The 53879-nt window shown below is 62.3% G+C and carries 62 protein-coding genes (1 of these 62 only partly in view); 48 read left to right on the top strand and 14 right to left on the bottom strand.

Annotation, left to right across the window (positions count from 1 at the left end):
• Positions 1-192 precede the first annotated feature (192 nt).
• From E2F46_RS01585 to E2F46_RS01560, 6 genes are all read left to right on the top strand, one after another.
• Positions 193-321, top strand: coding sequence for a ribbon-helix-helix protein, CopG family (locus E2F46_RS01585; protein ID WP_133320419.1), 129 nt, complete (start codon positions 193-195; stop codon positions 319-321).
• 61 nt (positions 322-382) lie between these two features.
• Positions 383-2245 carry a DNA primase family protein gene (locus tag E2F46_RS01580; protein ID WP_207949492.1) on the top strand — a complete coding sequence of 621 codons (1863 nt, stop codon included), beginning with the start codon at positions 383-385 and terminating at the stop codon, positions 2243-2245.
• Positions 2242-3351: an ankyrin repeat domain-containing protein gene (locus tag E2F46_RS01575; RefSeq protein WP_133320418.1), complete on the top strand. Its 1110-nt coding sequence runs from the start codon at positions 2242-2244 to the stop codon at positions 3349-3351. The genes E2F46_RS01580 and E2F46_RS01575 overlap by 4 nt, the downstream gene beginning before the upstream one ends.
• Positions 3352-3534: 183 nt before the next feature.
• Positions 3535-5397, top strand: coding sequence for an ankyrin repeat domain-containing protein (locus E2F46_RS01570; protein WP_133320417.1), 1863 nt, complete (start codon positions 3535-3537; stop codon positions 5395-5397).
• A gap of 41 nt (positions 5398-5438) precedes the next feature.
• Positions 5439-5654 carry a hypothetical protein gene (locus E2F46_RS01565; protein ID WP_133320416.1) on the top strand — a complete coding sequence of 72 codons (216 nt, stop codon included), beginning with the start codon at positions 5439-5441 and terminating at the stop codon, positions 5652-5654.
• 60 nt (positions 5655-5714) lie between these two features.
• A complete protein-coding gene (locus E2F46_RS01560) occupies positions 5715-6740 on the top strand; it encodes an ArdC family protein (RefSeq protein WP_133320415.1) in 1026 nt (341 codons plus the stop codon).
• A 4-nt stretch (positions 6741-6744) separates the two neighbouring features.
• Here the strand turns inward: E2F46_RS01560 and E2F46_RS01555 are convergent, their stop codons facing one another.
• Complete coding sequence (locus E2F46_RS01555; protein WP_133320414.1) at positions 6745-7506, bottom strand: DUF4145 domain-containing protein; 762 nt, start codon at positions 7504-7506, stop codon at positions 6745-6747.
• A 128-nt stretch (positions 7507-7634) separates the two neighbouring features.
• Here E2F46_RS01555 and E2F46_RS01550 point away from each other — a divergent pair, with 128 nt between their 5' ends.
• From E2F46_RS01550 to E2F46_RS01540, 3 genes are all read left to right on the top strand, one after another.
• Positions 7635-8177, top strand: a complete 543-nt coding sequence (locus E2F46_RS01550) for an outer membrane lipoprotein (protein ID WP_133320413.1) — start codon at positions 7635-7637, stop codon at positions 8175-8177.
• Positions 8178-8302: 125 nt separating this feature from the next.
• The gene (locus tag E2F46_RS01545; protein WP_133320412.1) at positions 8303-8584 is read left to right on the top strand and encodes a hypothetical protein; all 282 of its coding nucleotides are present in this window, start codon (positions 8303-8305) and stop codon (positions 8582-8584) included.
• Positions 8581-9069: a hypothetical protein gene (locus E2F46_RS01540; RefSeq protein WP_133320411.1), complete on the top strand. Its 489-nt coding sequence runs from the start codon at positions 8581-8583 to the stop codon at positions 9067-9069. The genes E2F46_RS01545 and E2F46_RS01540 overlap by 4 nt, the downstream gene beginning before the upstream one ends.
• Here the strand turns inward: E2F46_RS01540 and E2F46_RS01535 are convergent.
• Positions 9059-9484, bottom strand: coding sequence for a hypothetical protein (locus tag E2F46_RS01535; RefSeq protein WP_133320410.1), 426 nt, complete (start codon positions 9482-9484; stop codon positions 9059-9061). The two genes, E2F46_RS01540 and E2F46_RS01535, sit on opposite strands and share 11 nt — an antisense overlap.
• 290 nt (positions 9485-9774) lie before the next feature.
• On the opposite strand from E2F46_RS01535, the gene E2F46_RS01530 reads away from it, so the two are divergent.
• From E2F46_RS01530 to E2F46_RS01490, 9 genes are all read left to right on the top strand, one after another.
• Positions 9775-10254, top strand: a complete 480-nt coding sequence (locus E2F46_RS01530; RefSeq protein ID WP_133320409.1) for a JAB domain-containing protein — start codon at positions 9775-9777, stop codon at positions 10252-10254.
• Between the two features lie 99 nt (positions 10255-10353).
• Complete coding sequence (locus E2F46_RS01525) at positions 10354-10857, top strand: Csu type fimbrial protein (RefSeq protein ID WP_165967318.1); 504 nt, start codon at positions 10354-10356, stop codon at positions 10855-10857.
• A 125-nt stretch (positions 10858-10982) separates the two neighbouring features.
• A complete protein-coding gene (locus tag E2F46_RS01520; RefSeq protein ID WP_133320407.1) occupies positions 10983-11660 on the top strand; it encodes a fimbrial biogenesis chaperone in 678 nt (225 codons plus the stop codon).
• 91 nt (positions 11661-11751) lie between these two features.
• Entirely contained in the window at positions 11752-13866 is a 2115-nt protein-coding gene (locus E2F46_RS01515) for a fimbria/pilus outer membrane usher protein (protein ID WP_165967317.1), read from the top strand.
• Positions 13867-14063: 197 nt separating this feature from the next.
• On the top strand, positions 14064-16874 hold the full coding sequence (locus tag E2F46_RS01510) for a class I SAM-dependent DNA methyltransferase (RefSeq protein WP_133320405.1): 2811 nt from the start codon (positions 14064-14066) through the stop codon (positions 16872-16874).
• A complete protein-coding gene (locus E2F46_RS01505; RefSeq protein ID WP_207949491.1) occupies positions 16871-18976 on the top strand; it encodes a DEAD/DEAH box helicase in 2106 nt (701 codons plus the stop codon). The genes E2F46_RS01510 and E2F46_RS01505 overlap by 4 nt, the downstream gene beginning before the upstream one ends.
• Entirely contained in the window at positions 18969-20162 is a 1194-nt protein-coding gene (locus E2F46_RS01500; protein ID WP_133320404.1) for a GIY-YIG nuclease family protein, read from the top strand. Before E2F46_RS01505 ends, E2F46_RS01500 begins: the two co-directional genes overlap by 8 nt.
• 13 nt (positions 20163-20175) lie before the next feature.
• Positions 20176-21426, top strand: a complete 1251-nt coding sequence (locus tag E2F46_RS01495; protein ID WP_243720262.1) for an abortive infection family protein — start codon at positions 20176-20178, stop codon at positions 21424-21426.
• Between the two features lie 554 nt (positions 21427-21980).
• A complete protein-coding gene (locus E2F46_RS01490; protein ID WP_133320403.1) occupies positions 21981-22787 on the top strand; it encodes a hypothetical protein in 807 nt (268 codons plus the stop codon).
• A gap of 23 nt (positions 22788-22810) precedes the next feature.
• On the opposite strand, the gene E2F46_RS01485 is transcribed toward E2F46_RS01490, so the two are convergent.
• The 4 genes from E2F46_RS01485 to E2F46_RS01470 are packed head-to-tail and all read right to left on the bottom strand — an operon-like array spanning position 22811 to position 25826.
• On the bottom strand, positions 22811-24073 hold the full coding sequence (locus tag E2F46_RS01485; protein WP_133320402.1) for a Y-family DNA polymerase: 1263 nt from the start codon (positions 24071-24073) through the stop codon (positions 22811-22813).
• A gap of 1 nt (position 24074) precedes the next feature.
• The gene (locus E2F46_RS01480) at positions 24075-24962 is read right to left on the bottom strand and encodes a hypothetical protein (protein ID WP_133320401.1); all 888 of its coding nucleotides are present in this window, start codon (positions 24960-24962) and stop codon (positions 24075-24077) included.
• On the bottom strand, positions 24962-25363 hold the full coding sequence (locus E2F46_RS01475) for a hypothetical protein (RefSeq protein WP_133320400.1): 402 nt from the start codon (positions 25361-25363) through the stop codon (positions 24962-24964). Before E2F46_RS01475 ends, E2F46_RS01480 begins: the two co-directional genes overlap by 1 nt.
• A 1-nt stretch (position 25364) precedes the next feature.
• Positions 25365-25826, bottom strand: a complete 462-nt coding sequence (locus E2F46_RS01470) for a LexA family protein (protein WP_133320399.1) — start codon at positions 25824-25826, stop codon at positions 25365-25367.
• A 192-nt stretch (positions 25827-26018) separates the two neighbouring features.
• Between E2F46_RS01470 and E2F46_RS01465 the strand changes: the two genes are divergently transcribed.
• Complete coding sequence (locus E2F46_RS01465; protein ID WP_165967316.1) at positions 26019-28955, top strand: UvrD-helicase domain-containing protein; 2937 nt, start codon at positions 26019-26021, stop codon at positions 28953-28955.
• Between the two features lie 6 nt (positions 28956-28961).
• On the opposite strand, the gene E2F46_RS01460 is transcribed toward E2F46_RS01465, so the two are convergent.
• From E2F46_RS01460 to E2F46_RS01450, 3 genes are all read right to left on the bottom strand, one after another.
• Positions 28962-29471, bottom strand: coding sequence for a hypothetical protein (locus E2F46_RS01460; RefSeq protein WP_133320397.1), 510 nt, complete (start codon positions 29469-29471; stop codon positions 28962-28964).
• A gap of 25 nt (positions 29472-29496) precedes the next feature.
• Positions 29497-29940, bottom strand: a complete 444-nt coding sequence (locus E2F46_RS01455; protein WP_133320396.1) for an ankyrin repeat domain-containing protein — start codon at positions 29938-29940, stop codon at positions 29497-29499.
• 182 nt (positions 29941-30122) lie between these two features.
• Positions 30123-30470: an HNH endonuclease gene (locus E2F46_RS01450; protein WP_133320395.1), complete on the bottom strand. Its 348-nt coding sequence runs from the start codon at positions 30468-30470 to the stop codon at positions 30123-30125.
• A 161-nt stretch (positions 30471-30631) separates the two neighbouring features.
• Between E2F46_RS01450 and E2F46_RS01445 the strand changes: the two genes are divergently transcribed.
• The 6 genes from E2F46_RS01445 (at position 30632) to E2F46_RS01420 (ending at position 34040) form a co-directional block, all read left to right on the top strand.
• Positions 30632-30856 (top strand): hypothetical protein, encoded by a 225-nt coding sequence (locus E2F46_RS01445; RefSeq protein WP_133320394.1) that lies wholly within the window; start codon positions 30632-30634, stop codon positions 30854-30856.
• Positions 30857-31657 carry a competence protein CoiA gene (locus E2F46_RS01440; RefSeq protein WP_133320393.1) on the top strand — a complete coding sequence of 267 codons (801 nt, stop codon included), beginning with the start codon at positions 30857-30859 and terminating at the stop codon, positions 31655-31657. It begins immediately after the preceding gene.
• 12 nt (positions 31658-31669) lie between these two features.
• A complete protein-coding gene (locus E2F46_RS01435) occupies positions 31670-32644 on the top strand; it encodes an SOS response-associated peptidase family protein (RefSeq protein WP_133320392.1) in 975 nt (324 codons plus the stop codon).
• 74 nt (positions 32645-32718) lie between these two features.
• Positions 32719-33006: a hypothetical protein gene (locus E2F46_RS01430; protein WP_133320391.1), complete on the top strand. Its 288-nt coding sequence runs from the start codon at positions 32719-32721 to the stop codon at positions 33004-33006.
• A 99-nt stretch (positions 33007-33105) separates the two neighbouring features.
• Positions 33106-33630 (top strand): H-NS family nucleoid-associated regulatory protein, encoded by a 525-nt coding sequence (locus E2F46_RS01425; protein WP_133320390.1) that lies wholly within the window; start codon positions 33106-33108, stop codon positions 33628-33630.
• Positions 33627-34040 (top strand): hypothetical protein, encoded by a 414-nt coding sequence (locus tag E2F46_RS01420; protein ID WP_133320389.1) that lies wholly within the window; start codon positions 33627-33629, stop codon positions 34038-34040. Before E2F46_RS01425 ends, E2F46_RS01420 begins: the two co-directional genes overlap by 4 nt.
• Before the next feature lie 155 nt (positions 34041-34195).
• On the opposite strand, the gene E2F46_RS01415 is transcribed toward E2F46_RS01420, so the two are convergent.
• Together E2F46_RS01415 and E2F46_RS17620 are read right to left on the bottom strand one after the other, a co-directional pair.
• Positions 34196-35176 carry a hypothetical protein gene (locus E2F46_RS01415; protein ID WP_133320388.1) on the bottom strand — a complete coding sequence of 327 codons (981 nt, stop codon included), beginning with the start codon at positions 35174-35176 and terminating at the stop codon, positions 34196-34198.
• Between the two features lie 11 nt (positions 35177-35187).
• Positions 35188-36423, bottom strand: a complete 1236-nt coding sequence (locus tag E2F46_RS17620) for an HNH endonuclease (RefSeq protein WP_243720261.1) — start codon at positions 36421-36423, stop codon at positions 35188-35190.
• A gap of 399 nt (positions 36424-36822) precedes the next feature.
• Between E2F46_RS17620 and E2F46_RS01405 the strand changes: the two genes are divergently transcribed.
• The 5 genes from E2F46_RS01405 to E2F46_RS01385 all read left to right on the top strand — a co-directional run bounded on the left by E2F46_RS01405 (position 36823) and on the right by E2F46_RS01385 (position 38220).
• Complete coding sequence (locus tag E2F46_RS01405; protein ID WP_133320387.1) at positions 36823-37029, top strand: hypothetical protein; 207 nt, start codon at positions 36823-36825, stop codon at positions 37027-37029.
• Between the two features lie 50 nt (positions 37030-37079).
• Complete coding sequence (locus tag E2F46_RS01400; protein ID WP_133320386.1) at positions 37080-37271, top strand: hypothetical protein; 192 nt, start codon at positions 37080-37082, stop codon at positions 37269-37271.
• A 190-nt stretch (positions 37272-37461) separates the two neighbouring features.
• Complete coding sequence (locus E2F46_RS01395) at positions 37462-37833, top strand: hypothetical protein (RefSeq protein ID WP_133320385.1); 372 nt, start codon at positions 37462-37464, stop codon at positions 37831-37833.
• Positions 37814-38032: a hypothetical protein gene (locus tag E2F46_RS01390; RefSeq protein ID WP_133320384.1), complete on the top strand. Its 219-nt coding sequence runs from the start codon at positions 37814-37816 to the stop codon at positions 38030-38032. Before E2F46_RS01395 ends, E2F46_RS01390 begins: the two co-directional genes overlap by 20 nt.
• Positions 38029-38220, top strand: a complete 192-nt coding sequence (locus tag E2F46_RS01385; RefSeq protein WP_133320383.1) for a hypothetical protein — start codon at positions 38029-38031, stop codon at positions 38218-38220. Before E2F46_RS01390 ends, E2F46_RS01385 begins: the two co-directional genes overlap by 4 nt.
• 147 nt (positions 38221-38367) lie before the next feature.
• Here E2F46_RS01385 and E2F46_RS01380 read toward each other — a convergent pair whose 3' ends face one another.
• Entirely contained in the window at positions 38368-39498 is a 1131-nt protein-coding gene (locus tag E2F46_RS01380; RefSeq protein ID WP_133320382.1) for a hypothetical protein, read from the bottom strand.
• Between the two features lie 171 nt (positions 39499-39669).
• Here E2F46_RS01380 and E2F46_RS01375 point away from each other — a divergent pair, with 171 nt between their 5' ends.
• Positions 39670-41190, top strand: a complete 1521-nt coding sequence (locus E2F46_RS01375) for a DUF6035 family protein (protein ID WP_133320381.1) — start codon at positions 39670-39672, stop codon at positions 41188-41190.
• A 301-nt stretch (positions 41191-41491) separates the two neighbouring features.
• On the opposite strand, the gene E2F46_RS01370 is transcribed toward E2F46_RS01375, so the two are convergent.
• Complete coding sequence (locus tag E2F46_RS01370; protein ID WP_049408827.1) at positions 41492-41875, bottom strand: helix-turn-helix domain-containing protein; 384 nt, start codon at positions 41873-41875, stop codon at positions 41492-41494.
• 149 nt (positions 41876-42024) lie between these two features.
• Here E2F46_RS01370 and E2F46_RS01365 point away from each other — a divergent pair, with 149 nt between their 5' ends.
• The 12 genes from E2F46_RS01365 to E2F46_RS01310 all read left to right on the top strand — a co-directional run bounded on the left by E2F46_RS01365 (position 42025) and on the right by E2F46_RS01310 (position 49052).
• Positions 42025-42843, top strand: a complete 819-nt coding sequence (locus tag E2F46_RS01365; protein WP_243720260.1) for a hypothetical protein — start codon at positions 42025-42027, stop codon at positions 42841-42843.
• A complete protein-coding gene (locus E2F46_RS01360) occupies positions 42840-43202 on the top strand; it encodes a hypothetical protein (protein WP_133320379.1) in 363 nt (120 codons plus the stop codon). The genes E2F46_RS01365 and E2F46_RS01360 overlap by 4 nt, the downstream gene beginning before the upstream one ends.
• A 61-nt stretch (positions 43203-43263) precedes the next feature.
• Positions 43264-43731, top strand: coding sequence for an ABC transporter permease (locus E2F46_RS01355; RefSeq protein ID WP_133320378.1), 468 nt, complete (start codon positions 43264-43266; stop codon positions 43729-43731).
• Positions 43732-43933: 202 nt separating this feature from the next.
• Positions 43934-44233: a hypothetical protein gene (locus E2F46_RS01350; protein ID WP_133320377.1), complete on the top strand. Its 300-nt coding sequence runs from the start codon at positions 43934-43936 to the stop codon at positions 44231-44233.
• Between the two features lie 45 nt (positions 44234-44278).
• Complete coding sequence (locus E2F46_RS01345; RefSeq protein WP_133320376.1) at positions 44279-44587, top strand: hypothetical protein; 309 nt, start codon at positions 44279-44281, stop codon at positions 44585-44587.
• Positions 44574-45071 (top strand): ankyrin repeat domain-containing protein, encoded by a 498-nt coding sequence (locus E2F46_RS01340; RefSeq protein ID WP_133320375.1) that lies wholly within the window; start codon positions 44574-44576, stop codon positions 45069-45071. The genes E2F46_RS01345 and E2F46_RS01340 overlap by 14 nt, the downstream gene beginning before the upstream one ends.
• 246 nt (positions 45072-45317) lie before the next feature.
• Complete coding sequence (locus tag E2F46_RS01335; RefSeq protein ID WP_133320374.1) at positions 45318-45572, top strand: hypothetical protein; 255 nt, start codon at positions 45318-45320, stop codon at positions 45570-45572.
• A gap of 148 nt (positions 45573-45720) precedes the next feature.
• On the top strand, positions 45721-45951 hold the full coding sequence (locus tag E2F46_RS01330; protein ID WP_133320373.1) for a hypothetical protein: 231 nt from the start codon (positions 45721-45723) through the stop codon (positions 45949-45951).
• 43 nt (positions 45952-45994) lie between these two features.
• Entirely contained in the window at positions 45995-46480 is a 486-nt protein-coding gene (locus E2F46_RS01325) for a hypothetical protein (protein WP_243720259.1), read from the top strand.
• Between the two features lie 101 nt (positions 46481-46581).
• Positions 46582-47277: a DUF6988 family protein gene (locus E2F46_RS01320; RefSeq protein ID WP_133320372.1), complete on the top strand. Its 696-nt coding sequence runs from the start codon at positions 46582-46584 to the stop codon at positions 47275-47277.
• A gap of 84 nt (positions 47278-47361) precedes the next feature.
• On the top strand, positions 47362-48279 hold the full coding sequence (locus E2F46_RS01315) for a hypothetical protein (protein ID WP_133320371.1): 918 nt from the start codon (positions 47362-47364) through the stop codon (positions 48277-48279).
• Positions 48276-49052 carry an AbiU2 domain-containing protein gene (locus tag E2F46_RS01310; RefSeq protein ID WP_133320370.1) on the top strand — a complete coding sequence of 259 codons (777 nt, stop codon included), beginning with the start codon at positions 48276-48278 and terminating at the stop codon, positions 49050-49052. The genes E2F46_RS01315 and E2F46_RS01310 overlap by 4 nt, the downstream gene beginning before the upstream one ends.
• Here E2F46_RS01310 and E2F46_RS01305 read toward each other — a convergent pair.
• On the bottom strand, positions 49033-51201 hold the full coding sequence (locus tag E2F46_RS01305; RefSeq protein ID WP_165967315.1) for a type 4 pilus major pilin: 2169 nt from the start codon (positions 51199-51201) through the stop codon (positions 49033-49035). The genes E2F46_RS01310 and E2F46_RS01305 overlap by 20 nt on opposite strands.
• A gap of 174 nt (positions 51202-51375) precedes the next feature.
• On the opposite strand from E2F46_RS01305, the gene E2F46_RS01300 reads away from it, so the two are divergent.
• The 5 genes from E2F46_RS01300 to E2F46_RS01280 all read left to right on the top strand — a co-directional run.
• Positions 51376-51564: a hypothetical protein gene (locus E2F46_RS01300; RefSeq protein ID WP_133320368.1), complete on the top strand. Its 189-nt coding sequence runs from the start codon at positions 51376-51378 to the stop codon at positions 51562-51564.
• A complete protein-coding gene (locus tag E2F46_RS01295; RefSeq protein ID WP_207949490.1) occupies positions 51561-52079 on the top strand; it encodes a hypothetical protein in 519 nt (172 codons plus the stop codon). The genes E2F46_RS01300 and E2F46_RS01295 overlap by 4 nt, the downstream gene beginning before the upstream one ends.
• An 85-nt stretch (positions 52080-52164) precedes the next feature.
• Positions 52165-52773 (top strand): ParA family protein, encoded by a 609-nt coding sequence (locus E2F46_RS01290; RefSeq protein ID WP_243720258.1) that lies wholly within the window; start codon positions 52165-52167, stop codon positions 52771-52773.
• Positions 52770-53378 (top strand): hypothetical protein, encoded by a 609-nt coding sequence (locus E2F46_RS01285; protein WP_133320367.1) that lies wholly within the window; start codon positions 52770-52772, stop codon positions 53376-53378. The genes E2F46_RS01290 and E2F46_RS01285 overlap by 4 nt, the downstream gene beginning before the upstream one ends.
• Positions 53379-53406: 28 nt before the next feature.
• Positions 53407-53879: the 5' end (the start) of an AlbA family DNA-binding domain-containing protein gene (locus E2F46_RS01280; RefSeq protein WP_133320366.1), read on the top strand. It continues 652 nt past the right edge of the window; only the first 473 of its 1125 coding nucleotides appear in the window; the start codon lies at positions 53407-53409; its stop codon lies off the right edge, out of view.

Genomic DNA, 53879 nt, shown 5'->3' with positions numbered 1-53879 from the left:
AGGAATATTTGCGTGAAGAGGCCGCAGATTTTGCTTTTAGTCAAAAGTTGGGGCTTGCGGAAGTTTCAACGCGTGGTTGATTGGAAGTGTCCCCCAGGTGGGACACACCTACGCCCTCAACCTCTCGGAGTTGTCACCGTGAACACCGTTCCCCAGCCATCGACCCCAGCGTCTTACAGCGTTCGAGCGAGCGTGAAGAAGCACGTTCGCATCAAGCGTCCGCTGGCAGAGCGCCTTCGTCGTGCGGCGGAGGAAGAAGAAATGACGGAGAGCGAATTCATCCGGCGCGTGCTGGAAAAAGCGCTCCCCCGCGCAGCGTAATCCTTCCCCCAAAACAGCAAACCCCCACCGGCCAGGGTGAGGGTTTGAAAGGAACCACAACATGTCTACCAACAATTTGTCTCCGAATGGGGATGCTGTCAACCCTCCGCCCGCCGATTCGTCCAACGTCGTGCCCTTCGATGCGACTCGCTTCCTCGGTGCTGAAGCGTCGCAGAGGAAGCAGAAAATCCAGGTCGAAGAGGACAAGCAGCTCTACCGCCACTCGGTCGATCGAGAGGGGCAGCGCAAGCCGCCGTCTCTCCCCATCCTTTTTGCCCGCCGCACCACTGAATGCGTCGATCGTTTGTGGGCGTGCCAAGCCACCAGCGGGACGGGCGAGATCGTCCACCACTGGAACGGCACCTACTGGCAGGCGATCAGCGATGCGGAAGGCGTGGGCGTGGCATCCGACTGGATCGACCGCAACGCCGATTTTGCCGGCAGCCCCAAATTGGCCAAGGACTGCTGGGACATGGCCGCCCTGCGGCTGCGCCAGAAGAACCCCATGCCGACCCAAGCCAAGCGGGCCATCGTGCCGGTGGCCGACGGCTACGTGGAAATCCTCCGCGACGGCTTCCACGTGCTCGCACCCGATCCGGCCTTGGGCATGACCCACGCGGTCAAAGTGACGTGTGGTGGCAAGGAGGGCCAGGCCTATAAGCCCAAGTCCTTGCCGGCTGACTCGCGCTTTGCCAAGTTCCTCAGCCAGGCCCACGACGACCCTAACGTGATCGCGTTGCTGCAAGAGCAGTGCGGCATGACCCTATTGCCGGGCGTCTATAGCCAGGCCGCCTGGTGGCACGGTGTCGCGGGATCCGGCAAATCCACCCTGGCAGAAATCGTGGAAGCCATGCATCGCCAGGTGGCGCGCTGCAACCTGGAAACCCTGGGCGACCGCTTCAGCCTTGAACCCCTCATCGGTGCCAGCCTCATCCTGGTGGACGAGGTGGAGTGCGAGAAGTGGGCCGAAGGCCGGTTCAAGACCATGGTGTCTGGCAATGGCATTGGCATCGACCGCAAGAACCAGAAGCAGCTGGCGAGCTACCACTCCACGGCGAAGTGGATCATCACGTCCAACTCAGCGCCCTTCATCCGGGACAAGAGCAACGGTGTGTGGCGTCGCCTGACGGTCGTTCACTGGAAGAAGGCGGTGCCTCAGCACGAGCACGACCCTGACCTGGTCAAGAAGATCCTGGCCGAGGAAGGGCAGCTGGTGCTGGATTGGATGCTCGAAGGCGCCCGTCGCATCGTGGCCCGTGGCCGCGCTCTTTCGGAGAATGATGCGGACATGCCTGAAGCCGTGCGCGCCGCCAAGCTGGCTGCCCGCCACGGCAGTGACCAGGTGATGGCCTGGGCGCAAGCCGAGCGCGTGGTGCGTGTGGAAACCGACGAATGCACGCTGCCGATGCGCCAGGTCTACGAGAACTACAAGAACTGGGGCTACCGCCAGGGGCTGGCCGACATCGATCTCCTCACCGGTCGCCAGTTCTGGCGTGGCCTGAAGGAGATGGGCCTGGACGACGGGGTGCGCTCCAACCGCCGCGTCAATGGCAAGCAGGAAGAATGCGTTCGGTTGCGGATCAATGGGGCGCTGTTGCAGGCCTCTGTCACCAAACCCTCTGCCAGCGTCACCGTGATGCCGGTTCCGGGCGTGGGCCCGACGATCTGCGGCCCCTGGGGGACGGACCCCAAGCTCAGTGAGAAGAAGAAGGGCGAGCATCAGCGAACCCTGGAAAAGAAGTGGGATGCATTGAGCGCGGACGAGCGGAACAGGGAACTTGCCATGCTCTACGGTCAATCGCTGATTGAAGACGCCACCCATGAGGAACGCCGGAAGATCGATGCCGCGGTGCATCGCCTCTTCTATCCCGAGGTGACCGAGGACGAGATGTCAGTGGCGTCCGTTGAAGTGGAGGCCCCATGACGACTTCCCCTGATCTCCAATCCCGTCTGGCCCAGGCCGCCAACCAGGGTGACCTAGACGAATGCCGCCGGCTGCTGGCAGCGGGCGCTGATCCCGCCTTCGCTGACGCCGACAAGTTCACCCCGCTGCACGAAGCGGCCCAAGGCGGTCATCCGGCCGTGTGCGCCTTGCTCATCGAGGCAGGCGCCCCACTGGACGCAGTCGACAAGACGAACAACACGCCTCTCCACGAAGCCGCACGGTTCAACCATCCCGAGGTGGTGCGCACCCTGGTGAAGGCAGGAGCAGAGCTCGAGCGGCCAGCCTACGAAGGTCGGACCCCGCTGTGCCAAGCGGCGATCTACGGGTCCAAAGATGCACTGGGGGCCTTGATCGACATCGGTGCCGACGTGAACGCCCGAATCGAACACGTCACCAGCAGGAGCGAGTCCGGCAAGAAGCTGGGCTATCTGAAGCTCGACATCGGCGTGGTGGTGGAGACCAAGTTCAACGGCACGACGGCGCTTCACCTCGCCGCTCAAGCCGGAAGGAACTGCATTACACCCAACCGCCCCGACCACCTGGGGTGCGCCGAACGTTTGCTCGCGGCAGGGGCCGACGTGGGCGCCAAGGATCGAACCACCGAAACCCTGAAGAACCTACTTCCCACCGGGGACGAGCTCCATTCGGCCACCGCTCTGATCCCACTCAACTACGCCGGCACGCTGGACATGGCCAAACTGCTCGTCGCCCACGGGTCGCCGTTGGACGCCTCTCACTCACCCTTCGCCAGTGCGGTGGGTGTGCTCAAGGGCCAGCAAGGCATGGACATCGCGGCCTTTCTGTTGAACCAAGGCTACGAGCCGAACGACCGCGATCGGGCGATCATGGCGAAGGCGGGCGTGGAAGAGGGGGCGGTCCACCATCGGGCCCACGAGATGCGCGCCACCGAACGGCAGCAGCACTTGCAAGAACGGTTGAACCAGGCCCCATCCGCTGCACCTCATCTGAGCAGCCCCAGCACGCCCTCCATGGTGATCGGCGGTGCGGTCTGGAATGCGCGCGAGGAGGTCCAGGAGCAATCAGTCGCCGTCCAGCAAGTGCCTCGCCAGAGGATGCGCTTATGACTAAAACGACGGCGGTCGAGATGATGAGTTCTTCTGAAAACTCTTCCTTCTGCACCCCTTGCGCGTTTCCCGCGAAGCAGTAGAACAAAGGGAGGGGCGGTTTCACCTGTTGAGGTCGAATTGCCCGCCACCCTCTGCCAGTTCCGATGGAGGGTGCTTTCGGCCACATCAGATGGAGGGGTCATGGACGCAGAAGCAGAGATTGGTTCGATATCGCAGATTCATGAGGCCGTCTGGCGTGGCGACATGGATAAAGTTGAGGTCCTTTTGGCGTCCGGAGTGAAGCCTGATAGTCATTCCATGATCTGTGCTGCAAGATCCGATCAACCTGGCATGCTCGCCAAGCTTTTAGCGTCGGGTGGTGATCCCAATGCTGACGCTCCCGGCACCTTTGGACGTGAAACCCCGCTTCATGTCGCCATTTTTTCATCATACTCGGCGGAGGATAAGGTTACGGTGCTATTGGAGGCTGGCGCTAATCCCGATAGTTCCGCAGTCTTCAATGCGACCAAGTTCGCTTCAGCTGAAATTCTCGCCAAGCTGTTGTCGGCGGGGGGTGATCCCAATGCCGAACTTGACGAAGAGCTGGCGCTTGATATCGCTATTGATGCGAACGATCTGATGAAAGTCACCCTGCTTGTGGATGCGGGGGCGAAGCCCGACAGTTACTCGATGATCAATGCCGCAGAGACTGCCCATGCTGACATTCTCGTTCAGTTGTTGTCGGCGGGTGGGGATCCGAATGCTCGACCCCATAACAACACGCCCCTTGATGCTGCCATTCTTGCCGACGACTTGGCGAAGGTCTCGGCACTTCTGGAAGCGGGAGCCAAACCTGACAGCAATTCTATGATCAGCGCCGCGGATTCCGCTCAGGTAGGCATACTCGCCAAGTTGCTGTCGGCAGGTGGAGATCCTAACGCCTCAGACTGTTATGGATTGGACCGATCTCCCCTTACACAAGCAGTTTGTCGGAGTGATATGGAGAAGGTGTCTTTGCTGCTGCAATTCGGCGCAAACCCAAGCCCGAGTGCGATGACTGAAGCGGCCAGGGATTCGGATCCTAGTATTCTCTCCAAACTGTTGGTTGCTGGAGGAGATCCCAATAAGAATGTGGTTGGGAATATGCCCAGTGGCTCCGCCGATTACCATGGGCCCCTTCACTGCGCCGCTTACCATGGCAATGCTGAAACGCTTGCACTTCTGCTGAAGGCCGGCGCAGATCCAAACCTGGAGATCGGGGGAACGTTTGCCCTTCATTGGGCCTGCTTGTCAAAGAAGGCGGAGGTAGTAGAACTTCTGATAGAAGCCGGCGCAGACCCCAATGCCCGATGCATTGCTGATTACCCCTACGCACAAGGACGTCGGTATCTTTATTACAAAGAAGGGGATGCGCCGATTGATCTTCTCGGTTCCAACTCATCTGTTGAAGTATTGGATGTCTTGCTGAAAGCCGGTGTTGACCCGAACTCGTCGGACGTATCTGGTTTGAGTGCCCTTCATAGAGCGGCGTTGAAGGGAAGCGATGCACTCGTTGCCAGGTTGTTGGAGGCTGGGGTAGACCCAAATCAGCCGCGCAGCGATGGCGAAGCCCCCTTGCATGTTGCTGCATCAGAAGGGCACTACCACTCAGATGTGGTCGAAGCGCTGCTTGCAGCCGGGGCTGATTCAAACAGGGCGGCTGTCAAGGATGGAGCAACCCCGCTCCATCGGGCGGCCGCAGCAACGGGGACGAGCAAATACCTGTTAAGTGTTCTTATCGCCGGCGGGGCCAACGTTCTGCTGGAGGACAATGAGAAGAACAGGCCGTCGTCTTATACAGAGCGGGAGGAGATTCTCACTTTCCTGTTGACTGCCGAAGCCCACAAGCGCCAGCAGCTGCTTGAAGCCAGGCTTCCAACGGTCAACGAATGGGCACCTCCTAAGCGCCAAGGAAACGACGGCCCCCGCATGGTGATCGGCGGCGCGGTCTGGAATCCGCTTGAGGAGGTTCAGGCCCAGCCAGCCGCTGTCCAGGAAGCCCCCCGTCAGCGGATGCGTTTGTGACCGGGGCTTGCCAAATCCCGACGCCGTCGCATGCTGAAACCATGGACCATTCCGACGCCCTCTACGAAACCTCCCTCGATCGCCAGGACGCCCTGGCGGCGTCCCCTCGCTTCGTAGTCCTGAAGACCCCCGGCGGCATCCGCCTCCAGCTCCAGGACGACGATGGGGACCCCGATGCCCGGCTGACCATCGACCGGGTGTTGACCTTGCTGGAGAGCGCGTTGGAACACGGACGAGCCGTCACCCTCCACGATTAACCCACCCACCACCATCCGCACCGCCGACAGGGTGCGTCTTCCTCCCCGGAGATCCCTGTCGTGTCCGATTCAACCAACGAGAGCTTCCTTCAGCGCCACTCGCGCGACGTCGTCGAACGCCTGATCCGCCAGATGGAAGAGGGCACCGGCCCCTTCGTCCAGCCCTGGGACGCCCGCATGGACCTGGGGCTCCCGATGAACCCCACCACCGGCAAGACCTACAAGGGCGGCAATTTGCTTCACCTCTGGGCCCTGCAGAACGCCTGGGACGTGAAGGACAACCGCTGGATGACCTACAAGCAGGCCGCTGCCGTGGGCGCCCAGGTCCGCAAGGGCGAGAAGGCCAGCATCATCGAATATTGGGATTGGTCACCGGTCGAAGAAGCGAAGAAGAGCGGCGACCCTGATCTCATCGCCAAGGCGCACCCCAACGTGTTCTTCCCCAGGGTGTTCAATGCCTCCCAGATCGACGGCTTGCCCGCCCTGGTTCTACCGGAGCAGCGGACGGAGCCCGAAGTCCACCAGGCCTGCGAGAAGGTCATTCAGGACAGCGGGGCCAGGATTCACCACGACGGGGGCAACCAGGCGTTCTACCGCCCGATGACCGACAGCATCCACTTGCCCGAGCGCCACACCTTTGGCTCATCGGCGGGATACTACGGCACGATACTGCATGAATTGGCCCATTGGAGCGGCTTCCCCTCCCGCTTGAATCGCCCGATGAAGGGCGGCTTCGGCTCCGTGGACTACGCCAAGGAAGAACTGGTGGCCGAAGTGTCTTCCATGCTGATGGGCGAGCGCCTGAGCATCGGCCATGACCCCACCCAGCACGCAGCCTACATCAAGCACTGGATCCAGATCCTCCGCGATGACCCCCGCGAGCTTTTCCGGGCCGCGGCCGCGGCTGAAAGAGTGGTGGATTTCCTGAAGGTCCCTGAGCTCGTCCACGAACCGTTGCCGAAGGTGGAGCAGGAACGGCAGCCGGTGGCGGCCAATCAGCAGAAGCTTGAAAAACCTAACGATGAAAAGGCTTGCTCCAAAGAGCGTGCGCGACCAAAGCGTCGGGAACACGCAATGATCGCGTGATTCGCTAGGTGTATTTCCCCTTCGTGGAGATCAACTTCTGCCTCAGTGCCTCGATGCGGTCCTTGCGTTGGCCACATAACGCGTCGAGCGTGTATTCGTAGATCTCAAAAGCATCCAGAATGGCCTCTTGCTGAACGTCTTCCCCATGTGAACCCAGGTTTCCAATCATCCGCAGTGCTGTCAGAGATGGGGCGTGCTCGGCATTCAACTGTTCGTAGTGTGCGATACGGGCATTCAAATCCAGCCGCCTAGTGTTTCCGCTGGTCGCGTTGATGGTTTCCCGAGGGATCTCGAGGAAGTCCAACAAGAACTCAACGCTGGCCCTCAATCGGTTGGCCGACGCGCTCGTATCTAACCAGTAGTGTGAAGACGCAAGGCGAATGTTGTCACGAACATCTCGGGGAGCTTGGGTTGGGATGTCGATGATGAGCGGAGCGGGGAACATGGCGCGTGGACGCAAATGGGAGAAGTAGACCCACCGATCTTCTTCATGGTCGTAATACTCAACCAGTGACGTATCACCGGACACCACAACCACTTCACCACAACTGGTGTTGTCGCAAGTGAGCTGAAGGCTGAAGCGCTCAACATCCCAGCCCGGCTCCCAGTCGGGATGGTCTCGGTCCTTCGCTGAGTAGGTGGGTTCTGCGATCTGGACAGCTTTTCCATCGTGCCTTGCTCGGCCCTTCGTGCACTTCGGGCATGGGAAGTGTGGGAAATGGGTGCGGTCGTAGGTGCCAGACCAAAGGTCTCGATCAAATGCCACGGATGCCTTCCTTAGTGGTAGTCACCCGATTATCTGGTTCGCTTAGAAACTCCACAAGGGTGGCCCCTTGCGGGTTCTCCAATTCGAGTTATGCATAGGGATACCTACTCACGAAATGGAGGTGTCCCTTGAAGCCCATCGTTCTCGCCATCGCGCTCGCCGCACTCGTCCCCTCGGCCTTCGCCGCCGACAACAGCTCCTCGCGCCGCTTCGGCACCTCCGAAGCCCTGTCCGTCCAAGACGCCCGATTGGGCGGGGTGCTTATGGTGCGTCCCGTCCAGCTCAAGAGCGACAAGAAGGTCAACGCCGGTTCGGCCATCGGAGCCGCGGTGGGCTACGGCGCAGCCCGCAAAGTGGACGGGGACTACCGCAACGCCGCCCGTGTGGCTGCTGGGGTCATCGGTGGGGTAGCAGGCACGGCCATACAGAACGGTCTCTCTGGTCGGCGCGCCAACGAAATCTACGTGCGCGATCTGAGCGACAACCGCCAACGCGTGGTTGCGATCGTCCAGGATGCCGACGTGGACGTGCGCGAGGGGGATCAGGTGTTCCTGGTGGGGAAGGGCAGCAAGACCCGGGTGGTGCCCATTTCCCGCCAGGACATCGGAGACTGCTTCACGTCATGCGGGACTACGCCTCCAGGATTTACCTCAGGTCAGAGCACGCACTGATGAATGCTCGTTGCTCCACTTCCCACGGCCTCCCCAGCCCCGACCCGGTCACTCTTCGCCCCATCTCGGACCTCCTGTTCCTGGACGACGCGTTGGGTCTGCCTGTTCACGCGCACCGGGACCCGTTGCTCCAGACCCTCTACACCGAATCGCTGGTCAACCGCCGGGACGTGGACGCCATCGACAGATTGCTGGACGCCCACCGACTGGCTTACGGCGAGCCCGAGCAGGTGGCCTACGCCCAGAAGCGGGATGGTCTACATGACCGGCCATTGCCCTTGGTGAGCAGCGATGGGTGCGTTGGCGACGCTGGCCTCCAGCACTACCTGGAGGAACACCGCGCCTGGAACCTGGTCACCCTGCGGGAGCGCACCCTGTCCTCGCAGACCCTGGGGATGAGCGCATGAGCTTGTCTGCCTACCGTGTGGCTATGAATGACATGCGAGCACTGCGACGCCAAGCGTTGGCCAAGGTGTTCCGTCCCGGGATGACGGCCATTGAGGCATCGCACGCGCTCGCTATGGAACTGGGCTACAGCTTCACTGACACAACCATTCATTCCGACCTGAAAGCGCTCGGGCTCACGCCTGTATCGGGCACCGAACGGGTGAGGGCGATGACCAAGGCTCGCCGAATGGAGGTCAAGAAGGGCGTGCTCGCGGGGGAGTCTGTTCAGTCCCTGGCCGAGCGATTGAGGGTTCCGGTTCACACGATAAAAGCCGACTGCCACGTCCTTGTCGAGGCCGGGAATCTCCCCGCCGACATGCTTGCGCGGGGTCGCGTCCAGCGGCGTCTCGCCACGATGGCGTCAGACATGGCCCGCTTGGGGCCTGACGCCCGAGCTGCCTATGAGGCGTTGCAAACCATGGTTGGTGCTGGCGCTATTCTCTGATTGGCCGCTTGCTAAAGGCACGCAACGGCATCCTCATGGCAATTCCTGAGTTCATTTCAAACTGAACCCAGGAATCGTTGCCTCTCTGAAGTGCAAGCCAGCAACCGTATTCGGCAACCTTCCCGCTGCGCCAGAAGATGGCAAGTCCGCCACCCTGATCTTCGTTGACGCCGCACACTGGGACACGACCATCAACGGGTCTGAGCAACTCAAACTGGGCACCATTGGGCATCTCGAGGACGAGCGAAGTTGTTTCCCATCCAATGCCTAAGCGAGTGGAAGCGCCGGGTGACCGTCCTTGTGGTCGTTCGACACTTAGGTCGCTGGGCTGTGCTGCCAGCGAGCCCGTTAACACCACTGCCGCTCCAACGAGAGTCAAAGTCACCAAGAGCTTGGTATTCGGCAGCGTCGTCACGGTGATCACTCCATTTGATCCGATCGATCCTAGCTCATCAGGATACGTCCAGCATCCCTCACGTTTTGTCCTGGATTTGTCGGGTCGCTTTATCAAGCTTCTACCTGGGCCGTGGCCTCTTCATTGGGAATCCTGGCTCCGCTTGCCCCTCCCGCAAGGGCAGGCCTCCTCCACGGTGTTTCGGCCCTTCGCTGCGCGCCTGGCGGTGCTCGCTCCCGGGTGCGGGAGTAGCTGGATCGCTTCGCCAACCGGTTCCCACGAGGCGCACCCCGCGCCGGCGGAGAAAGACGATGAAGCGAGCGAACGACATCCGGGCCCAATATCAGTTGACGATGGACGAGGAGGGCATCCTCCTGGCCGCCTCGCAAATCCTGGAGCGCCGCCTGCAGCGCCAAGGCGCCATCACCGACCCCAGCGACGCCGCCGACTTCCTCAAGACCCGCTGCGCTGGACTCCCGCACGAGGTGTTCGGCGTGGTCTTCCTGGACACCCGCCACCGCATCATCGCAACCGAGCACCTCTTCCAAGGCACCATCGACGGTTGCGAAGTCCATCCCCGCATCGTGGCCAAGCAGGCCCTGGATCACAACGCCGCGGCGGTCATCTTCTTTCACAACCATCCCAGCGGGAACCCGGAGCCCAGCGCGGCCGACCGCGCCCTGACGGCCCGCCTGAAGCAGTCGCTGGCACTCCTGGACATTCGGGTGCTGGACCACCTGGTGGTCGCGGGAACCTCGCACGTATCGATAGCCGCACGGGGGTGGGTGTGACCACCCCTTGCCAACTCACCGATTCCAGGTATCGGTAGAGGGATGGTCCACGTCGGGCCACTCACCCCTACTCACATTCCTAACAAGGAGCCGATACCCATGAATCGCAAGTCCATCCTCCGTTCCATCCTTCCCATCGCCCTGGTCGCAATGTCTGCACCTGTGTTCGCCGACGAGGTGTCGGAAAACCTGATCATCAACGGCCAAGTTCTTCCCGGCTGCCAGTTGCAGATCTCTCCGCTGGACAACCTGGACATCAACTCGCTCTCGCTTTCGCAGGTGGCTTCGTCGCCGACGGGCATTGGCGCTCGCTGCAATACCGGCACCGCTTACGAAATTGCCCCCGGTGATGGGCTGAACTACGGTTTGAACGCTGATTTCCCAAATCACCGCAGTCTGTCTGGCCCTGGCTTTTTCCTGGCTTACTCTCTCCACCGGGATATGGTGGGTGGTGAAACTTGGGGCACGGGCGCAGACCAGATTTCCGGGGTCGGCAATGGCGAGTGGCAGTTCATGCCTTACTCCATCGCTTTCCTAGGAGCGAACAAGGCGCCCAACGGGTTTTACAGTGACACTGTCCAGGTCACCCTGACCTACAACTGATCGAAACTCGATCTGCACGACGAGAAGCCCCGCACCAGCGGGGCTTTTCATTGTGAGTGGGTATGGGTTGACGAAACGTGGATCGTCTCTAGCTTGAAAGGTATCCCCCGACAGGAGATACCTCCATGCGATCGTTAGTTTTTCTCTTCTCTCTTTTAGTTTTCAGTTTGCTCTCGTTCTCCGCAGACGCTTCCCAAGTGTCCTTGACTCCGACGGCGCTTCTGGGCGAACCCTCCACGAAAGCGCACGCGGTCACGCTGATCAATTCAGACGACATGCCGGTGAGCTATCAGGTCACTGCCTACCAGTGGCTGCAGAAAGATGGAGTCGACCAGCTGGTGAATACCGGTGATGTGCTGGCTTCGCCATCGATCATCTCCATTCCTCCGAAAGGGCGGCGTGTGGTGCGGGTGGTGAGGGTCAGTGGAAGTGGGGCGGTGGGCTACTACCGCGTCATCTTCAAGCAGCTGCCGTCACCTCCCGTGGAGAACGGTGGGCGCTCGAGTGTTTCACTGCTTGTGAATCATTCCCTGCCGCTGGCGTTTGAAGCTTCGACGCCTGACGTTCGCTTGACCGCGTCGCTGTCGCCGGACGGTTCCGGCTACCGCCTGACCAACACCGGCACCACCGCCGCGCGCGTGACCACCATTGGGCCGTCCTCCGGCCAGTCGTGGCGCGAAGGCGCGCTGGGGTGGGTGCTGCCGGGCTTGAGCAAGGACATCCCGCTCAAGCCGGAGCACCGCGCCTCGGCGTTGACCCTGACCGTCAACGGTCAGTCGGTCACGCTCACCGTCACCCCTTGAGCCATCCATGCGCCATTGGGGAGTTCTGCTCGCGCTTTGCCTGGCTGCGCACGCGGCCGGCGCTGCTGTGCCCCAGGGCGTGGAGCCCAACGTGCTGCTCCCCACCGTTGGCGGCAAACCTGCGAAGGAGCCGGCCATCTTCTGGCAGCAGCAGGGCCAGTGGTTCGCCGATGCCACCACCTGGTCTGCCTTGGGCGTGGTGTTGAAGGAAGGCGAGAGCGGTCCGCTGTCTGCTCAAGCGTTGGGCGTGGTCCTGGCGGTGAAGGAAGAGGACGCCACCGTGGCCATCACCATTCCTCCCGATCGCGCGCCGGTTCAATCGGTCAAGCGCCACGAAACCACCGGTTCACTCTCGCCCGCGGCGCCGGGTGTGCTGATCAATTACTCGCTGTCCGGCCGGGCTACCGAACAAGCCCAGGGCGCGTCCCTGTCCCACGAGGTGCGCACCGCCGGACGGTGGGGCGTGCTCTCCACCACCGGGCAGCTCAACGTGGATTCAACGCGGGGCGGGGAGTATCGACGCGGCATCACGCGTTGGCAGAAGGACGATCTGCCACGGCTGGTGACTTACGAAGCCGGCGACGTGTTCACCGGACCGCCATCGGCGGTGGTGAACCTGGGCGGCGTGCGCATCGCCAAGGACCCCAAGGCCCTCGACCCGACGACGCCCACGTATCCCATCCCCACGCTGGGCGGCTTGGCGTTGGATCCGGGAACCGTGGAGGTCATGGCCAACCAGGCCCGGGTGCTCCAGCGGGACGTGGAGCGTGGCCCCTTCGTGGTCGAGGGAAGCCCGTTGTCGGCCGGTGCGAACCAGGCCCAAGTGGTGGTGCGCGACCGATTCGGCCGCGAGGCTGTGGTGAGCGATCAGCGTTACTACATCGCGCCCACCTTGCTGCGCCCAGGCCTCACCACCTGGGACGTGGCTGTGGGCCAAGTGCGCGAGGACGAAAACCGCTATGGGAAGACCGGCGCCAGCGCCTCACTGGCTTGGGGCGCCTCCGATCGCTGGACCCTGCGCACGAACGCGCAAGCCGATGGGGAAGGGAACTCGAACCTGGCCCTGGGCGCCACCACCACCTTGGGCACCCTGGGCACGCTCGATCTGGAAGTGGGTCGATCCAGTGGGGGCGGGCAGCGCGTGGCCGCCGCCTACGACTACCGCGGCCCCACCTTCGGCGTCCGCCTGGAGCACGAGCGCAACGAGGACTACTGGCGCTTGCGTCCCGAACGGGCGGCCGACGTGAAGGAGCGCACCCGCGCGTCTTTGTTCTGGCGACCCAGCCGCGACCTATCTTTGCGCGCCGGCTACACCGACCTGACGACCGACCGGGCCCGCGTAACCTTCGCCGATGTGGGGGTGAACTGGCGCGAGGGGCCTCATCAGATCGGCGCCAGCGTGCTACGCGACATCGGGCGCGGCGACACCCGCGTGGAGGCGGGCTACACCTACGCCTTCGGGACCAACCGGGTGGGCGTGAGGGCACGCTCGGCGCCCAACGCCGATGCCCTGGCGCTTCGTTACTCCGGACGGCCCACCGTCGGCGACACCCCGGTCAGCGTGGCCGCGGAAGTGGAGCGGGGCGAGCGCGGCAATCAGGTGAGGGCCGCCGCTTCCTGGAACACGGACGCCGGCATGGCCCGCCTCGACGCCGGCACCGGGCACGGCGTGCCTTACGTCAGCGGGGGCTACAGCGGAGCGGTCCACATCGACCGCAAGGGCGTGACGTTCCTGCGACCCGCGCCCCAGGGCTTCGCCGTGGTGGACGTGCCGGGCCAGCCCAACGTGCCCGTCAGGGTGGGCGGCCGCGTGGTGGGCCAGACCGATGCCAAGGGCCGCTTGGTGACGGGCGATGTGGCGGCCTTGGTGCCCACCACGGTGCGCATCGACGACAAGGCCCTGCCCCTGGGCACCCAGGTGGGCGAGACCGAGAGGAGCGCCATGGCGGGCCGCCAGGCCGGGATGCACGTGGCGTTTCCGGTGCTCACTGAAACCGCGCGCTCCTACACCCTGACCGGCGCTGCCATCCCGCCCGGCACGGTTGCCACCACCCCGCGGGAGACCACCCAGGTGGGCTTCGATGGGGCGCTATACCTTCAGCACCCGGAGCCGGGGCAAGTGGTCGAGGTAACGGAGGTCTGCAAGGCCCAGTTGCCGGCAGACCTTGGGTCTGCGCAAACGGTGGTGTCGCTGGCCTGCCAGTGATCCGCCAACCCTTGGAAAACAAAGGGTTGAGCTGTCTCATCGCCTGCGAAACTGGCCCTGCATCCTTTGGCTGAACGATACTAGGCGCCTGCCTTACGAGATCACCGGATGCCACGTTTTTGCACCCCCTTGGGACAGTCCCACCGCCCCATTGGACTTGCCGTTCACGGCATGGTTGTCAGTGCAGGTCGCGTCGCATGAATGCGGTCGAGATTGAAGAGGCCATCTCTGAGCTGGCCATCGCCGACTTTGACCCGGTTGAGTTTCCGTTCCAGTTCCTGGCTGCTTTCGGCAACAACGAAGTCACCCTCAAGCGCCTGCGGAAAGTTGGGTCCGGGGGCACCAACTTCTCGGACCTTCCCGGCGCAGTTCTTCAGCGGAACCACATCCACTTGGCCGTGTGCGAACCCGGCCGCGTGCGCGAAACCCTGGATGCCCTGAAGGCCAGTCCGAAGAACGCGTCAAACAAGGTCAAGTTGGTCCTGGCCACCGATGGGGACGCTCTGGAAGCCGAGTATCTGGCCACCGGAGAGCCGTTGGCGTGTTCCGTATCGGAGCTGGCCGAACGGTTCGGCTTCTTCCTGCCGTTCGCGGGCATCACGACGATCCAGGAGATCAAGGAAAACCCGATCGACGTTCGGGCGACGGGTCGGTTGAACAAGCTCTACGTGGAGCTGTTGACCAACAACAAGGCATGGGATACCGAAAAGCGGCGTTCGGACATGAATCACTTCATGGCCCGCCTCATCTTCTGCTTCTTCGCTGAGGACACCGGGATCTTCGACGGGGATGGGCAGTTCACGCGCACCTTGGACAAGATGACCGCGCCGGACGGTTCCAACACCCATGAGGTGTTGAAAACCTTGTTCGACGCGATGAACCTTCAGGCGTCCGATCGAGCTGCGGCGAAGCTTCCGGTTTGGGCGCAGGTCTTCCCCTACGTCAATGGTGGGCTGTTCTCGGGCAATACCGATGTGCCCAACTTCACCCGAGCGGCTCGCTCCTATCTGCTGCGGATTGGTGAACTGAATTGGCGTCAAATCAATCCGGACATTTTCGGATCGATGATTCAGGCCGTGGCTGACAAGGAGCAGCGCGGCTCGTTGGGAATGCATTACACAAGCGTGCCCAACATCCTTAAGGTGCTTAATCCGCTATTTCTCGACAGTCTGCGGGCGCAGCTGGAGAGTTCCGGGGACAATAAAGCTAAGTTGCTTGGTTTGCGGCGGCGGATGGCGCATATCCGTGTCTTCGATCCGGCGTGTGGGTCGGGAAATTTCCTGGTGATCGCTTACAAGGAGATGCGCAAGATCGAGTCAGAGATCAACCGTCGGCGCGGCGAAGAGGATCGAAAATCCGACATCCCGATCAACAACTTTCGCGGCATCGAGCTCAATGACTTCCCGGCCGAGATCGCACGCCTGGCGCTCATCATCGCCGAGTTCCAGTGCGATGTGCTTTACCGGGGTCAACAGCAAGCCTTGGCTACAGTGCTTCCTCTTGATAGCAAGAACTGGATCACCTGCGGCAACGCTTTGCGAATCGACTGGTTGTCCGTATGCCCGCCCACGGGCACGGAGGTCAGCCTCCAGGGCGATGACCTATTCACGGCCCCTACTGACCAGCCCGAAATCGATTTCGAAAACGAGGGCGGTGAAACCTACATTTGCGGAAACCCTCCTTACAAGGGCGGAACCGAGCAGGACGATCAGCAGAAGGCGGACATGGAGGCGCTGTTCGGGAACGTGACCGACAGCTTTAAGTCTCTGGATTACGTTTGCGGGTGGTTCTACAAGTTTGCTCGATACGCGCGGGCCACCCAAGCCTCGTGTGCGTTCGTAAGCACCAGTTCCATCACCCAAGGGGAGCAAGTAGCTCGACTGTGGCCGCTACTGTTGGCCGACGGCCTCCGCATTCGCTTTGCTTACACGCCGTTCAAGTGGCGCAATCTCGCCGCGAAGAATGCCGGAGTGACGGTCATCATCGTTGGTCTGGGGGAGCGGGACGGCACAAACCCGGTGCTTTTCCAGTCCGACGAAGACGACGTGATCACCAAGCGGGAGGTGGCTAACATTAATGCCTACCTCATCCCGTTCCGTGACATCTACATTTCCGCTTCGTCCAAACCTTTGTCTCCCATTGGCGAAATACTCAATGGCAGCAAGCCGGCCGATGGTGGCCACCTGCTTCTTAAGCCCGAGCAGGCGCGGGCATTGGTCCATGCAGAGCCGCGCGCCGCCCGTTATGTGCGTCAGTTCCTGGGCGCAAATGACACGATTCAAGGCAACCTGCGGTATTGCCTCTGGATCACGCCGGACGAAGCCGATGAAGCGATGGGGCTTGCGCCCATCAAGCTTCGCACCACCCGAGTAGTGGAGATGCGCAGTCAGAGCGACAAGGCATTGACCAAGGCCGGCGCCAAAACCCCTTACGCGTTCCAACAGGTTAGGCAGACTGGCGAAGAAACGGTCATCCTGGTCCCAAGGCACTCCGCGGAAACCCGTCCTTACTTGCCCGTGAGTATGTTCAATCGCGGAGCTATCGTGGCAGACGGCGCGTTTGCGATGCTCGATGCGGAATTGTGGTCGTTCGCGCTTCTGTCGTCGAAGATGCATCTCGTGTGGGTTGCTGCGGTATGTGGCCGAATTAAGACCGACTACCGCTACTCAAGCACGCTGGGGTGGAACACCTTCCCGGTCCCTGTGCTGACAGAGCAGAACAAGGCGGATCTCACTGAGTGCGCTAAAGCCATCCTGTTGGCCCGGGAGGCGCATTTCCCGAATTCCATTGCCGACTTGTATGACCCGGAGCGAGGCCAGAAGCCGAACCCAGACTTCATGCCCGAGGAATTGAGGGCGGCTCATGAGCGCAACGATGAAGTCCTCGAGCGCATCTACATCGGCCGATTGTTCCGAAACGACACCGAACGCTTGGAAAAGCTGTTCGATCTCTACACCAAGATGACGGCCACGCCGACCAGGCCCAAGAAAGGGGGAAGGGCAAAATGACCATGGAATCGAATCCGACCAATCAGCGAACCGTGCCGTCCGTGTCCATCACGGCTGCTCGCACGGGGGAGTCGAGCAAGGTCAACGCGCTGGGCATGCGTCCCATGCAAGAACGTGCCTATGCCAAGCGCGGCGAACAGTTCCTGCTTATCAAGTCGCCGCCGGCATCGGGCAAGTCGCGTGCCCTGATGTTCATCGCGCTGGACAAGCTCCAGAACCAGGGGTTGAAGCAGGCTCTCATCGTGGTGCCCGAGCGCTCGATCGGGGGCAGCTTCGCCGACGAGAAGCTGAGCGAGCACGGCTTCGGGTCCGACTGGATCGTCCAGCCCCAGTGGAATCTCTGCAACGCACCGGGCGAAGACAACGGCAAGGTCGCCAAGTCCAAGATCAAGGCCGTTGGCGAGTTCCTGGCCAGCGGGGACGGGGTGCTGGTCTGCACGCACGCGACCTTCCGCTTTGCCGTGGACGAATACGGTATCGAGGCCTTCGATAATCGCCTGATCGCCATCGACGAGTTCCACCACGTCAGCAGCAATCCGGACAACAAGCTGGGCAGCCAGTTGGGGCAGCTCATTGCTCGTGGGCAGGTCCACGTGGTGGCCATGACGGGGTCTTATTTCCGTGGCGACACGGTGGCTGTGTTGTCTCCGTCCGACGAGGCCCGCTTTGAGACGGTGACGTATACCTACTACGAGCAGCTCAACGGCTACACCTACCTCAAGTCCTTGGACATCGGCTACTTCTTCTACACCGGCCGTTACCTGGACGCGATCATGAAGGTGCTGGATCCTGCGTTGAAGACGATTGTCCATATTCCCAACGTCAACGCGCGCGAGAGCCTTAAGGACAAGCATCGCGAGGTTGAAGAGATCATGTCGCGGTTGGGAACCTGGAAGGGGCTGGACCCCGTGACCGGGTTCCATCACATCGAAGTGTCGGATGGTCGGGTGCTCAAGGTCGCAGACCTGGTGGATGACACCGACGCCGGCCAGCGCACCAAGGTTCTCTCCGCACTGAAGGACCCGGCGCAGAAGGACAACCGTGACCACGTCGACATCATCATCGCCCTGGGCATGGCCAAGGAGGGGTTCGACTGGATCTGGTGCGAACACGCCCTGACCATCGGCTACCGCAGCAGCCTGACGGAAATTGTCCAGATCATTGGCAGGGCCACTCGCGATGCGCCAGGCAAGGAACGTTCCCGGTTCACCAACCTCATCGCCGAACCCGCCGCCGACGAGGCCGCGGTCGTGGACGCCGTGAACGATACCCTCAAGGCCATCGCGGCGAGCTTGCTTATGGAGCAGGTGCTGGCCCCACGCTTTGAATTTACCCCCAAGAATGCCGGCAAGAAAGAAGGGTTCGATTACGGCGACGAGGGTTACCAGGAAGGTGGCAACAACGTCGGCGTCAACACGGCCACCGGTCAGGTGCACGTGGAAATCGGGGGGCTCGCCATGCCCGCATCGCCTGAGGCCGCGCGCATCTGCCGGGAAGACTTGAACGAGGTCATCACCACGTTCATCCAGGACCGGACGGCTGTGGAACGGGGCCTGTTCGACAAGGAAAATACGCTCCCAGAGGACCTCACCCAGGTCCAGCTGGGCAAGATCGTGCGCGACCGCTATCCCGACCTGACGGCGGAAGATCAGGAAGCGATCCGCCAGCACGCCATCGCTGCGCTTAACGTGACGCAGCAGGCCAAGCAGCGGTTGGCCGAGGACGACGAGAAAGGTGAGCAGGGCAACACATCGCTCATCGACGGGGTGCGCAAGTTCGTCAACGTGAAGGATCTGAACATCGATCTCATCGACCGAATCAACCCGTTTGATGCGGCTTATGCGGTGCTGGCCAAGGCCATGGACGAGAAGATCCTGCGCCAGGTGCAGGCCAGCATTTCGGCCAAGCGCGTGGCCATTCCTTACGACGAAGCCAAGGCGCTCGCCCTTCGAGCGAGGGCGTTCAAGGCTGAGAAGCTCCGGGTCCCTGACATCAATTCTCCCGACCCGTGGGAACGCAAGATGGCCGAGGGCGTTGTGGCGTTGCAAAAGCATGTTCAGCAGCGCAAGGCGGCTGAGGCTCAAGGAGGCAGCAATGGCTGATCTCGACGAAGACGAAGCACTGTTGGCCGAGCTGGGCCTTGAGTTGACCCCCATCAAGGCGGCAGCAAGGACGGCCCAGGAAGAGCGCCTGATCGCGGGGTTCGAGGAAATACTGCGCTTCGTGGAGGAGCACGGGCGGACACCGCAGCACGGCGAGGAGCGGGACATTTTTGAGCGGCTCTTTGCGGTGCGCTTGGATCGCCTTCGGGCGCTCAGTGACACTCACCCACTTTTGATGCCGCTGGACACCCGGGGATTGCTCCAGGAGGCTCCCAGTCTGGTGACAACCCAGCAGGGAGAGGCCTTGGACGATGATGCCCTGTTGGCCGAGTTGGGTGTGGTCGAAGGCGCGAGTGAGGATGACATCACCCAACTGCGCCACGTGCGCTCGTTTGAGGAGCGCAAGGCCCTGGAGGATATCGCCAGTCGCACTCCTTGCCCGGACTTCGAGCGTTTTGCACCACTTTTCGAGCGCGTGGAAGGCGATCTCAAGTCGGGCCTGCGCAAGACCTTGCGGTTCGGCAGGGACGCGAGCGTGGAGAAGGGTAACTTCTTCATCCTCGGAGGACAGATGGCCTACGTCGCCGAGGTGGGTGAGCCGGTGCGCACGCCCAACGGGGAATCCAACGCCAGGCTCCGGGTCATCTATTCCAACGGCACCGAAAGCGATCTGCTGGAGCGCTCTTTGCAGCGGGCCCTCTATAAGGACGAGACCGGTCGGCGCATCACCGACGACGACCACGGTCCACTGTTCGGGGGCACGCTGGAGCCCGACGACATCGTCAACGGCACGATCTACGTCCTGCGCAGCCTCTCCAACAATTCTTACGTGGTCGAGCACCGCGAGCTCATCCACAAGATCGGCATCACCGGTGGGAAGGTCGAAACCCGAATTGCCAACGCAGAAAAGGACCCGACCTACATGTTGGCCAAGGTCGAGGTGGTGGCCACCTACAAGCTGTCCAACCTCAATCGTATGCGGCTGGAGAACCTGTTCCATCGGATTTTCCAGGGTGCTCGCCTGGAGCTCACCATTGAGGATCGTTTCGGCAATCCGGTGAAGCCCCGCGAGTGGTTCTTGGTCCCGCTCCACGTCATCGACGAGGCCGTGAGGCGCATTCAAGACGGGTCGATCACCGACTACGTCTACGATCCCACCCAAGCGATGCTGGTGCGCCAGGGCTGACGTGAGCACCCCCATGGACGACAAGGTATTGGACCGCTGCCTGGGTGCGGCCTACGTGTTGCTTAAGGAGAGCGGCCACGTGGACGCGTCCGATCTCCTGCGCACGTCCTCTGCCACCATCCAGCACGACGACTACGACAACATCAACGGCGGCACCAACTTCTGGAGCGTCATGCTGGAAGTTCCGGCACCCGAGTTCGCCCGGCTGCGCTCCCGAATCAAGGATCTGGAAAAGCAAATCACCGAGGCACTGGGCGAGGCCATTCCGCCTACTGGATCAGACTACTACGCCGCCAAGCTCGTGCCGATCGTCGGGCAAGATGAGGATTGGAGGGCATCTGCTACGGTGACCATTCCACGCAACGTTCGCCGAAATATCCTGGATGGCTTGAGGCTTGAGCAGGTGAATGTGTTTGGGGTGCTGAACGATCCCGAGTTTTTGAGCCGGATCTACGAATTGAGGCGGTTGCCATCCACCGACTCGCGCTACAAAGACGCGGCGGGGGACATCTACCAGCATCGGGTCAACAACGATGACTGGGACGACTACTGGATCTTCGACGACGACCGTTTCCCGCTCCTGGATGGCCCGGCCGACACGTTCCTGCGCTTTCTCGCGGAGACGGTCCACCCCGTGGTTCGTCCGGACAGGGAAGAAGCCGCCAAGATCGTGGGCCACTACAACGACCAACTCCGCCAAGCAGGTTGGGAGCTTGTGGAGGTCGAACGTATAGCGGGGCGGGCCAGGTATGAGCCCCAACCGTTGAGCTCGCACGGTCACCGCACGTTCGAGCGTGGCAAGTCCGTTGCTGATGCACTCGATGCCGGCGCCATCGCGAAGCAGATTCAGCGCATGGAGTATGCAATCGAGAAGGACCCCGAGCTGGCCATCGGCAGCGCCAAGGAGCTGGTCGAATCCTGCTGCAAGACCATCCTGGGCAAGATGGGAGTGGATATCGGCAAGAGCGACGACATGAATGACCTGGCCAAGAAGTTGGCCAAGAGTTTGGAGCTGGTTCCTGAAGGAATCGATGACCAGGCCAAGGGCGCCGATTGCATCAAGCGCATCTTGAGCAATCTGAACCAGATCGCCGGCAACTTGGCCAACCTTCGTCGCCTCTATGGCACCGGGCACGGGAAGGACGGCAAGCACCGCGGCCTGCAGCCCCGGCATGCACGTCTGGCCGTTGCGTCAGCCGTGGCGTTCGTGGATTTCGTCACTGCCACCTACGAAGAGCGCACGCGAACAAAGCCGGGCCAGTAAGGAGCGAGGATGACGGCAGGGATTACGCTTAGGAAACTGCCCCAAAAAGGCTCGGTGAAGAAAGGGGCCAAACCCAAGCCTGCAAAGAAGCGTGCCAAGAAGAAGGCTGCTCCTGCTGGCCCCATCGTCCTGACCGCTGCTCAGGACGTCTTCCTGGAGCAGATCACGCAGGAGGGCATGGCCCGAATGCGGTGGTCCCGGGCGTATGCGGAACGCAAAGCGCGCCAGTTCCTCAGCAAGGCCAACACTCCCGCGAAGTTGAAGATGGTCGCGGCAAGGCTCGGCAAATTGGATGACCCGCCTGCCCCTCCGGCTCCGCGGCCGTTGCCTAAGAAGGCACCCGAGAAGGTCAAGCCGTCTAAGGCCAAACCTAAGCCTGCGGCGAAGATGACACGCGCGGCCATCGCAAAGCTGCCGCCCGTTGACCCGCCCAGGCCTCCGCCCAGGACCGCGCTTCAACGGTTGGAGCGGGCGTTGGGCCCCGACGACGGAAAACGACGGCGGGGAGGTAGTCCAGTGGTGCAGGGCGGCAGTCCGGGGTTGGGGAGGCGTCGATGACAGCCATTTTCAATCAGATCCTCATCGTGGATTCGCTCCCGGATGGTCAGCTCAACACCGCTGCTCGCCTTTTCGCTGATGCTCATGACTGGGCGCAAGCGATAGGCGGCGTTCCGCACATTGCCAGCGTTCGCATCCCTTCCAGTGGAGCGTTCCTGGATCTGTTGGCCCAGCTGGCTCAGCAAGCGGCCAGGGATGCCTACGTTCCTTTGCTGCACATCGAGTGCCACGGCCGGGAAGAAGGGCTGGAGTTCGCAGACGGATCCGGGTTGACGTGGGACGAGGTGAAGCCGGCTTTCGTCGCCCTCAATGTGGCCACCCGCTTGAACCTCATTGTGGTGGTCGCCGCATGCCATGGCGGCGCGATTGCTGGTTTTGTTCGCGCCGAGCACCGCGCGCCCTTCTGGGCATTCCTGGCTCCGAAGCGACAGATATCTGCAGGTGATCTGGAGGCGGCTCTGTCTGCGTTCTATCAAGCACTGCTCATGACACGATCGTCAGAGCGTGCGATGGACGCCCTCCGCGCAACCCCTGCTGGGCAGGAATTCTGGCAGCTGAGCGCGCAAACCATTTATCGATTGATAGTGGAGGGCTACGCAGAACGCCACCTCACGCAAGAGGCGGTTCAGCAGCAGGCGGAACGTCTGCGAGCCCGCGCTGCCGCGCATGGCGCGGTTTGGTCACAAGCTCAGATTGAGGCCATGATCCGCGACCCGAGAATCTTTGAAGGATTTCGCCGAGAGTTCTTCATGGTAGATCTGTATCCAGACCACGCGGAGCGCTTCCCCGCCGTGGCGGCTTAGCTCCGAGTCCGCGCGCCGACAGGTCATCTGACCCGCACCAACTGATCCCACCGGGTGGTGTAAGCCGGTGACAAGTTTTTCTGGTTCATGGCCCACACGGGCTTGGCCAGCGCCGGCCCCTTCGATCGCCACGCCGACGACGCCATGCCCATCGTGCCCCGGCCGAACTTCGCGTTGGCCTGGTCCATGACCTTCATGAGCGCTTGCGAGCGGGGGTCGATGCCGGCGAACAGATCGCCTTGGTGGACGTCGCCGTGCGTGAGGTCAAGCAACCCCACGCCGGCTTTCTTGTAGCGGTAGCCGTTCTTCCACATGGCCTTGGCCAACCCTTGGGCCACCAGCAGCACTTCGCGCGTGTCACTCGTGGGCGCGATGAAGTTGAATGCCTTGCTGGGGTGATATTGAGCGGCACCCGGCTTGAAGGGGTTGGTGTTGAGCCACACCCACACTCCGCTGGCCTGCAGCGAGCGTGACCGCAACTTTTCGCACGCCCGCTGGGCGAACGTGGACACCGCTTGTTGAAGGTCTTCCAGCGAAGTGACCTCTTGGCCGAAAGAGCGCGACACGACGATCTGCTGCCGCTCCGGTTCCACTTCCTCCAAGTCGCTGCACACCACCCCCTGCAACTCCCGCTGGGTGCGCGCCAGGGTGACCCCGTAACGGGACCGCAGGGTGTCGGGATTGGCTCTGGCCAGGTCGGCCGCGGTGAGGATGCCTTCGGCGCCCAGCTTGGCCGTGAGCTTGCGCCCCACTCCCCAGGCGTCTTCCACCGGATAGGTTTCCAGCTCGGGCGAGCCGGGCAGGGCGGTGACCACCCCGTGCGGCGTCTTCTTGGCTAGCTTGTTCGCGAGCTTGGCCAAGGTCTTGGTGGGACCGATGCCCACGCAACACGGAATGCCCACCCACTGGAAGATCTGGGAACGCGCCTGGCGGGCCATCGCCTCGCGTTGCTCCGCCGGCACGCCGTCGAACGTCACGAACGATTCGTCAATGGAGTAGACCTCCACGCGCGGGAACCACTCCCGCAGCACGGACACCACGCGCCCGGACAGGTCGCCATACAGCCCGAAGTTGGCCGAGAAAATTCGCAGTTGGCGGCGGATGTGGGGCGGCACCTCGTGGATGGGCTGCCCCATCTTCACACCCAGCCGTTTGCACTCGTCGGACCTCGCGATCGCGCATCCGTCGTTGGAAGACAAGATGCACACCGGCTGGCCGCGCAGGGAGGGATTGAAAACCCGCTCGCAAGTTGCGTAGAAGTTGTTGCCGTCCACCAAGCCGAACATGTCAAAGAGTCCTGGGATCCACGTTGTGCCACTGACTGATTTCTTGCTCCAAGCCATCCCATGTCGCTTGGAGCTGCCGCCTGTCCCCGGTGAAGAGCGGCTGATCCAGGTGCGCGAACTGGTCGAACTGCGGATGGGGGAGGACGGTGCCAATGCCACTGAAGCAGAGCCACTCGCCCACCAACTGGGCAATCTGGGCCAGTTCCTTGATGGAGCCCTTGGCGTCGTCCAAGTTCCACTGTTGAAGCGCGCGACCGCTGCGGCTGAACTCCGTGGCCGCATGTGCGATCTCGACGTTGACGTGTTCCACCACACCGTCCAGGTGTGCCAGACGGCGATCCAACGTATCGAACACCTCTTCCCGAATCAGATCGTCTGGGGTTGACGTTGCGGGCGTGGTTCCGCTCAGCCAGTCGAACACGGCATGCCGTTGGACGGACGGTTCGTAGTGATACTCGCGAGGCACCCAGTGGGCTTGCCCAGGCGCTTGGGCGCGCAGGAACCGCCAATACCGCTCTTCCGTGGCCGCGTAGTTGTATTCGAGGCCAGCGATGTCTTCCACGAACACCCGGCGGGTGACGCGCTGCCGAACCGCTCTTGCATCCATCAGCAGCCCACCCAAGGAGCACACCCCATACTGGCCATGGATGGTTTCCCGCTCGGCCAGTCGCCGAACGCCTTGCATGGTGGAGCTCCAGAAGCCCGATACGAGCATTTCCAGCACCATGCCATTGAGCCGCTTGCCGGCATCGGCATTGGGGGCTTGGCGCACCATCTCCACCACGCAGGAGAACGCGGCCAGATCCCACGTCAGCTTGGACAACGCCTTGGAAATGGCGTTGTCGTCGGTGTCGAAGACGCGTTTCCAGAGATCGATGCGCTGGCGCATCACGCCTCCTGGATGATCGACACCCCAGCCAGTGCGTCGGCCTCGCTTTCGCGCCGCCGCACCTGGGAGAGCACGCCCTCGAACCGTTCCAGCTCGCCTTCGTCAGTGGTGGCCCGCCGGTAGGTGTCCCCGTCGTCGAGCACGTCCACCACCACGGCCACGCCGGTGCCGTCCTCGGCCAGGGTGACCTGGCTTTCATAGATGCACGTGCCGGTCCACGAGCGCCAGCAGCGCAGCGTTTCCCCGTCCAGCCACACCGCCCACCGATCATCCATGTCGCGCGGCCAGAGGCCCTCGCGCAGGCGCATCAGATCCTCGGCGGTGAAGACATGGCCACACCGGATGGGCCAGCGCGGGCCCTCCATCGGTTTGAGCTTGCTCCAGCGGCTTGCGTCGTCCATGTCAGCGCCTCAACTGTTTGCGGAAGGACCAGGTCACCACGCCCCACACGTCCAGCTCCACGTCCTCCGGCACGAGGATTGGAGCGTTGGCAGGGTTGCCCGAATGGAGCTCGTAGCGCCCAGCCCGCAGGCGCAGCTGCTTCACCGTGAAGCCGCCTTCCCAGCACACCATGACGATGTCCCCGTGGCGGGCGGTGAGGGAGCGATCGACCACCAGGGTGTCGCCCGGGAAGATGCCGAACTCGACCATCGAGGTGCCCGTGTCTGCTTCGACGTAGAACGTGGCCACCGGGTTTCGAACGACCCGCTGGTTGATGTCCAGCACGTCCTGCGAGCCATAGAAGTCTTCAGCAGGCGAGGGGAAGCCGCACGTGGCCCGCACCGGCAGCAACGGCAGGTGCAGCGGCAGGGGATGGAGATGGGCGGCGCCCAGGTAACCGGGCGGGAGCGTGGTGTCGAGCATGGCGGAAGTCTCTACAAGTCAGAATCACCCGGTGAGACGCACCGGGGAGACAGGCTAGCTCCGCCTCCAGACCCTCGTCATTTAGTATTTCGCTGAATGGGCCCAACCCCTTGTCCCACCATGGGAGGCTCGGGCCGTGAAACCGATGGGGCGCCGATTGGGGGCGGTTCCACGCGCAAGGAAGGGGGGGGAATGCCAACCTGGAAGCCATCGCGGCTGCGAAGCTGGTTGTTCAGCGGGAGCGGCTGGATCTTCAACTCAGACGGGGACGCGTTCGAGCTGTCCCTCGATCGTGGCCGGCGCGTCGTGAAAGGCCCCTTGATCCTCATCCACTCACTGGAGTGCAAGCCGCGGCACAACTTCTCCACGACGGTGGAGTGCCACTTCCACATCATCGGAACCGGTTGGGTGGTCGGGGAAGGCCTGGGGGAGGACAAGGCCGAGGAGCTCCAGCAGTTCGTGCGGGAGGAAGTGACCGGCAGCCTGGCTCACTACGGATCCCGCGCCATCAAGATCCTGGACCCTTGGCAGCGGCAGGTGGATCAGCGGTTGGAAGCGGTGAATGAGGTGGATCCGGCCTTGCTGGAGCAACTTAAGGCGACCATCCCTTCGCCAGCGGCGATTGGCTTGCCCACTTGGGGAGCGCTGCTCGATCACCCGGCGTTGGCTAAGGAGCGCAAGAAGAAAAACAGCTTCTACCCGACGCTCGACCAAACCCCCGAGGCTTACTTAGAGGGCGTGGACGAGCGCCGCCGCCGTGCCGTGTTCACCAAGTCCTTGGCAGCTTGGGCGCAGCGGCAGACCGCGTGGGTAGGCGAGCAGGGCTGGATTGGCCGTCGCCGCCGGCGAGCGCGCCTGGCCGACGATGCTCCTCCGGTGCTCCAAGGCGTGCAGTGGATCGATGCCACGCCCCCGTCCTACCACCCTACGGCAGAGGCCTGGCTGGTCCGGTTGGTGGACGCGCACAACGCCGCTTTTGAGGCACGCCAGATGGAGGCCAAGCGCTCGTTCTTCGAGCGGGTGGAGTCCAACCCCCTGACCGAGGAGCAGGCCGAGGCAGTGGTCTGCATGGACGACGAGCTGCTGGTCGTGGCCGCTGCCGGTTCCGGCAAGTCCTCTACGATCGTGGCCAAGGCCGGCTACGCGCTGGAGGAGGGGCTCTGCGCACCGGAGGATATCCTTCTGTTGGCCTTCAACGCCGACGCGGCCGAGGAGTTGCGTCAGCGCATCGCCAAACGCTTGGGCCACCTCGATGGGGCTGATCGCATCGCCGCCAAGACCTTCCATGCGTTCGGACTGGAAGTCATCGGTGCGGCGACGGGGAAAATGCCTACCCCGGCGCCTTGGTTGAGCAATGGCAAGGACGAGGCTTTCATCGGCCACCTGGTCGATGAACTTTGTGCCGAGAATCCGACGTTCGCGGCGCAGTGGGATCTCTTCCGATTGCTCTACTTCAAGGACGTGGGACGGTGGGACGCGCGCGAGGAACCGGAGGACTACGACCCCGAGAGCCAGCGTAAGCGGGGCTTTCGCACACTGCGCGGGGAGATCGTCAAGAGCAAGTCCGAGCGCCTCATCGCGGATTGGCTGTTCCTCCACGGTGTGAATTACCGTTACGAAGAGCCGTATCCACACGACACCCGCACCGCCACCAAGCGGCAATACCGCCCGGACTTCTACTACCCCGACATCGACGTCTTCCACGAACACTTCGCGCTCAACGCCAAGGGCGAGGCGCCTCCGGCCTTCAAGGATTACCTGGAGGGCGTGCATTGGAAGCGGCAACTCCACCGCGAGCAGGGCACCAGGTTGTTCGAGACCACCGCCCACGGCCTGCGCACCGGGGCCGCGCTGGCCGCGCTCAAGGACCTGTTCCAGTCAAGGGGCATCGACCTGGTGTTCGACCCTGATCGCGTCCCTCCGGACAATGACCCGGTGTCACCGCAAGCTATCGCGAAAGTCATGCGCGTGTTCCAGCAGCACATGAAGGGCTCGCGGCAATCGGTCGAGCAGGCCCGTGAGCGCATCGACACCTTGCCGGGTGCTTTCGTGCCGCGCATGGAGTTGTTCCTCGACCTCTACGAGGCCGTCGCCCAGCGCTGGGAAGACCGATTGGCCGCGGACGGTCTGGTGGACTTCGACGACATGCTCAACCAGTCCGCCGACCACATCATCGCTGGCCGCTTCCCCTGCAGCGTCAAAATGGTGTTGGCGGACGAGTTCCAGGACACCTCCCGCGCGCGGATGCGTCTGCTACAGGCAATCGTTGACGCCAGTGGTGCGCAGTTCACGGCGGTGGGCGATGACTGGCAGAGCATCTATCGGTTTGCCGGCGCCGACCTGGCGATCATGTCGGGATTTCAGCAGGCCCATCCACATGCGGCCGTTCGGCACCTCTCCCAGACGTTCCGGTGTCCTCAGTCGTTGTGCGATCTCACGTCGGAGTTCGTGTCAAAGAATCCGATGCAGTTGGTCAAGAAGGTCTTCACCAGCAACTCATTGAAAGGTCCCCGGGTGAGCGTGGTCGCGCTGCCTACCATTGAGGACATCCCCGGACGGTTGAAGGCCAACATTCAGTCGCTCTACGAGAAATTGCCCGAGAGCACCAACGGCAAACCATTGCGGTCCATGCTCATCCTGGGCCGCTACCGCAACGACCGGCCCAGGGAGCTGGAGGCCTGGCGGCAGCGGTTCGGCGACAAGATCGACCTCAAATTCCTGACTGTCCATCGGGCCAAAGGGCTGGAAGCCGACTTCGTGGCACTGCTCAATGTGGTTCAGGACACCCTGGGATTTCCCAGTCAGGTCCAGGACGATCCCATTCTTCAACTGGCCATGCCCGAGCCGGAGACCTTCGAGTTCGGCGAAGAGCGCCGCCTGTTCTACGTGGCCCTCACCCGTGCGAAGCGTTCGGTGGTGGTCTACACCACCCAGCACCAACCTTCCCAGTTCCTGGTGGAGCTCCAGGCAGATCACGGCGTGGAAATCGTAAGGACGGAAGGGGAGCCTGCGGAGCCTTGCCCGGTGTGTGGTCAGGGCGTGCTGGTGGAGCGCGTCAATCGCACCACAAAGGAAATCTTCTATTCCTGCAGCCGTTTCCCTCGGTGCCCGCCAACCAAGGAAGACTGAAGTGGGTCAGGGCGCTTGAATGGGCCGAAGTTCACCGCGATCCAACAGGCCATGCAGGTGCTCGGCAACTTCCAGCGCAGCCTGGGCCCATTCGTCGTCGTCGCCCAATGGGCGGCCTGGTTGGTCAGCAGCCTTCCCGCCGTGGAAGAGGTTGTTGCGCACGCGCCGCATGGCAACCACCAGCGCCAATGAGTCTTGGGCTGGAAGTTCGCTGTCTTCGAATTCCGCTCGCCAGGTCCCGTCCGGATTCACGCGCACAAACTGCATTTGTGGCCGGTTGCGTGCGCCGCCGAGCATCTTGTCCTTCGTGCGCTGCGAAATGTGATCGAAGAAGTCAGCCGGACGCAGGTTACGAACGGCTGCATCCACCGCGTCCCAGTTGGCCTTTGCTTTCGTGCGCCCGGGGCCTGCTGGGTTTCCGTCCGCTCCCAGGAAGCCGTGCTGTTGCTTGAGCAGGGCTTCAATTGCCCCGAAGGCGTTCAACAAGCGGTAGGCAAGGGGTGGAGAGACAGGCATGGGCGCATCATAGTCCAGCCTACTGCTACCCCGCAGCCTTCCACGGACGCCCCTGTCCGGCAGCAATGTCCGCCGCGTCCTCGACCCCCTTCATCCACCAATGGGTATCGTCCAGAGTGGCCGGGGCGCCGCGCTCATCCAGCAGGCGGTCCAATGCCTCGCACGCGGCGAACTCTGCGTCCCGCTCCCGGCTGCCCGGTGGGTGCGCATGCGCCCGGCCGTGGCGATACGCCACCAACGTCTTGGCACCCATATTCCTGCCCTGAGCCAGCTTCGTGGTCACCATCGGATCAGCCCCGCTGTCCATCAATGCGCGAACCGTTGGTGCGTCAGCGGTGAGCAGGGCGACATGAAACGGCGTGTAGCCACGGGCATCGTGCGCGTTGGGTTGGGCCCTGCGCCCGATCGCCGTGGCCACCTGGGCGGGGTTGCGCTGCTGGATTGCAACGAGCAAGTCAGTGTTGGGCATGCTTCCTCCTATCCCACTGGTTTACCGCTGCAGCGGAAACGCGCAAGGGGGCAGGAGTTTGAAAAGCTGTCGGGCAGCCCACGCAGTTTTTCAGTTTAGTCGGATCGCACGCTTGAATATGAAGCGGCAACGAAGGAAGAACTGTCACTCTCCCTGCGTTCTTCATTGCGGTGTCTGACAGCCTATCGGCGTCGCAGTTTGGCCACCCACGGAGGGTGCCACTTCCCCTTCGCCAGGCGCTTCTGGACGAAGGCGCGGTAGGCCTCGGGAGAGGGCGGCGACTTCCGTTTGTGCCGGCGTGAGTTGCAGAGCCAGCAGGCCGCGGCAATGTTCCCGGCCACGTCCTTACCGCCGTCCTGTTGGGCCACCAGGTGTTCGGCGGTGCATCGCAATGGATTGGCCGTGCGTGCGGGCAGGCCAAAGGGTTTCAGTTCATCGGGGGAGGCGTTCCACATCGGCAGGCTGCAGTAGCAGCAGCGGCCCTTCTGGGCGTGGAATGCATCGGTTCTTAGGCGTTGGAGTTTGGGCATGCTTAGTCTCGGGAAAAACAGGAAATAGCTTCCCGACGTCTCTAGGCGAGAACGCTTCGGGCACCTGTTGCCTTGAGCTAAGCAGGCAATACACCGGGGGTAAGTTCCCACGCGGTAGGGGATTTATCGCGCCGTAGGGTGGCCGGTGTCAAGATAGGGGCATGACCACCTTCGACCAGCTCACGACCCTGCTCGACGCCCTGGAAGCCAAGCTTCCGGACCTGCTCGCGGCCTACCCCGCCGATGGCGACTTCTGGATGGCGTTTGCCGGCGAGGCCGACGCGATCGAAGACCAGGCCGGGGAGCACGTGGGCGTTGTGAACCAGCGGATCAACGCGATGCTGGCCCAGCATGGGCGTTACATCGCCGGGATCGAGGTGGATTGAATGCAATATGCCCTGGTTGATGGTGCGCGCAGGGAGGCGTTCCCGAAGGGCAAAGGCACCTGTGCGACCTGCCGCAACGCCACGCTGGCCAAGTGTGGTGAGCGAAAACTTCACCACTGGGCCCATCGTTCGCTGAAAGACTGCGACCCGTGGTGGGAGAACGAAACCGACTGGCACCGGGCTTGGAAGGCCCACTATCCCGAAGAGTGTCGGGAGGTGGTTCACGTCGCGCCGGATGGCGAGGTGCACCGTTCAGACGTCAGGGCGCCGGGCGGGATCTACATTGAAGTCCAGCATTCACATATGCCGGAGCCCGAGCTGCGCTCCAGGGAAACCTTCTATGGCAACTTGATCTGGATCCTGGACGGCCGCAGCTGGCGGAAGAACTTCGACGTTTGCCATGCGCTGCCAAATCCGCGCTCGCCCATGGCCGCGGACCTGGTGTGGTTTCAGGCCAAGCGCGGATATCATGGGTCAAACAACGGCATGTTCCTTCGCCTGTCAGAAAATCCGCCGCACACAAAGACGACACTGCGGGGCGGCGAGATCCATTCGTTGCGAAGCATCGCAGCGGAAGTGCAAGCCAACTATTCCGGCCACCACCAGTTTGCATGGACACGCCCGCATGAAGCGTGGCTGGAAGCCGGGTGCCCGGTTTACATCGACTTCGGCGAGCCCTTCATGGCTCGCCTGCAGTCTTACGATGAAACGGGTCTGCGTTGCGTGCGCATGGTCCGCCGGGACGAGTTCATTCAAGCCACGATGACCGCCTCCCGAGCGGTTGATCTGTTTCCCGATTGAGGAGGGTTTCCCATGTGTTATTCCGCTGAAGCCTGGACCCTCTACGATAATTACGTGAAGGAGTTCGGTGCCGACATCGACATCCGCGAATTCTGGGAGGTCTACCTCAAGCGCGACGAGGCCTACCGCGTCCGCAAGCCTGCCAAGTTCACCCCCAAGATCCCCAAGGGCATGGATCTGAATTTCTTGCCCCCGAAGTCGGACCTGGAGCGGCAGATCCAGGAGCTCATCTCCGAGTGGAACGGGCGCAAGCTCGCTGAAAGCGAGGCCGAGCTGGATGCGCAGAAGGCGCGCCTGGCTGCTGCTGAAGCGAAGCTGGCGAAGAAGGAGACCAAGGCCGCCCTCAATGATCAGCGCATTGCGGGGAACAAGATCAAGCAGATGGAGCGCTGGATCGCCGACGCGAAGCGCACCAAGCTGGAGCCGGCCAAGGACAACCGCATCTTCCCCGACTGGTATGTGCCGGTGCTGATCAGTGAGAACGGGCGCAAGGTCGTGCGCCCCATGCGCTACCACTGCCGCCCCGCCGGCATGGATCCCTCGATCGACTGGACCAAGGACGGGCGCGTGTCGGGCACCTACAACGCCAGGCGCGACAACCTCCAGCATTTCTGGCGGAACCAGTTCGGATACACCCACGGCCTGATGCTGGCTGAAACGTTCTACGAGAACGTGGACGACGGGAAGGGTGGATCGAAAGAAATCCAGTTCCGTCCCCGCACCGGGGAGACCATGTATATCGCCTGCCTCTACTCCCACTGGGTGGACCCGAAGGGCGAAGAGCCCGACTTGTGGTCGTTCGCCGCCATCACCGACGAGCCCGAACCGGAGGTGGCCGCGGCCGGACACGACCGCACGATCATCAACATCAAGCCCGAGCACGTGGACGCGTGGCTCAACCCGGATCCCAACAACCTGGACGCGCTGTTCGCCATTTTTGACGACAAGCGCCATCCCTATTACGAGTTGGTCAAGGAAGCCGCGTAGGCGCGATTCATGGCCAAGCCATTTGTTGCTATCGTTCAGAGGCCGCCAGGAAGGCGGCCTACAGGGGATTGCCGATGCACCTGAAAAAGCTGGGTCTGGCCGCCGTGCTGCTGGCCGTGTCCACCACCGTTCTCGCCAAGCAAGGAGAGGTCTGCTCTTCGAAGCCCGTGCTCAAGGACGGAACCCTCACCAACGACACCGTGTTCGAGTGCAAGACCGCGGGCTCGCTCACCATCCCGCAGCTCTACGCCCAGGGGTGGCGGGTCATCAGCGTCTTGCCGCAGGCCACCATGGGGACGGATCCGAACACCGGATTGCCGCAGGCCAGTTTCGCGTGGACGGTGGTGGTCGAGAGAGATTGATAGGAAGGGGCCGGGGATTACTCTAGATTGCGGCCACTATGTGGCCGAAATCTAGAGTTATGGGCTATAACCCATGCTTCCCCGTAACGGAGATGCCCCTTGGCTCTGACCACCCTTCAGTCCATCAACGCGGAAATCAAACAGCTAGAAGCCCAGCGCAAGCTGGTCGAGAAGCGCGATGGCGAAGTGCCCAAGGCGCTGGCCGTGCTCCAGAAGTTCGCCAAGGTCCTCAGCCCCGCCCAGCGTCGCCAGGTGGCCAAGCTCATCGGGGAAACGCTTGACGACAAGCCGGCGCGTGCGCCCAAGGCCGCCCCTGTGTCACGCAAGGGCCGCAAGCTCGGCAAGGTGGCCCCGAAGTATCGACTGCCCACCGGGGAAACCTGGGCGGGCCGTGGGCTGACCCCCAAGGCGTTTGCCGCATGGGCGAAGTCCGCCGAAGGCAAGGCCTGGGCCCAGGCCAACCCCGGCGAGAAGTTCCCGCCGGCCAGTCGGGCGATGAAGGCGCCCGCGAAAGCGGCCAAGAAGGTGGCCAAGGGGGCGAAGAAGGCAACCCGCAAGGCGGTGAAGAAGCGGGCCAAGAAGGTGGCAAAGAAAGCGGGCAAGAAGGCCGTCAAAAAGGCTTGAACGTGCGCGGATTGTTTCCGAAGAAGAAAAGTCGGCTCTCCGCGCAAGGCAAGGCCATCGCGGCCGCCCACGTGCTGCTCGACAGTGCCGAGGGAACGCTGGACGAAAAGGCCGCCGGCAGGCGCTTGCGCGAGGAGGTGGGGCTCCAGTGGACCTACCTCACTTGTATTCAATACCTGTCAGGGAAGGAAGCCCTGGGTGCCCTGAAGGCGTTGCCCAACGGTTGGACTGAGCAAGGACGCACCAAACTTCATCTGCTGGGTGCAGCCGTTCTGGCCGCGCAGACCGTCGCCAACCTGCGTTCCGATGGCACCATGTTGTGCGCCAGTCACCTGGCCGAGGAGCTCAAGGTCAAAACGGTCGAGCAGTGGCTGGCCGAAAAGACCGACGCAGAACGGGAAGAAGTCTGACAACCAATTCCTCCCGCCACCGATGGCAACGTGGTGCCCGCAAGCCGATTATGGGCTTGTCGTCCAGGCCACTTCACCCGGCAGGCAATGGGGGACGGGGGCGAGAATCCCCACTCAAGCGCTGACGACCGAAGCCCCCTGCTGGGGGCTTTGTTTCATCCGCCCTGCTGTTGAACGCGCTCGCGCATGCGATCAATGGCGTCCTTGTAGTTGCTCGCCTTGCCGCTAAGCAGTAGGTCCAACGCTACCCAGTTGCGCATGCTCGGGTGGATGGCACCCAGGGGCATGGGCCTGGCCGGTTTCATCGGCGGCCCCAAGGTGTAGACGAAATTCGGTGCGTTGGTTTCGGGCCAACGCGGGTCCACGTCCTGCAGATGGTCGGTCACGTCCACCCGCTCGATGAAATGGACGCTGCGGAATTCAGCCAGGTAGCGGAACCCGATGTAGGACGGCGGGATAACCGGCCACCCGCTGCGATCGCTGCCGCCCACGGGGTGGAAATACTTCCCTTGTTCGACGACCACGTCGATCCAGGTCAACGGGTCCGACGGCTGGATGCGCGATCGGTTGAGCGAGACCACATAGGCCCGCGAATCGAAGACGTTGGAGGTCATGCCGTATTCCTGAAGATGATGGATCAGCTGGGTTAGCCAGACCCGGTCTACCGGGCTGCGAGTGGCGTCGTGGGCGCGCCGTGCCATGGCCTGGAGGTCTGACCAGGACCAGTGGACGACCGGCACGCCGGACAACGCCGGGGGCAGGTGCCGCATGGCCCAGACCGCATCGGCCGCACTGACCGACACAAGGACCTTGATCTGAGCTGGCGAGGCCAACAAGCGAGGCAGGTAGCGTTCCAGTTGCTCCACCGTCGGCACGCGCCACCCCAACTTGGCCTCGAAGATGGCGTGAAGGGCGGTGCCCGAGGTCAGTTCCAGGTCAGTGAATCCACGATCCTCCGCGAACACCTGGCTTGCCACCACGAGCTCCGCCTCGGGATCACACGTCAGTGCCTTCAGCACCTCTCGGCGCAGCGCGGGCACCTGGTCCAGGCACCACCCGAAGGCGGCCGTGCCGGCGTTCTCATCGCAGCCGGCCAGTCCAAAGCAGCTAGCGGGCGTGGTGTTTCGGATCAGCATGCGTCCCAACCCTAATCCGATTGAAGCAAGTGGCGTGCATGACACGCTCTTGCATGTTCGGCCAGGTGAGCCGGGTTGGGGTGGTTCGCTCGAGATGCCGGCAGACGAAGCGCTTGGCCTTGGAGGGAAACGTAGTCGGTGGCCAGGAGAGCGGGGGCGAGGGCAACCGTGTTCTCCGCCGTGATCCAGAGCAACTGGCAATCGAACAGGGTGTGGAGATCGGCGCGAAGGAGCAGGCCGTTGTCCACACGGTTGGTGTGGTCCCCGCGGTAGGGAAGCACATGGGCCGCCTCCAACACTTCCAGCGCAGAACACCCGGTGATGGCGCACTTGCCCTCGTAAGCGTCGAGCAAGCGGGCGCGGAACAGCGGCTGGCCACGGCGTTGTGCAACGGCGCGCATGGCCCACACTCGGGCGTCGTGCTCGTTGTCGAGCGGTGGCGCATGGTCGAACGCGTCGGCCTGACCTTGCGCTTCCGCCCGCGTTTGATCGTCCTGAGGCAACGGCACGACCACCCACTTTCCATCGTCGCCTTTCTGCAGATCCAGGTGGCCATGGACGACTGGGTTGAACGGCACGTAGCGGGTGCGCCGGGGCGGACCGGCGTCCACGATCTTAAACAGCCTGTCGTGGGGATGGCCACGGTCGGTGCGCCAATCGGATCGGCTGTAGTTGTAGTGGGGCCGGCTGGGGGAGTTCACCGTCAGGTGTTCCAGGTTGGCGCGCAAGTCGGCGATGGGGTCCGAAGGGAAGTGGGTTTCCAGCCACTCGCCCACCTCGGCCAGCGTGCCGCCACCCATTGCTTCCACCGCTTCGGCAACCCGCCAATACTTGGCACCGGTCGGGGCGGTGGCCAGCTCGCCGACGTGCTCGAACACCAACACGAAGTGGTCGCCTTCCAGCAACTCCACATGGCCCACCCAGTCGGGGCGGGCCTTGAACGTGTTGCGCGGAGCCTTGTCCGGATTTCGCTCGCGTTCGGCCCGGTTGTGTTGGGTGGCGACGACGGCACGCAACCGCAGCCCTTCGCGGTAGGCCACACCGAGGTGTTCCTTGAGCAAGTTCTTGCCTGCGCCGTTCCACCGCGCGAGGGAGTCATCGTAGATCCACCGGCCGTCTCGCTCGACGATGTTGTGCTGCCAGATGCTCACCACCACTTCGCGCGGATCGTCAGTGATCGCGGAAACAGCCCATGCGCGATTGACGAGCTGCGCGCCGTAGCTCTGGAACTCCCGTTCGATACCCATGTGTTCCCCCATCCTGCCACTCAAGTATCGCAATGTCCCGGGGTGTCTTCCATTGGCAAGGCGCAGGCCAAACCGTGTGCGAACCGCGGGGCCAATGCAGCCCTTGTCCGTTTCGGCCATCCCGATTTCGAACGCTGATTCGCCTGGACCTTCCGCCGACTGCAGAGCGAGGCGAGGGCGGGTGGGATGGGCCATTGCATGGCTCCGTTGGGCGCGGTTGCTTCATCGCGACAGGATCGGTCGCCTCGTCCCTGCGCAAGTGCGTGGCACTCCTCCTCTGCGTTTCGGCCCCTCTGGGCTCCTGCGCTGCCGCTGCGGCGCTGCCGGGGTGCTGCAATGCCTGGACGGCTTCCTTCACCGGTTCGCGAGCAATCCGCTCGAACCCAACAGAGAAAGATCATGGCCAAGAAGAACCAGCCCGCCAACGACCGCCTCGACGCCTTCCTGGTCGAGGAATACGAAGTCCAGGGCGAGAAGCGCAGCAACTGGTCGAAGATCGGCGCGGCCTGGCCGCACCAGGACGGCAAGGGCTACCGCCTCGTCCTCAACGCGGTGCCGGTGAATGGCGTGGTGGTCCTGCGCCTGCCCGAACCCAAGGAAGACTAACCGCCACGGGGCCCTTCGGGGCCCCTTTCTTTTTCACTGGGAGAACACCCATGACGACCATCACCGCGACCTGGCGTGACGCCTTCAACGCTGCTCTTCAAGCGCACTTCGCCATCACCACCGACGACGCTGGACTGACCGACACCGAGCTGTCCCGCTACGCGGATCTGGAGCCGAAAGCCGCAGCCCTTCAGTTCGGCGAGGACTACGACCTTGACCGAGTCGACCGGGGTTGGCGCTGATACACGCAAGGGGCCTTCGGGCCCCTCTTCGTTTTTTTGCCTAACAAAGAAGCGAGCGGCGCTTCGCTATTTTCAATTTTAGTCTGCAACCTCTCCTTGCGCGTTTGTCGTGCAGATGTATCCCAGGGGTATGACGAACGGGATACGAGCGTCATACACCGACAAACGAAACGCTTGGAGAGGAAAAGACATGTTCATCAGTTTCAGAGTGACGCGCAAAGGGGTCGTAAACATCATCGTTGCAGCCATCTTGGCACGTCTGTTTTTCATGGGCATGGACGGGGTCGATCGCTTCTCCAGCGATTGGAACCGCGTGACGGGAGCGAGCATGCCCGGTTCAAGTGGAGTGCGCGATGTCGTCACCGATGTGCGTTCCACTTTGCCCAGTGAGCTGGACGAATTCCTGGCGCGCGCGGAGGCCGATGCGGTTAGCAGCCGGTCGCTGCTAGACGTGCTCAAGAGCGTGGCCGGTATGGCTGACGCGTCCACCACCCCTGATCAACCCTTGCCTTACGGCGCCGCCCAACAGATGGAGAGCCCCTATGACCGTTATGCCGAATGAACTCAAGCCTTCAGTGAAGCCGTGGCGGTCTATTCCTTTAGAAGGCTGGGCACTGCTGACTTGGTGTGGGCACACCGTTGCAAACAAGCACGCCCCGTTTTCCCAGCGGCGTGACGCATCGCTGGGTCTGGTTGGTGCTTACGTGGTCATCGCCTCCTGGATTGTGTTCCCGACGATGATTCTGGCAGGTGCTGCATGATCACCTTCGGTGCCATCGTCACCACCGCCTGGGTGGTCCTGTTCCTCTTCATCGTCTTCTGCATCGCTGGCATCCATTGGAAGAGCGCGAAGCGACAGACGGGCGTTGCCCGCCGCCGCTCGCTGCTGAAAGCCGCGATCATTGCGGGCCTGGCCGTCGCGGTGGTGCTGTCCTTGGCGTTGCCATGACCCGGCTGGCTTACGTTCAAATGGCCGTGCGCGTGCCCAGGGACCTGAAAGCGCGGATGGAGCAGCTGGCGGCCGAGCAGAGCAAGCACGTCAGCGAGCTCGTCCGTGAGCTTCTGACGGAGGGCATGAAGGACAGGGGAGCCCCCATCAAGCCGCCGGTGACTTCACGATCCGGTGGTTGAGCAGGGGGCGAACGAAGTTCGCGGGACCCGACTTGTCCAACGGCTGCGCCCTGACCTGGTATTGCCCGGTCTCGCACAACCGCAGCAGTTCTGCTTCGTCCGTCACTTCCCGCTGGCCATCCTTGGTGTTGCCCATCTTCGCCAGGCGAAAAGCGACCAGGCCGGTGTCCTGATTCTTCATGCGCACCGGCACAACCTTCCGGCCCTCGTTGCTGACCAGGTGAAAGGTCTGGGCGAAGTGCGCATCCAGGCGGGTGGGAGCCGCTGCCTGGGATACAGGTGAGGTGGGCTTAGGAGGTGTGGGGCGAACTGGTGGGGGAGTGGTGACAGGTCGGTTGTCTGTCACTGAAACGCGCGCAGGAGGTGACGTGCGAGACGGTGCCGAGTCGGTCGAGTGACCGAGCGCGGCCCGCGCCAACAAGCGCTTGCGGCCCGACTCGGTCGACCCATCGCCGGCCACCCATTCCCCGAACGTGCCGTTGGCCCCGCTGGGGTGCGATGCGAACACCCAGGTGCGGTCCTGCGCGCGAAAGGCGACGTCGTTGACGTCCTGGAAGTCAGAGAACTGCTCGCGCATCAGGCTCTTCACCCCCTTCACGTAAGCGTCGGTGGTGCCCAGCATGACCACCGTTTCTACGCTCTCCGGAAGAGGGGCCAGATGGCGGCCGATGCACGTCTTCATGGCCCGGAGCGGAAAGCTGGCCTTCGCCGCCTTGGGCATGATCGTGCCACTGCTCTTGAGCTGCCCGTTTTCCATCACGGAGAGCCCGCAACGGATCAGCGATGCGGCGCCCAAGACGCGCCCGCTGGCGCTCAGGGCTTCGTCGATGCTCTGCCCATCGAGCTCCAGGCCAAGCCCGTCCAGCACCGCCTTCAAACGGGGACGCATGCCTGCGAAGGCCACCGCATCGAATTGCCCTCCCGCGGCGGCAGCGATCTGCGTGGCGCCCTTGGAGAAACCCAGCACGAGAACCCGGGGGGCTTGAGCGCCCCAATAGCCGGGGTTGGCGCGAAGGTGCCAATCCCCTTCTACGCGCACGTCCTCCCCTGGGTGGTGGCACGCCCTGCATGGCTGCCAGCCGTGTTGTGTCGTCATTATCGCCCCCGTGTGATGTTTCGAAGGGCCCTATAGTTAAGCCACGAATCGAGTGCCGGCAACCACTTTTTGTAGGCGGTTTTTAGGCGATGAGAACGTATCTCGACAAGCTGGCGAAGTGGGCGCGAGCATGTCTCATCTTTTGCGACGGATGCACAGTAGTGTTGTGGCATGGAAAGTCCCGTCCGATACGTTCCTGCCTCGAAGCGTTCCCATGACCTTGTCTGGGACCGGGTGAGCGGTGACGCCCTCACCCTCGACGATTTCATGGAAGGTCGGGACTACGGAGAGGTGGTCCGGGATGGTCGTCTGGCTGCGGAGCTTGAGCTGCTCGACGGAACACCGCGCTACGTCTGCCCACATTGCAAGGACGCCATGGGGGTGAGGTCCAAGGCCATTCGGGCGCGCACCGAGATCCGCTTCTACTTCGACCACCTCACGGCGCGGTTGCGGGAGAGCTGCACCGGCCGCAAGGGCCACTCCCCCAAGGCCATCCTGGCGCGCAAGTTCGGGCTGCACAAGGAAGGCTCCCTCCACAAAGCCTTTAAGCAGTGGGTGAGGGACAGCCTGGATGCCGACCCGTCGTTCTTCAACACCGAAGTGGAGCGGCGGTGGTGGGACGTGGACGGCGCGAAGTGGCGCCAGCCCGACATCCAGACCCAACGGAACGGTCAGCGGTGGGCCATCGAGATCCAGCTCTCCACCACCTTCGTGCACGTCATCGCCGAACGCATGAAGTTCTACCGCGAGAACACCGGGCACATGCTCTGGCTGTTCAAAGATCTGGACCTGTCGAAGTTCCGGTTGGCCGAAGACGATCTGTTCTTCTCCAACAACCGCAATGCTTTTCGCGTCACCCCGCAAACAGTGGCACGGTCCCAGCGGGAAGGGCGCTTCTACCTGGAGGGCGCCTGGCTGGAGCCCCGCCTTGCAAACGGGGTGGTGGAGGATGTGGAGGTGCGCCGGGAGGTGGCCTTCGACGAGCTGACATTCGACACTTGCAGCCGCGGCGTTCCCAGGGCCTACGCCTTCGACTACGAAACGCAGAAGGCAGTTGCCGAACAAGCCGTTGAGGCCTGGCGGGAGGAGCAGGTCTGGGCCAAACGGCGGGAGGCCTTCGAGACGTTCTATGTGGCACTGCTGCGCGGGGAGATCGAGGACTACAAGGAGCGTGACCGGCGGTGGGACGAACTGCGCCGATCGTTCGCGCAGGTGGGAATCACCCTGCCTCAATACGTCAAAGGCCAAGGAGAGCTGGACCGGCTATTGGTGGCCGGCTACTCGGCCAAGCACGGTGAAGGAAAACCCATCGGCATCGGGTTCGAGACCTTGGCCGAACTCGGTCATCACATCCACAAGGTGTGGCCCAAGACGCTCTGGTTCTACCGCTGCATGCTCCGCGCGCACGGCCAGTTGAAGACCGTGTTGGAGCAGGACCGAACCAGAAAACTCCAGGGCAAGATGAAGGACGTGTTGTCCAGCCTGGCCAAGGGCGAGCGCAGCTTTCAGCCCGATCGCACATGGGACGGGTTGTTGATGCGCCTGTTCCCCGAGGTGGCGGACGTATGGCAGGCCGATCCTTCGCACGTCGCCAAAGCGGTGTTGCGCCTACCGCCCTCGCAGGGCGCTAGAAAGCGAGTTGTCGAAGAGAGCGGTGAAGATCGCTTCGCAGAAGCTCAAACTCGCCGTTGAGTAACCGGGCCGTTCGCCGAATGGCCTCCCAGTCGGGGGCCTGCGCAGGGGTCGTCCGTGCTTTATCCAGGAGCGCGTCAGCGGTGCTTGAAAACACAACGAGGCGCTGACGGAGCCGGTCCGGCAACGCGAGGTCCTGGGCGAGCAGCGCCCGGGCTTCGGCCGCGTTGAGCTCGACCATGCTCAGATCAACGAGTGCGGCGAGATCGACCCTGGGGGAGGGTTGCGCCTGATCGGTGGGGGTGGGGCTCAGCAGACGGGAAATCCATTTCCACATCGGGATCATTCCTTGTTGTGACTGCTATTCCTTGGTGAGATGTGACAACTGCTCAATGAGCACGTTGCGCTTTTTCGGTGGCAACTCAGAAAGCTTCTCCAAAACCTCCGCCAACCGGACTTGCTGGGCCTCGTTGTGCTCGCCCAGGGCCAGGATGGCGTTGGCCATGGCCGGAGAACTGGCCAACAGGTAGGCGGGTGGGACGTCCAAGGCCAAGGCCAGCTCGAACAGCGATTCCAGGCTGATGGCCATGCTCTCGCTTTCATAACGGCTGATCCGCGCGGACGCGGTGTCCTTGTCCAACCCCATGCGCACCCCGACCTCGCGTTGGCTCAGGCCTCGCAGCTGGCGGGCCTGGCGCAGGCGCGCCGCCACGACAGCCCGAGGGACCGGCGGGGGAGTGCTCACGGGCTGAACGGATGCAATGCAGGCATGCCGACAGGATGACCCAGGCCCTACGCCCCGGGTAGACTCTACGCACCACGTAAGTCCGTGGCAAGGAGCCAACAGGGGGTTCTATGGCAAGCAAAGGGTGGGCCGGCGCGCTGACGCTGACCTTGGCGTTCCAGGCCCAGGCCGGGGACGGGAAGGGGTTGCTGGAGACCATCGGGCGGGCACTGGGCAACACGCCACGGGTGGCCGCTGAAAAGGCACGCAGTCCCTACCTCGACCCGACGGGGACCTACTGGGATCTGGACCAGGAAACGCTGGAGGGGGCGCAGCACCTCCGGGTGGGCCAGACAGCAACCGGTGGGGCGGGTTCGGACATGTGCGACATGGATCTGCTTGCGATGGCGCACTCCAACTATCGCCAAGACGCCCAGCGGCGGCAGTGGTGCCTCTACCAGTGGTGGGTGGCCGACACCAAGATCAACGGCCCCAATGGCATCGAGAAGACCCAAACGGACGCGATCGAACGCCGGTTTGGGCCAGCGTTCGATGCGCGACTGGAAAAGTTCAAGACCACGCGCCGGTTCGCCGTGCGCCCGCAGTTCGTGTCGCTGGGAGGCATCGAATACAACGCAGCTCGCGGCGTGATGGAGGTCTACGTCCCCATGCCGCAGATCTCCGCCTCCGGGCTGTCGGTGACGGGCAAAGGCTTCGTGCCCTGGCATCGGGTCACCCCCACGGGTGTCTCCAGTCCACCCCACGCCGGGCGTTACGAGCTACTGATCCGCATGGACGCTGCCGAGGCCGCCAACCTCGCCCGGCAAGGCCGCGATGCCCGCGATGACCTGGTGGTGTTCACCGTCAACCGGGTGTGGGTTGAGAACACGGTCCCAAAGATGGACGTGACCGTCGAGCGGGTGCGCATCGGCTACCGCAATGAAACGATCGAAGTGGATCTCACCAAGAAGCAGGGAGCAGGCGCATGAAGAACGCAGGAATCGCACTGGCAGTTTTTACGCTCTCGCTCGCAGCCTGCGGGAGCAAGGCAGACATGCCCACGGCAGAGCAGGTCGCTAAGGCTTACGAAACTCACCTGAATGCCAATCTGGTTGCCCAGCTGGGGCAACGGATGGAGGTCCGAGGCTGGGACGACCTGAAGGTGGATTGCACGTCCAGTGGCCCCGAACGGGTCACCTGCGTGACCAGTGGCACGCTGGATCTGGTGGGGTTCCATGGCGGCGTGCAGTTGAAGCCCGAGCCTGTTCCGGTGCCGGCGGAGTTCGACATCACCTTCGCGAAGCAGAACAACACGTGGGTGCCGATCAGCGCGCAGAAGAAGCGCTGACCCTTGCCAGTTCTCCAGTAAGCGGTATGAGTAGGGGAAGCAACCCATCACGGAGGTCCACATGAACATGAAATCGACGTCGCAACACATGAACTGGGGCGCCTTGCTGCCCGCCTACGTCATCCTGGGCGGTGCTGCCCTGCTGATGCTCGGCGGGGCGCAGGAGATCAGCCAGAACAACGGGCACCCTTTCGGTGTTGTCCTTGCGCTGCTCGCGAGCGCTGCCCTGTTTGGCGTGCTGGTCGTGCTGACCTGGATGAACTGGCGGGCCGCGAGATTCCGTGCCTCGCGCTGGGGGTGGTATGACCAGACTGGCCAGAAAGGCGGCTTTCTGAAGGGCTTCCTGTTCGGGCTGCTGGGCGTCTTTGTTGTCCACATGGTGTTGCTATTTGCAATGGTCACTCCCTCTGCGCCGAATGCTGTCAGGGCAATTGCATCCATCTCGCTGCAGCCGATTTCCATTCTCTACCCCGTCGTGGCCGTGGTAGCCGGCTACCTGACGCGCTTCGTGCGGGCCACGCGCATCTGAGAGAAGAAGAGCCAGTGAGCAACTTGAAGCCCCCGAAAGGGGGCTTTTTTGTGCCCAGCGAAAAGCATCTGAAAAGCACCACCTGGCGGTGGAAAGCACATCGCCTTCGGCGCGGGATCGATGTTAGGAATATTTGCTTCGCGAGGCCGCAGATTTGCACTTTAGTCGAAAAAAGATCCATGGATCGCATGGACAAAATCGCGTGGCGATCTACCTTGAAATTGTAGGGAGGCAATCGCGCCGGCCTAGATCTCACAAGGAAATCGCAATGTTGAATCAAACTTCACCTCGTCGTTCTTCGTTGGAAAACCGTGCACATCGGCTTGGTCTCACCCTTTCCGAAGCTGGGCGTCACGCTCGTGCTGCGGCCGCTGGACAGAACGAGCCATTGCCTCGATGGGAGTTGTCTGACGGGAAATACCAAGACAGCATTCGCGGGTATCGCTCTCTCAAGGAAGTGGCTCAGGCGCTGCTGGAGCATGAGATCAACGCTGAAACCTGAGAGTGCGAGATGCTGCCTCTACGCAATCCCCGCCTGGACAACCCCATGGGGCGCCTGCCGACGTCCTTCATCAACGCCCACGATGCCGACGAGATCCGCCGGTTGGCTGAGAAGCACGGCATTCCGTTCAACGAAGCCGTGCGACAGATTGTGGCGCTCTACTTCCGTCAGCCGTTCCCACTTTCCAGAAAGCGGATGGGCGACAGCAAGACGGATCGGCTGCCCGAAATGGTGGCCCCGCGCCACGTTGTGGAAGGCATCCATGCTCTGGCGTCGTCACTGGGTCACACCCGGGGCGAAGTGTTGCGTCAGATCATCCGGGGCACGCTGAGGAAGCGCCGTGGCCGTGATTGATCGCACCCCGCCACCGCCCGGCAGCCCCAGTGCGGAACTGATCCACGCGTGTATCGAGGGCAACCTGGTGGGGGTGCTTGAGGCACTCCGGGAGGGGGCAAACCCCAACGCATGGCGGGAGAACGAAGGTCCGGCCATCCATTCCGCGCTGGCCTGGCCTCGCATCGTTGAAGCCCTGATCGAAGCGGGGGCGGAACCGCACGCGCGCAACTTCTGGAGTGAAAGGCCGCTGGAGAAGCTCGCGTCGGACTACCAAGCCAGTGAAAGCCCAGTGGAGCGGGGGCGCATGGAGCAGACCGCGCGTCTGCTGATGAGGCTTGGCGGCAACGCTTACCGCGCCAGCCCGTTCTGGCGAACAGGAACCCTGCGCGATGCAATGCCCAAGGTGGTGGCGAAAGTGGAAGCCGAACTGCGGCAGGAGCTGCTGCAGGACAGGCTGGTGACCGTGGCCGACACGCCGACGGTAAGCCGGCCGCGTCTTTAAGCAAGAGCAACTGCACAACGCCGCCACCGGCCGCTGCGCGACCGGCGATCTGAAAAGCACTTGATGGAAGAAAGGCAGCAACGCCTTCGGCGAACATTCGATGTTAGGAATATTTGCGTGAAATTACGCAGTTTTTGATTTTAGTCTTGAAAAGATCCATTGCAGCCATGGACATTTTCATGAGGCGATCTACCTTGAATTTATGGAAGGCAACCCGCCAACCAAACTCAATAGAGAAAGATCATCATGACCATCAAGACCTACACCCCCGCCGAAGCCATCCAAGCCGCGCAAGCCGAAGGCTGTATCGAAATTGCAGCTGGCGTTCACCTGAGCTCGCAAGAGAACATCGTCGCCGACCAAGACGACTGGAGTGTGGAAGGCGACCAGATGCACGACTTCACCAAGGCTCCTTACTGGATCACCACCAACGATGGCCAGGTCCAACCTATCTACGGTATGGACGACAAGGACCTGATCGACGTCCTCGCCAACGCTTGATCGACAACGACACTCCCATCAGGACCGACAGTCATGACCATTTCCATCCTCGCCGCGCTCGCTCCCATCGTGCTGCCCTTGAGCGTTTGGCTCGGGGCTCGCATCTCGGACGCCATCGAAAACGCCGCCTGGGCGTTCTGAGGCCGCCATGGCAGCACGGCACTACTACTACGCTTACGAGCGCACGGACGGCGAGGTGTGCTACCTGCCGAAGCTTCTGCACGAAGGCATCCAGCGTTACCCCCACACCATCGGTCACTACCACCTGACCCAATGGCTGGGCGTGAGCAAGCTGCTTACGCCAGAGCAATACAGGGCCATCGGGTGGCTGGGCACGAACCGACCGATCGCCAAGCGTGCCGCCGCAACAACGGCCTGATGTCGTTTCACCGACTGACACAAGCGCAAGGCAAAATGTGGGCATGAATCAGTCTGCCTCCCATGAACCCGACGACGTTTTCCTCCACGCTCCTGCTTACGGCCTCCTGCTCGGACAGACCACCTGCCACTTCTGCCATGCCGAAACGCCCACGGCGGCGGTGTGGGTGCCGTCCTTTGAGGAGCGCGACGATGAAGGCTTAGTGGACCAGGGGGAGGGCGCCTTGCTGCGCTACATCGAGCACCTCGACGAGAACGCCACCGCTTTCGTAACAGGCCACGCTCCCTGGCTTCGCTACGCTCCCACGCGCACATCCGGCCAGATCTACCTCGCCCACCACTGCACCACCTGCGGAGCCCTCCAGGGCGATCACTTCGTCTTCTCCCCCGATGGCCCGTATTGGCCTCAGGACGACGCTCAGTTGGCCTCCCTTCGCTTTATCCGTGGGCTAGGCCCGCTCACAGCGCGGGCTTCCGCGGGGCAGAGTGCCTGGATGGAAAAGGTGCAGGAGGTTTGCGGCCACGTATAAAGGGCATGAGCTAGCTATACGCTTCCTTGAGGATGACGGAAAGTGAGAACTGACAAGCTGGTTGGTGGCAGACTATGGGTAACTGATGATGGATAGTCGCAATGGACGAAGAATCCCGGCGTGTCATTCTCTGTCGTTGCGTTAAGTCGCGCGAACAGAACAATCGCCTTCGGACCCTATTGCCAGCTACAGGGGAAAACGCCCTGCGAGTAGAGTTCGCACGTTGCGCTATCGACCTGGCCTTGGAGCACCACTCCGCCTTCATTCGACTCGTTGAGGCCGAGGAATACGGGTCCGCGGCGGCGCTGCTGCGCCCCATTCTAGAAGCGTCCGCAATCGGCTACTGGTTCGTCTATGTGGCGCCATTAAAAGCAATCCAGGGTCTGGCTGTAGATCGTCAGGACAATCCTGTCGATGATGTGCCTATGCTGCGGGATATAGCGCAAGCTCTAGTTCCGTTCTTCCCGCCTATCCAGGCAATGGTGGATGGATTCAAGAGCGGTGGGCCCGCAAAGTGGCTGCACAAATATGCGCATGGTGGAACACCCCAACTCAATCGTCGGGTTGGTCCTGGCTGGATAGAGGCTGAGGTCATCCTTGGTCTGATAAGAGCCGATCTCTTCTGCGTTCTTGCCGGTTGCCTTGAGACAGTATTGTCCCCAAATGCTGCCTTGACAGCTTATGCGTTCCCACGGCGAGACGAGTTGGGAGAAGAGTTTCGTTTAACGTTTGATCAACCATCGATTCCCTCACAACCTCACGAGTTACCGAGGGCTCCCCTTTTGGAGGAGGTATGAGACGAGACTTCATCATTCGCGCGTTATGTTGTGGAGCTGTTTTGACTCCGCAACAATGTTGAAAAGTCACAAGGAAGGGTAGGAATGGAGAAGTTCGATTGGTCGAAGGTTGAATTCGCACGCACTCGCTGGCGTAGTCAGGTAATTCCAGATGCGCTGCCCATCCTCATCCGGTGGGCCCAGGAGGGTGAGGCCCATTCCTACAGCGACCTGGCCCAGGAGCTGCACGACACCTTCGGGCATGAGATCAAACCCCGCAAGGACCTCTACGGCACCGTCGCCGGCGGCGTGGCTCAAGCCCTGCAGTGGCTCAGCGACCAGTGGGAGGAACCCATCCCACCACTCCACGCGATCGTGATCAACAAGGCCACCAAGCACCCCGGAGAAGGTGCGATTACGATTTCGCCCCGTTACTTCGCCGGCAAGAAGCTGGACACCGAGGAGGAAAAGCGCGCCCATCTTCGTGAAGCCATGGAAGACGTTTTCACTTACCCCGACTGGGACCGCGTCGCTCGCGCCCTAGGTGCCACGATGCTGACCCCGGCAACGGGAGCGGTGCTCGAGGTGGCGGCCGACGCTCCGCTGCCTCTTCCGAAAGTCCAGGATGGCGGGAAGCCGGAGAGCGACGAGCACAAAGCCTTGAAGGCGTGGGTGGCCAGCCACCCCGAGGAGTTCGTGGACTACGGGAGCTTCCCCGCGGGCACCAACGAAAAGGTCTTGAGTTCGGGCGACAGACTGGATGCCCACTTCGACAACGGCCGGCATCGCCTGGCGGTGGAAGTGAAAGCCAGCAAGTGCTCAGAAGACGAGCTGCAGAGGGGTGTCTACCAAGCGGTGAAGTATCGTGCGATCGTCCGGGCTGAACAGAAGGCCATGCGCCATGTTCCCAACGGCGAGGCCGTCCTGGTCTGCACGCGCGCTCCCAACTCGGAAACTCGCGCTCTCATCAGGCGTCTGCAGGTTCGGTTTCAGCAGGCACCGCTGGAGGCAGAGCAGGCATGACGCCCAGTGAGCTGAAACAGCGTGTTCAGCAGATCGATGGATTCATTCGGGTTCTTACTCAGGAATGCCACATCCTCGACGAGCGGCGGCACATTCTGGCGCCCCTCATACAAAACACAGAGATCCAGGCGGGACTGAAGGCGAAACTGGATAAAACCATCGGAGCCGGCGCGTGGGGGCATTTGCCCCCCTTACTTGCGCAGGATCTCATTCGCGACCAAGCCCGTCTCTTCTTGGACACGGGTCACAAGACCGGGAGCCTGCCAAACCTCTGGCGAAAACTCCATGCCGATCCGGCTATAAAGGATCACTACCGTCGCAGCTACGGTCGCATGTTCGACAAGATGCACGTGGGCAGTATTAGCAATCTTTCAGCAGAAAGTTCTGCTGCTCTCATGAAGCGTTTCAGACAGCAAGACAGAAAGAAGAACTATGCGCTCTTCGATAAGAGCTGGGCGAAGCTGAGTGCTGACATGACGGCGCTGAAGGTCGATCCGGTGACCATGAAGATCAGCACTTACCGGGACAAGTATGTGGCCCACCTGGAGATGCGTAAGCTCGATGAAGAGCCGGGCGCCTTCAACGTAAACGTCCTTGGGCTCACCTTTAACGATGTGCTCGGCTTTGCAGATAAGTGCCAAGGGATTGTTTCTGAGCTGGGTCTATTGTTGACGCACACCTACTGGGATCCTCAGCAGTTTGCTGAAGGCCATGCCAAACAGGGCACGGACATGTGGAGAACGTTGGCAGGCCTCAGTCCGTCACCGAAGTGATACAGGTTAGTCGCACCGTGCGCCACGCCACCTGGCCAGAGCCGAAGGCATGGTGCCAGCGCACGTTCTCGATGACCTGGCCCGCCGTGTCGCTGGTGCAAGCCGGTGGAGCAGGCAAGTAGGTGTTCACCACACACCCCGGTTGGCCCGTGCACACGATCGAGGATTGTGAGGGAGGGGTGACATCCCGCTGCCAGATATACGGGTAGTTGGAGCGGCCACGCAGCGCGGATTCGCACTCCAACCGGCAGACTTCAAAGGAGACGTTGATGGTGTGCGAACTGTAGTCACAGTAATGCATGCCCATAAACGGCACGCAGTTGAAAGACTCCTGGTAACCAAACTTGACGTTCCCTTCGTGGCTGTAGGACGTGCATTGGGAGTGGTAGAAGCCCTCTCGGTTGAAATCGAGTGGGTAGTTGCCGCCCGGGTGCGATGAGCCCGGGAACTCGTTGTAGGTCCACGTGGCAGCGGCTTCTGCCGCGTTCAGCGCCGCGGCTTCGGCCGGGGTGGGGTTGACCCACACGTCCGGGGCCCAGCTGGCGTTGTTGCTGCCTGAGACGCCGGTATGGTTGGCGGCGAACCAGGCCGGGATCTTCAACGACCCGTCGGCGCAGCGCGGGCGGCTCACCACACAGGCATTGACCTCGTTACGGCGCGTTCCGGTGTTGGCCCAAGCGGTCCACCCGGTGAATGACGCCGGAGGTATCGCGAAGGTGCTGGCAGGGCAGTTGTAGGAGCCCGTGCGCGAGCGGGTCTGAAGGTCTTCCCAGGTGTGCGAACCGGTGGTTCCATTTGGGCAAGGCGCTGACGCCGGCACCCACTGGGATTCCGTCTGGTTGAACGGCGCCGGGCACGTGGCACAGGTGTTGGACAGAGGTGTCCATACGCCCCAGGCACCGGAGCCAGAGCACACGTAGGCGCGTTGCTCTTGGATGGCACCGAACTGGCCTGAAGGACAACCCAGGGTGCGGCTCTCTGGTGCCGGGCAGGCCGCGCACGTGTTGCTGGTTTGCGTCCATGACCCCCAGTTGCCCATTCCGACACACACAAAGGAGCGCTGCTCCTCGATGGCCCCGAGCTGGCCAGCGGGACAGGCCAGGGTGCGGCTTTCTGGCCCAGGGCAGGGCGTGCAAGTGTTGCTGGTGTCCGTCCACGGTCCTGCCGTCGTCGCTCCAGCCCACGCTTCGTAAACCGAGGGGTCGGGCCCGCAGTGGTGCCGGCGCGATTGGAAGACCTGGCCCACCGATCCAGCAGGGCAGCTCACCGTTCGGTTCTCAGAATTCTCCACGCACGCTGCCACCGTGGTGGGCGGAGGGAGTGGAGCTGTAGCCGGAGGCGCGGGCGGTGTGACCGGAACGACGGGAGTGGCCGTCGGCGGCGCAACCGGTGCCGGCGGTGGAGGTGGGAGGGAAGGAGCTGGATTGATGGGGCCCACGGGAGCGGCGGGGCCCACTGGCCCAGCAGGGCCCACGGGACCGCCCAGGGGAGGAGAGCCGTGAGGGGCAGTTGAGGTCGGGGTGGGGGGAAGCTGCAGCGGTGAGGCCGCCACTGCCGCTCCCGCCACCAGCCCGGTGTGGAAGACGAATCTGATCCTGCCATCTCCATCGGCGCAGGCATCCGTCAATGCTTGAAGATCGAGGCGCCCGCCGTGGTTGCGAATCACCGAAATGTCCGACACCTGGACGTCCCACGGGTCGCGCGCGTTGACGGCCACGAAGTCGGCGCACGAGCGTGCGGGCACCTGGTGGTGGACGATGGAGAACCCATCCCCGAAGCGCGTCACCGTGTAGGGCTCGACGGTCACCGCACCGTCCCAGGCGTTGGTCAGCAAACCCTCGCCATCGGTTAGCCGGGTGGGGGCGAGGCCATCGCGCACGATCGTGCCGGCACTGACGCCCGCGAAGGTGCCCAGCAATCCGAACGAGTTCTCCACCCGTGTGGACAGCTCGCGCAGGTTATCGGTCTCGTCCGAGACCTTCGACTTAGCAGACACGTGCGAATAACTCGCGAAAGCGACGACGGAGAGCACGGTCAGCCCGGCCAGGGTTAGCAAGGTCTCCACCATGCCGAAGCCCAGCGCGGAGCGAACCCCGCTGGAAAGGCGAGAGGGGGAGGGAAGTTTGCGCAGAGAGGGAGGTGTCTTCATGCATTTCAGCATGCGATGCACTGGTGGTTTGGCAAGCCCCTGTTTTTAGTCAGACTTTTTGCGATTTGCCCCCTTGACTCGACCTGTCGGTGTGGTTGCATGGGGTTAAGCCGATTAAACGAGTGGGGCGACCTACTCATAAACGGTCAAACCTAAACCGACAGGAATCACCCCATGCACCAAATCTTACTGGCCGTGCTCCAACCCCGCTCGGGCTTGTTCATGAACGCCGCCAACGAGCCTTGCCGAGGCTTCGTTGAAGCCGCCCACATCCCCAACTCGAAACGCCATCGGCTGGTTCGCCTGGCGAAAGAGAAAGCCCACTTCGAGCAGAAGAGCCGAAAAGAGGCGAAGTGGAAATGAGCGCCCTCAACCCCAAAGAGCGCTTCGCCCGCGAGCTCCACGCCGCGGTCCAGGCCAACAACCCGTTTCTGCTGCGCCACCTGGTGCGCCGCATTCATCAAGCCCGAATCGACGCCTGGCGGTCAGCTGAGGAAAATCGTGGCTTCCCGTCGCTGGATGCCCCATTGAGCCCGCAAGGAATCACGGCGTTCCACCTGGCTTGCATGGGGTGGAAGGCGTATCGCGACAGTCCCCACTTGGCCTACGGGTTCAACCAGATGGCCCTCATCCTGGCGGCCGCGGGCGCGGACCCCTTCGCCGAATACTGGATCGGCAATCAGCGCCGAACGATCTTCGAGGAACTGGAAGGCGATGTTCCACCCGCGTTGAAGGACTGGATGGCTGAGCAGCCCTTTGATCTCCACGTGTCACCGTCCGAAACCATGATCACCCAGCGGACGCTTCCCCCCATCAAGTGTGGGGTGAGGTCACCCCAGCAGTGCGCCATGTTCAAGGAAAAGAGTCCGGCGCCTTAACGGCTAAAACATTTGCAAAAACATGCACTTGCGTTGCGATTGACTCTCTGTAGAGTCGGTTGGGCTACCCCTACCTACTCAATTGATGGAGTTTTCAATGCGCTTGTGCTGCTTCTCCCTGAAGGGCGGTGTCGGCCGCACCACCTTGGCCCTGAACCTCGCCGGGTGTTACGCCCGCGACCCCAGGCTGCGTGTGCTGGTGAACGACCGGGACCCCCAGGGCGGCGCCAGCGCTTTTGCGGCACTGTCCGATGAAACTCCGTTCTCGGTGGGCCGCTCGCGCTCTCCAGGGTTCAACATCGAAATCGCCGACACGCCTCCACGGCTGCCGGACAATGAGATCATTCCCGAGGCCGACCTTTACCTAGTCCCCACGCTGCTAGATGGTGCCAGCTTCCTCATATTTCTGCGGACAGTGGAGGTGCTGGAAAAGAAGGGCAAGCGCTACCTCCCCATCGCCAATCGGGCGAATGAGAAACGCGCTTCTCACCGTCGCCGGTTGGATCATCCTAAGATGGACGGCGCAGTTCTTGTGCGTGACCGAGCGCTGATCGCGGACTGCTACGAGCAGGGCCAGACGGTGTTCGACGCTGCCGACCGGTGGGCACTGAAAGCCCAGGAAGAGATCCACGGGTTGGCGGTGAGGGTGCGCAAGACCCTCAAGCGTGACGGCAAGGGGAGGGCTGCGGCATGATGGACCTCCCGCTGGTTTCCCTGCCCGACCTACCCATGGCCACTCGCAAAGCACCCGCCAAGAAGGCGGCGACGAAGAAGACTGCCAAGCGCTCACTGGACGACGTCAAGAACGTTACCCACACCAAGGCGCCGCGCACGAGCACGAAGGCCGATCCGGCGATCGGGCGCATTCCTGAGCACATCTTGCTGGGGCCGGGCGACTACCCGGAGCGGAAGTCCTACTTCGACTACGACGACAGCCAGCGGGCGGGCACGGTGGGTGGCAAGCGGGTTCACATGGTCATGCCCCGGTCGGTCACCCTCCACGACTACCGTCGGCGCGAGGATGGCCTGCGCCATCACCGCGCGATGGTGACGATCCCACCGAAGCTTCGGGAAAACATCGCCAAGCTGTTCGGCTACGAGGACTCCGAGGACGCCGGCCGGGAAGTGGCCCTGACCACCGCGATGGTGGCGCTGGCGGACTACGCCGCCGCGACGCTCATCAAGGAGAAGACCCTCCTGGTGGTGAGCTCGCCGGCAGACGCGCACGCCGAGGACCGGAAAGCCGCCAGGGTGGCCGTGCGGAACCGGGGCAAGGCCAGGAACGGAAAGATCTACTGACCGGCCGGGTGGGATACGAGGACAGGGCATGCTTCCCGATTCACTCCTGGAAGAACTTCGAAGCGCCGGTGAAAGCTCGACCTTGGACTACAAGGCCGAGCGCTACAAGTTTTCGAAAGCGACGGATGACGAAAAGTCCGAGTTGTTGAAGGACATCTTGGCGATGGCCAACGCCCAGCGCAGTGGAGATGCCTACATCTTGATGGGTTTCAAGGAGAACGCCCCGTATCCAGCAGAGGTAGTGGGGCTGCCAGCAAAGGGCGCGATCGACGATTCAAGGGTTCAAGAATTCATCAACCTCAAGCTGGAAAGCAAGCTAGCTTTTCGTTATGAGGAGCAACTTTTCGACGGCAAGCACATCGCCGTTATCACCATCCCCAAGCAGTCCCGGCCGTTCTACGTCACCAAAACCTTTGGCAAGGTGGAAGCCAACACGGTCTACCTGCGCCGCGGCAGTTCGACCGGCATTGCCACCCCTCGCGAGATCTACCGGATGGGGGT

It is taken from the genome of Luteimonas aestuarii (assembly GCF_004357985.1).
In the GTDB taxonomy this organism is placed as follows: Bacteria; Pseudomonadota; Gammaproteobacteria; order Xanthomonadales; family Xanthomonadaceae; genus Luteimonas; species Luteimonas aestuarii.
Note: the sequence above shows the minus strand (reverse complement) of the source record. Positions and strands in the feature narration are given on the sequence as shown.

What these genes read in the sequence shown, in the direction of transcription:
- E2F46_RS01565 (WP_133320416.1), top strand. Translation starts at nt 5,439, where the DNA reads ATGGACCATTCCGACGCCCTCTACGAAACCTCCCTCGATCGCCAGGAC.
- E2F46_RS01320 (WP_133320372.1), top strand. Translation starts at nt 46,582, where the DNA reads ATGGACGAAGAATCCCGGCGTGTCATTCTCTGTCGTTGCGTTAAGTCG.
- E2F46_RS01470 (WP_133320399.1), bottom strand. Translation starts at nt 25,826, where the DNA reads ATGCTCGACACCACGCTCCCGCCCGGTTACCTGGGCGCCGCCCATCTC.
- E2F46_RS01495 (WP_243720262.1), top strand. Translation starts at nt 20,176, where the DNA reads ATGGACGACAAGGTATTGGACCGCTGCCTGGGTGCGGCCTACGTGTTG.
- E2F46_RS01580 (WP_207949492.1), top strand. Translation starts at nt 383, where the DNA reads ATGTCTACCAACAATTTGTCTCCGAATGGGGATGCTGTCAACCCTCCG.
- E2F46_RS01360 (WP_133320379.1), top strand. Translation starts at nt 42,840, where the DNA reads ATGAAGAACGCAGGAATCGCACTGGCAGTTTTTACGCTCTCGCTCGCA.
- E2F46_RS01310 (WP_133320370.1), top strand. Translation starts at nt 48,276, where the DNA reads ATGACGCCCAGTGAGCTGAAACAGCGTGTTCAGCAGATCGATGGATTC.
- E2F46_RS01525 (WP_165967318.1), top strand. Translation starts at nt 10,354, where the DNA reads ATGAATCGCAAGTCCATCCTCCGTTCCATCCTTCCCATCGCCCTGGTC.
- E2F46_RS01520 (WP_133320407.1), top strand. Translation starts at nt 10,983, where the DNA reads ATGCGATCGTTAGTTTTTCTCTTCTCTCTTTTAGTTTTCAGTTTGCTC.
- E2F46_RS01530 (WP_133320409.1), top strand. Translation starts at nt 9,775, where the DNA reads ATGAAGCGAGCGAACGACATCCGGGCCCAATATCAGTTGACGATGGAC.
- E2F46_RS01400 (WP_133320386.1), top strand. Translation starts at nt 37,080, where the DNA reads ATGACGACCATCACCGCGACCTGGCGTGACGCCTTCAACGCTGCTCTT.
- E2F46_RS01285 (WP_133320367.1), top strand. Translation starts at nt 52,770, where the DNA reads ATGATGGACCTCCCGCTGGTTTCCCTGCCCGACCTACCCATGGCCACT.
- E2F46_RS01405 (WP_133320387.1), top strand. Translation starts at nt 36,823, where the DNA reads ATGGCCAAGAAGAACCAGCCCGCCAACGACCGCCTCGACGCCTTCCTG.
- E2F46_RS01315 (WP_133320371.1), top strand. Translation starts at nt 47,362, where the DNA reads ATGGAGAAGTTCGATTGGTCGAAGGTTGAATTCGCACGCACTCGCTGG.
- E2F46_RS01375 (WP_133320381.1), top strand. Translation starts at nt 39,670, where the DNA reads ATGGAAAGTCCCGTCCGATACGTTCCTGCCTCGAAGCGTTCCCATGAC.
- E2F46_RS01450 (WP_133320395.1), bottom strand. Translation starts at nt 30,470, where the DNA reads ATGCCCAAACTCCAACGCCTAAGAACCGATGCATTCCACGCCCAGAAG.
- E2F46_RS01455 (WP_133320396.1), bottom strand. Translation starts at nt 29,940, where the DNA reads ATGCCCAACACTGACTTGCTCGTTGCAATCCAGCAGCGCAACCCCGCC.
- E2F46_RS01540 (WP_133320411.1), top strand. Translation starts at nt 8,581, where the DNA reads ATGAGCTTGTCTGCCTACCGTGTGGCTATGAATGACATGCGAGCACTG.
- E2F46_RS01300 (WP_133320368.1), top strand. Translation starts at nt 51,376, where the DNA reads ATGCACCAAATCTTACTGGCCGTGCTCCAACCCCGCTCGGGCTTGTTC.
- E2F46_RS01335 (WP_133320374.1), top strand. Translation starts at nt 45,318, where the DNA reads ATGACCATCAAGACCTACACCCCCGCCGAAGCCATCCAAGCCGCGCAA.
- E2F46_RS01390 (WP_133320384.1), top strand. Translation starts at nt 37,814, where the DNA reads ATGACCGTTATGCCGAATGAACTCAAGCCTTCAGTGAAGCCGTGGCGG.
- E2F46_RS01485 (WP_133320402.1), bottom strand. Translation starts at nt 24,073, where the DNA reads ATGTTCGGCTTGGTGGACGGCAACAACTTCTACGCAACTTGCGAGCGG.
- E2F46_RS01490 (WP_133320403.1), top strand. Translation starts at nt 21,981, where the DNA reads ATGACAGCCATTTTCAATCAGATCCTCATCGTGGATTCGCTCCCGGAT.
- E2F46_RS01480 (WP_133320401.1), bottom strand. Translation starts at nt 24,962, where the DNA reads ATGCGCCAGCGCATCGATCTCTGGAAACGCGTCTTCGACACCGACGAC.
- E2F46_RS01355 (WP_133320378.1), top strand. Translation starts at nt 43,264, where the DNA reads ATGAACATGAAATCGACGTCGCAACACATGAACTGGGGCGCCTTGCTG.
- E2F46_RS01575 (WP_133320418.1), top strand. Translation starts at nt 2,242, where the DNA reads ATGACGACTTCCCCTGATCTCCAATCCCGTCTGGCCCAGGCCGCCAAC.
- E2F46_RS01395 (WP_133320385.1), top strand. Translation starts at nt 37,462, where the DNA reads ATGTTCATCAGTTTCAGAGTGACGCGCAAAGGGGTCGTAAACATCATC.
- E2F46_RS01440 (WP_133320393.1), top strand. Translation starts at nt 30,857, where the DNA reads ATGCAATATGCCCTGGTTGATGGTGCGCGCAGGGAGGCGTTCCCGAAG.
- E2F46_RS01295 (WP_207949490.1), top strand. Translation starts at nt 51,561, where the DNA reads ATGAGCGCCCTCAACCCCAAAGAGCGCTTCGCCCGCGAGCTCCACGCC.
- E2F46_RS01465 (WP_165967316.1), top strand. Translation starts at nt 26,019, where the DNA reads ATGCCAACCTGGAAGCCATCGCGGCTGCGAAGCTGGTTGTTCAGCGGG.
- E2F46_RS01415 (WP_133320388.1), bottom strand. Translation starts at nt 35,176, where the DNA reads ATGCTGATCCGAAACACCACGCCCGCTAGCTGCTTTGGACTGGCCGGC.
- E2F46_RS01475 (WP_133320400.1), bottom strand. Translation starts at nt 25,363, where the DNA reads ATGGACGACGCAAGCCGCTGGAGCAAGCTCAAACCGATGGAGGGCCCG.
- E2F46_RS01435 (WP_133320392.1), top strand. Translation starts at nt 31,670, where the DNA reads ATGTGTTATTCCGCTGAAGCCTGGACCCTCTACGATAATTACGTGAAG.
- E2F46_RS01380 (WP_133320382.1), bottom strand. Translation starts at nt 39,498, where the DNA reads ATGACGACACAACACGGCTGGCAGCCATGCAGGGCGTGCCACCACCCA.
- E2F46_RS01510 (WP_133320405.1), top strand. Translation starts at nt 14,064, where the DNA reads ATGAATGCGGTCGAGATTGAAGAGGCCATCTCTGAGCTGGCCATCGCC.
- E2F46_RS17620 (WP_243720261.1), bottom strand. Translation starts at nt 36,423, where the DNA reads ATGGGTATCGAACGGGAGTTCCAGAGCTACGGCGCGCAGCTCGTCAAT.
- E2F46_RS01505 (WP_207949491.1), top strand. Translation starts at nt 16,871, where the DNA reads ATGACCATGGAATCGAATCCGACCAATCAGCGAACCGTGCCGTCCGTG.
- E2F46_RS01445 (WP_133320394.1), top strand. Translation starts at nt 30,632, where the DNA reads ATGACCACCTTCGACCAGCTCACGACCCTGCTCGACGCCCTGGAAGCC.
- E2F46_RS01345 (WP_133320376.1), top strand. Translation starts at nt 44,279, where the DNA reads ATGGGGCGCCTGCCGACGTCCTTCATCAACGCCCACGATGCCGACGAG.
- E2F46_RS01330 (WP_133320373.1), top strand. Translation starts at nt 45,721, where the DNA reads ATGGCAGCACGGCACTACTACTACGCTTACGAGCGCACGGACGGCGAG.
- E2F46_RS01460 (WP_133320397.1), bottom strand. Translation starts at nt 29,471, where the DNA reads ATGCCTGTCTCTCCACCCCTTGCCTACCGCTTGTTGAACGCCTTCGGG.
- E2F46_RS01385 (WP_133320383.1), top strand. Translation starts at nt 38,029, where the DNA reads ATGATCACCTTCGGTGCCATCGTCACCACCGCCTGGGTGGTCCTGTTC.
- E2F46_RS01430 (WP_133320391.1), top strand. Translation starts at nt 32,719, where the DNA reads ATGCACCTGAAAAAGCTGGGTCTGGCCGCCGTGCTGCTGGCCGTGTCC.
- E2F46_RS01500 (WP_133320404.1), top strand. Translation starts at nt 18,969, where the DNA reads ATGGCTGATCTCGACGAAGACGAAGCACTGTTGGCCGAGCTGGGCCTT.
- E2F46_RS01290 (WP_243720258.1), top strand. Translation starts at nt 52,165, where the DNA reads ATGGAGTTTTCAATGCGCTTGTGCTGCTTCTCCCTGAAGGGCGGTGTC.
- E2F46_RS01570 (WP_133320417.1), top strand. Translation starts at nt 3,535, where the DNA reads ATGGACGCAGAAGCAGAGATTGGTTCGATATCGCAGATTCATGAGGCC.
- E2F46_RS01325 (WP_243720259.1), top strand. Translation starts at nt 45,995, where the DNA reads ATGAATCAGTCTGCCTCCCATGAACCCGACGACGTTTTCCTCCACGCT.
- E2F46_RS01305 (WP_165967315.1), bottom strand. Translation starts at nt 51,201, where the DNA reads ATGAAGACACCTCCCTCTCTGCGCAAACTTCCCTCCCCCTCTCGCCTT.